Origin of the sequence: Aedoeadaptatus coli (genome assembly GCF_900343085.1) — a bacterium.
Taxonomy (GTDB): Bacteria; Bacillota; Clostridia; order Tissierellales; family Peptoniphilaceae; genus Aedoeadaptatus; species Aedoeadaptatus coli.
Window position 1 is genome coordinate 1 of record NZ_OPYI01000013.1, and the last position, 57,050, is coordinate 57,050.

The 57,050-nt window shown below is 52.3% G+C and carries 57 protein-coding genes and 1 other RNA gene; 9 read left to right on the top strand and 49 right to left on the bottom strand.

Annotated features, from left to right (window positions below; genetic code table 11):
- Positions 1-90: 90 nt before the first annotated feature.
- The 4 genes from DG046_RS07575 to ftsH all read right to left on the bottom strand — a co-directional run bounded on the left by DG046_RS07575 (position 91) and on the right by ftsH (position 6,093).
- The gene (locus DG046_RS07575; RefSeq protein WP_108831907.1) at positions 91-402 is read right to left on the bottom strand and encodes a helix-turn-helix domain-containing protein; all 312 of its coding nucleotides are present in this window, start codon (positions 400-402) and stop codon (positions 91-93) included.
- Positions 399-2,768 (bottom strand): glycogen/starch/alpha-glucan phosphorylase, encoded by a 2,370-nt coding sequence (locus DG046_RS07580; RefSeq protein WP_108831908.1) that lies wholly within the window; start codon positions 2,766-2,768, stop codon positions 399-401. Before DG046_RS07580 ends, DG046_RS07575 begins: the two co-directional genes overlap by 4 nt.
- Positions 2,768-4,126, bottom strand: a complete 1,359-nt coding sequence (locus DG046_RS07585; RefSeq protein ID WP_159082101.1) for a 4-alpha-glucanotransferase — start codon at positions 4,124-4,126, stop codon at positions 2,768-2,770. Before DG046_RS07585 ends, DG046_RS07580 begins: the two co-directional genes overlap by 1 nt.
- Before the next feature lie 74 nt (positions 4,127-4,200).
- Positions 4,201-6,093 carry an ATP-dependent zinc metalloprotease FtsH gene (ftsH, locus tag DG046_RS07590; RefSeq protein WP_417878416.1) on the bottom strand — a complete coding sequence of 631 codons (1,893 nt, stop codon included), beginning with the start codon at positions 6,091-6,093 and terminating at the stop codon, positions 4,201-4,203.
- Positions 6,094-6,349: 256 nt separating this feature from the next.
- Here ftsH and DG046_RS07595 point away from each other — a divergent pair, with 256 nt between their 5' ends.
- Positions 6,350-7,006, top strand: a complete 657-nt coding sequence (locus tag DG046_RS07595) for a GerMN domain-containing protein (protein ID WP_108831911.1) — start codon at positions 6,350-6,352, stop codon at positions 7,004-7,006.
- A 113-nt stretch (positions 7,007-7,119) separates the two neighbouring features.
- On the opposite strand, the gene DG046_RS07600 is transcribed toward DG046_RS07595, so the two are convergent.
- The 6 genes from DG046_RS07600 to dnaX form a co-directional block, all read right to left on the bottom strand.
- The gene (locus tag DG046_RS07600; RefSeq protein ID WP_108831912.1) at positions 7,120-7,590 is read right to left on the bottom strand and encodes a hypothetical protein; all 471 of its coding nucleotides are present in this window, start codon (positions 7,588-7,590) and stop codon (positions 7,120-7,122) included.
- Between the two features lie 102 nt (positions 7,591-7,692).
- A complete protein-coding gene (locus tag DG046_RS07605) occupies positions 7,693-8,769 on the bottom strand; it encodes a sensor histidine kinase (RefSeq protein WP_108831913.1) in 1,077 nt (358 codons plus the stop codon).
- The gene (locus tag DG046_RS07610) at positions 8,753-9,445 is read right to left on the bottom strand and encodes a response regulator transcription factor (RefSeq protein WP_108831914.1); all 693 of its coding nucleotides are present in this window, start codon (positions 9,443-9,445) and stop codon (positions 8,753-8,755) included. The genes DG046_RS07605 and DG046_RS07610 overlap by 17 nt, the downstream gene beginning before the upstream one ends.
- A gap of 147 nt (positions 9,446-9,592) precedes the next feature.
- Complete coding sequence (recR, locus tag DG046_RS07615; RefSeq protein ID WP_108831915.1) at positions 9,593-10,192, bottom strand: recombination mediator RecR; 600 nt, start codon at positions 10,190-10,192, stop codon at positions 9,593-9,595.
- A gap of 2 nt (positions 10,193-10,194) precedes the next feature.
- A complete protein-coding gene (locus DG046_RS07620; protein WP_108831916.1) occupies positions 10,195-10,533 on the bottom strand; it encodes a YbaB/EbfC family nucleoid-associated protein in 339 nt (112 codons plus the stop codon).
- Positions 10,534-10,542: 9 nt separating this feature from the next.
- A complete protein-coding gene (dnaX, locus tag DG046_RS07625; protein ID WP_108831917.1) occupies positions 10,543-12,153 on the bottom strand; it encodes a DNA polymerase III subunit gamma/tau in 1,611 nt (536 codons plus the stop codon).
- Positions 12,154-12,325: 172 nt separating this feature from the next.
- Between dnaX and DG046_RS07630 the strand changes: the two genes are divergently transcribed.
- The 7 genes from DG046_RS07630 (at position 12,326) to DG046_RS07660 (ending at position 18,867) form a co-directional block, all read left to right on the top strand.
- Positions 12,326-12,601 (top strand): hypothetical protein, encoded by a 276-nt coding sequence (locus DG046_RS07630; RefSeq protein ID WP_108831918.1) that lies wholly within the window; start codon positions 12,326-12,328, stop codon positions 12,599-12,601.
- A 135-nt stretch (positions 12,602-12,736) separates the two neighbouring features.
- The gene (locus tag DG046_RS07635) at positions 12,737-14,491 is read left to right on the top strand and encodes a zinc ribbon domain-containing protein (protein WP_108831919.1); all 1,755 of its coding nucleotides are present in this window, start codon (positions 12,737-12,739) and stop codon (positions 14,489-14,491) included.
- 124 nt (positions 14,492-14,615) lie between these two features.
- Positions 14,616-15,932 carry an aspartate kinase gene (locus tag DG046_RS07640; protein ID WP_234411483.1) on the top strand — a complete coding sequence of 439 codons (1,317 nt, stop codon included), beginning with the start codon at positions 14,616-14,618 and terminating at the stop codon, positions 15,930-15,932.
- Between the two features lie 161 nt (positions 15,933-16,093).
- Positions 16,094-16,390: a thiamine-binding protein gene (locus DG046_RS07645; RefSeq protein ID WP_108831921.1), complete on the top strand. Its 297-nt coding sequence runs from the start codon at positions 16,094-16,096 to the stop codon at positions 16,388-16,390.
- Positions 16,365-17,129 carry an ABC transporter permease gene (locus tag DG046_RS07650; RefSeq protein ID WP_108831922.1) on the top strand — a complete coding sequence of 255 codons (765 nt, stop codon included), beginning with the start codon at positions 16,365-16,367 and terminating at the stop codon, positions 17,127-17,129. Before DG046_RS07645 ends, DG046_RS07650 begins: the two co-directional genes overlap by 26 nt.
- A 9-nt stretch (positions 17,130-17,138) precedes the next feature.
- Positions 17,139-18,134 (top strand): ABC transporter substrate-binding protein, encoded by a 996-nt coding sequence (locus DG046_RS07655; RefSeq protein ID WP_234411484.1) that lies wholly within the window; start codon positions 17,139-17,141, stop codon positions 18,132-18,134.
- Complete coding sequence (locus tag DG046_RS07660) at positions 18,115-18,867, top strand: ABC transporter ATP-binding protein (RefSeq protein WP_108831923.1); 753 nt, start codon at positions 18,115-18,117, stop codon at positions 18,865-18,867. Before DG046_RS07655 ends, DG046_RS07660 begins: the two co-directional genes overlap by 20 nt.
- 99 nt (positions 18,868-18,966) lie before the next feature.
- Here the strand turns inward: DG046_RS07660 and DG046_RS07665 are convergent, their stop codons facing one another.
- The 38 genes from DG046_RS07665 to lepB all read right to left on the bottom strand — a co-directional run bounded on the left by DG046_RS07665 (position 18,967) and on the right by lepB (position 56,340).
- Complete coding sequence (locus DG046_RS07665) at positions 18,967-20,148, bottom strand: hypothetical protein (protein WP_108831924.1); 1,182 nt, start codon at positions 20,146-20,148, stop codon at positions 18,967-18,969.
- Positions 20,149-20,214: 66 nt separating this feature from the next.
- Positions 20,215-21,162 carry a C39 family peptidase gene (locus tag DG046_RS07670; protein ID WP_159082102.1) on the bottom strand — a complete coding sequence of 316 codons (948 nt, stop codon included), beginning with the start codon at positions 21,160-21,162 and terminating at the stop codon, positions 20,215-20,217.
- 558 nt (positions 21,163-21,720) lie between these two features.
- On the bottom strand, positions 21,721-23,301 hold the full coding sequence (locus DG046_RS07675; RefSeq protein ID WP_108831926.1) for an S-layer homology domain-containing protein: 1,581 nt from the start codon (positions 23,299-23,301) through the stop codon (positions 21,721-21,723).
- 335 nt (positions 23,302-23,636) lie between these two features.
- On the bottom strand, positions 23,637-24,974 hold the full coding sequence (locus DG046_RS07680; protein ID WP_159082103.1) for an S-layer homology domain-containing protein: 1,338 nt from the start codon (positions 24,972-24,974) through the stop codon (positions 23,637-23,639).
- 76 nt (positions 24,975-25,050) lie between these two features.
- On the bottom strand, positions 25,051-25,995 hold the full coding sequence (locus tag DG046_RS07685; RefSeq protein ID WP_108831928.1) for an S-layer homology domain-containing protein: 945 nt from the start codon (positions 25,993-25,995) through the stop codon (positions 25,051-25,053).
- Positions 25,992-27,137 (bottom strand): CapA family protein, encoded by a 1,146-nt coding sequence (locus DG046_RS07690; protein WP_159082104.1) that lies wholly within the window; start codon positions 27,135-27,137, stop codon positions 25,992-25,994. The genes DG046_RS07685 and DG046_RS07690 overlap by 4 nt, the downstream gene beginning before the upstream one ends.
- Before the next feature lie 93 nt (positions 27,138-27,230).
- Positions 27,231-27,556: RNase P RNA component class A (gene rnpB, locus DG046_RS07695), an RNA gene on the bottom strand.
- 25 nt (positions 27,557-27,581) lie between these two features.
- Positions 27,582-28,337 (bottom strand): Nif3-like dinuclear metal center hexameric protein, encoded by a 756-nt coding sequence (locus DG046_RS07700; RefSeq protein WP_108831930.1) that lies wholly within the window; start codon positions 28,335-28,337, stop codon positions 27,582-27,584.
- Positions 28,312-28,980 (bottom strand): tRNA (adenine(22)-N(1))-methyltransferase, encoded by a 669-nt coding sequence (locus DG046_RS07705; RefSeq protein WP_108831931.1) that lies wholly within the window; start codon positions 28,978-28,980, stop codon positions 28,312-28,314. The genes DG046_RS07700 and DG046_RS07705 overlap by 26 nt, the downstream gene beginning before the upstream one ends.
- A complete protein-coding gene (rpoD, locus tag DG046_RS07710; RefSeq protein WP_199909599.1) occupies positions 28,977-30,089 on the bottom strand; it encodes an RNA polymerase sigma factor RpoD in 1,113 nt (370 codons plus the stop codon). Before rpoD ends, DG046_RS07705 begins: the two co-directional genes overlap by 4 nt.
- Positions 30,086-31,858 carry a DNA primase gene (dnaG, locus tag DG046_RS07715; protein ID WP_108831932.1) on the bottom strand — a complete coding sequence of 591 codons (1,773 nt, stop codon included), beginning with the start codon at positions 31,856-31,858 and terminating at the stop codon, positions 30,086-30,088. The genes rpoD and dnaG overlap by 4 nt, the downstream gene beginning before the upstream one ends.
- 15 nt (positions 31,859-31,873) lie before the next feature.
- Positions 31,874-32,899 carry a deoxyguanosinetriphosphate triphosphohydrolase gene (locus DG046_RS07720; RefSeq protein ID WP_108831933.1) on the bottom strand — a complete coding sequence of 342 codons (1,026 nt, stop codon included), beginning with the start codon at positions 32,897-32,899 and terminating at the stop codon, positions 31,874-31,876.
- An 8-nt stretch (positions 32,900-32,907) separates the two neighbouring features.
- Positions 32,908-33,741, bottom strand: a complete 834-nt coding sequence (locus DG046_RS07725; protein WP_108831934.1) for a pyruvate, water dikinase regulatory protein — start codon at positions 33,739-33,741, stop codon at positions 32,908-32,910.
- Positions 33,731-34,354 (bottom strand): transcriptional regulator CcpN, encoded by a 624-nt coding sequence (locus DG046_RS07730; RefSeq protein WP_108831935.1) that lies wholly within the window; start codon positions 34,352-34,354, stop codon positions 33,731-33,733. The genes DG046_RS07725 and DG046_RS07730 overlap by 11 nt, the downstream gene beginning before the upstream one ends.
- Positions 34,355-34,361: 7 nt before the next feature.
- Positions 34,362-36,455, bottom strand: coding sequence for a glycine--tRNA ligase subunit beta (gene glyS, locus DG046_RS07735; protein ID WP_108831936.1), 2,094 nt, complete (start codon positions 36,453-36,455; stop codon positions 34,362-34,364).
- On the bottom strand, positions 36,448-37,335 hold the full coding sequence (glyQ, locus tag DG046_RS07740; RefSeq protein WP_108831937.1) for a glycine--tRNA ligase subunit alpha: 888 nt from the start codon (positions 37,333-37,335) through the stop codon (positions 36,448-36,450). Before glyQ ends, glyS begins: the two co-directional genes overlap by 8 nt.
- 13 nt (positions 37,336-37,348) lie before the next feature.
- The gene (gene recO / locus DG046_RS07745; RefSeq protein ID WP_108831938.1) at positions 37,349-38,059 is read right to left on the bottom strand and encodes a DNA repair protein RecO; all 711 of its coding nucleotides are present in this window, start codon (positions 38,057-38,059) and stop codon (positions 37,349-37,351) included.
- The gene (gene era / locus DG046_RS07750) at positions 38,040-38,936 is read right to left on the bottom strand and encodes a GTPase Era (RefSeq protein WP_199909600.1); all 897 of its coding nucleotides are present in this window, start codon (positions 38,934-38,936) and stop codon (positions 38,040-38,042) included. The genes recO and era overlap by 20 nt, the downstream gene beginning before the upstream one ends.
- Positions 38,929-39,345, bottom strand: a complete 417-nt coding sequence (locus tag DG046_RS07755; protein ID WP_108831940.1) for a cytidine deaminase — start codon at positions 39,343-39,345, stop codon at positions 38,929-38,931. Before DG046_RS07755 ends, era begins: the two co-directional genes overlap by 8 nt.
- Before the next feature lies 1 nt (position 39,346).
- A complete protein-coding gene (locus tag DG046_RS07760) occupies positions 39,347-40,051 on the bottom strand; it encodes a diacylglycerol kinase (RefSeq protein WP_108831941.1) in 705 nt (234 codons plus the stop codon).
- Positions 40,038-40,502: an rRNA maturation RNase YbeY gene (gene ybeY, locus DG046_RS07765; protein WP_199909601.1), complete on the bottom strand. Its 465-nt coding sequence runs from the start codon at positions 40,500-40,502 to the stop codon at positions 40,038-40,040. Before ybeY ends, DG046_RS07760 begins: the two co-directional genes overlap by 14 nt.
- On the bottom strand, positions 40,489-41,526 hold the full coding sequence (locus DG046_RS07770; protein WP_417878430.1) for a PhoH family protein: 1,038 nt from the start codon (positions 41,524-41,526) through the stop codon (positions 40,489-40,491). Before DG046_RS07770 ends, ybeY begins: the two co-directional genes overlap by 14 nt.
- Positions 41,527-41,537: 11 nt before the next feature.
- On the bottom strand, positions 41,538-42,053 hold the full coding sequence (locus tag DG046_RS07775) for a hypothetical protein (protein WP_108831942.1): 516 nt from the start codon (positions 42,051-42,053) through the stop codon (positions 41,538-41,540).
- The gene (gene floA / locus DG046_RS07780; RefSeq protein ID WP_108831943.1) at positions 42,050-43,042 is read right to left on the bottom strand and encodes a flotillin-like protein FloA; all 993 of its coding nucleotides are present in this window, start codon (positions 43,040-43,042) and stop codon (positions 42,050-42,052) included. Before floA ends, DG046_RS07775 begins: the two co-directional genes overlap by 4 nt.
- Before the next feature lie 80 nt (positions 43,043-43,122).
- Positions 43,123-43,800, bottom strand: a complete 678-nt coding sequence (locus DG046_RS07785) for an NfeD family protein (protein ID WP_108831944.1) — start codon at positions 43,798-43,800, stop codon at positions 43,123-43,125.
- A gap of 79 nt (positions 43,801-43,879) precedes the next feature.
- Positions 43,880-44,323 (bottom strand): GatB/YqeY domain-containing protein, encoded by a 444-nt coding sequence (locus DG046_RS07790; protein WP_108831945.1) that lies wholly within the window; start codon positions 44,321-44,323, stop codon positions 43,880-43,882.
- Between the two features lie 16 nt (positions 44,324-44,339).
- A complete protein-coding gene (rpsU, locus tag DG046_RS07795) occupies positions 44,340-44,519 on the bottom strand; it encodes a 30S ribosomal protein S21 (RefSeq protein ID WP_068367335.1) in 180 nt (59 codons plus the stop codon).
- A 112-nt stretch (positions 44,520-44,631) separates the two neighbouring features.
- Positions 44,632-44,970 (bottom strand): histidine triad nucleotide-binding protein, encoded by a 339-nt coding sequence (locus DG046_RS07800; protein WP_108831946.1) that lies wholly within the window; start codon positions 44,968-44,970, stop codon positions 44,632-44,634.
- Positions 44,951-46,273 carry a tRNA (N(6)-L-threonylcarbamoyladenosine(37)-C(2))-methylthiotransferase MtaB gene (mtaB, locus tag DG046_RS07805; RefSeq protein ID WP_108831947.1) on the bottom strand — a complete coding sequence of 441 codons (1,323 nt, stop codon included), beginning with the start codon at positions 46,271-46,273 and terminating at the stop codon, positions 44,951-44,953. The genes DG046_RS07800 and mtaB overlap by 20 nt, the downstream gene beginning before the upstream one ends.
- The gene (locus DG046_RS07810; RefSeq protein WP_108831948.1) at positions 46,260-46,994 is read right to left on the bottom strand and encodes an RsmE family RNA methyltransferase; all 735 of its coding nucleotides are present in this window, start codon (positions 46,992-46,994) and stop codon (positions 46,260-46,262) included. The genes mtaB and DG046_RS07810 overlap by 14 nt, the downstream gene beginning before the upstream one ends.
- Complete coding sequence (gene prmA, locus DG046_RS07815; RefSeq protein ID WP_108831949.1) at positions 46,991-47,905, bottom strand: 50S ribosomal protein L11 methyltransferase; 915 nt, start codon at positions 47,903-47,905, stop codon at positions 46,991-46,993. Before prmA ends, DG046_RS07810 begins: the two co-directional genes overlap by 4 nt.
- Complete coding sequence (dnaJ, locus tag DG046_RS07820) at positions 47,902-49,026, bottom strand: molecular chaperone DnaJ (protein WP_108831960.1); 1,125 nt, start codon at positions 49,024-49,026, stop codon at positions 47,902-47,904. Before dnaJ ends, prmA begins: the two co-directional genes overlap by 4 nt.
- A 112-nt stretch (positions 49,027-49,138) precedes the next feature.
- Positions 49,139-50,968 (bottom strand): molecular chaperone DnaK, encoded by a 1,830-nt coding sequence (gene dnaK / locus DG046_RS07825; RefSeq protein WP_108831950.1) that lies wholly within the window; start codon positions 50,966-50,968, stop codon positions 49,139-49,141.
- Between the two features lie 54 nt (positions 50,969-51,022).
- A complete protein-coding gene (gene grpE, locus DG046_RS07830) occupies positions 51,023-51,571 on the bottom strand; it encodes a nucleotide exchange factor GrpE (protein WP_159082105.1) in 549 nt (182 codons plus the stop codon).
- 3 nt (positions 51,572-51,574) lie between these two features.
- Positions 51,575-52,603, bottom strand: a complete 1,029-nt coding sequence (gene hrcA, locus DG046_RS07835) for a heat-inducible transcriptional repressor HrcA (protein ID WP_159082106.1) — start codon at positions 52,601-52,603, stop codon at positions 51,575-51,577.
- 197 nt (positions 52,604-52,800) lie between these two features.
- Positions 52,801-53,928, bottom strand: coding sequence for a radical SAM family heme chaperone HemW (gene hemW / locus DG046_RS07840; RefSeq protein ID WP_108831953.1), 1,128 nt, complete (start codon positions 53,926-53,928; stop codon positions 52,801-52,803).
- A 39-nt stretch (positions 53,929-53,967) separates the two neighbouring features.
- Entirely contained in the window at positions 53,968-55,776 is a 1,809-nt protein-coding gene (gene lepA, locus DG046_RS07845) for a translation elongation factor 4 (RefSeq protein WP_108831954.1), read from the bottom strand.
- A gap of 21 nt (positions 55,777-55,797) precedes the next feature.
- Positions 55,798-56,340, bottom strand: a complete 543-nt coding sequence (gene lepB / locus DG046_RS07850; protein ID WP_234411485.1) for a signal peptidase I — start codon at positions 56,338-56,340, stop codon at positions 55,798-55,800.
- Between the two features lie 165 nt (positions 56,341-56,505).
- On the opposite strand from lepB, the gene rpsT reads away from it, so the two are divergent.
- Positions 56,506-56,769, top strand: a complete 264-nt coding sequence (gene rpsT, locus DG046_RS07855) for a 30S ribosomal protein S20 (protein ID WP_108831955.1) — start codon at positions 56,506-56,508, stop codon at positions 56,767-56,769.
- A 30-nt stretch (positions 56,770-56,799) separates the two neighbouring features.
- On the opposite strand, the gene DG046_RS09750 is transcribed toward rpsT, so the two are convergent.
- Positions 56,800-57,050: transposase (locus tag DG046_RS09750; RefSeq protein ID WP_199909602.1), on the bottom strand; the 251-nt coding region annotated here is incomplete at its 5' end.

Here is a 57,050-nt window from a genome sequence, read left to right on the forward strand (position 1 = left end):
TTCATCATTTCCGAACAAAACTGCTTTTTGTCTGTTCAAAAGATCGGTGATAGATGGCATTTGGGAAAACAAAAAGGAGCCTAGTTTTCACTAGACTCCCCAATGGTTGACATAGAACCCTTTTTTTATGCCGTTTAGAGACTGGCGCAGGATCTTGTAATCGTCGTAGGCCGCGTCTTCTTTTTCAGGCATGGAAAATTCCTCGTCTTCGTGGAGCAAATCGTTCATGTCCACATCGAAGATGCGGGCCATTTTTTTGTAAATGAGTCGGTTTTTCGGGTAGCTGTCGCCGGATTCATAATTCTTCACCGTGCGCACACTCACGCCCAAGGCGTCGGCCAGCTCCTGCTGAATCCAGCCCTTTTCCGTGCGAAGGGTTTTTACTTTTTCCGCAAAGTTCATCGAACCACCTGCTCTTCCACGTTCCAAATCATGTTTGCGTAGGTCATGATGCTGCGGTCGGCGGTGAATTTCGAGGCGCAGGCCATGTTCCAAAAGCTCTTTTTGTACCAGCTTTTTTCGTCCCTGAAATCTTCTTCGATGCGATTTTGCGTAGCGATGTAGTCCCTCAAATCGTAGAGCAGATAGTATTCGTCGTTGGGCCCGCTCTTGTTGTCCATCAACGCATCCCTGAGGTCGAGGAATTTAAAGCTGCCCCCGTCGTCTAGAAGTCCGTCCGTTAAACTGTCCACGGCTTCTTTCGCCAAGGGATCCTCCCCGTAGCGGACGACGGGATCGTAGCCCGAGGCCTCCATTTCTTCCACGGAGCTTCCGAAGACGTAGTTGTTTTCCACGCCGGCCTCTTCGAAAATTTCGATATTGGCCCCGTCCATGGTGCCTAAGGTCACGGTACCGTTCATCATAAACTTCATATTTCCCGTGCCGCTGGCTTCTTTACCCACGGTGGAAATCTGCTCGCTGACATCGGCGGCGGAAACCAAAAGTTCCGCCCAGCTCACGTCGTAGTTTTCGATAAAGACCACTTTCAGCTGATCGCCCACGTCGGGATCGTTGTTTATGACGCGGGCCAGTTCCGTAATGTATTTAATAATGCCCTTGGCCCGGTGGTAGCCCGGTGCGGATTTTCCGCCGAAGATGCAGGTTCTCGGCGTGCGCGCCCTTGCGGGATCAGCCTTGATTTCCTTGTACAAATGGTGAATGTAAAAGCCGTACATCAGCTGGCGCTTGTATTCGTGGATCCGCTTGATCTGAATGTCGTAAATGGAATCGGGATTGATCCGTACGCCGAAGGCTTCCTCGATTCGCTCCGCGAGGCGCACTTTGTTTTGACGCTTAATGGCCTTGAAACGGTCGATGACCGCCTCGTTATCCACCAGATCTTTTAACTTCGCCAGCTCCGAAAAATCCGTCCGCCAACCCGTGCCGATCCAATCGTCGATGGCTTCGGACAAGAGGGGATTCGCCGCCATCAAAAAGCGCCGAGGCGTGACGCCGTTGGTAACGTTCATAAATTTGTCGGGGTAAAGATCGGAAAAATTCTTCAGCTCCCGCTCTTTTAGTATGCGGGTGTGGAGTTCGGCCACGCCGTTTACCTTCGAGGCCACGTGAATGCCCAAGTGGGCCATGTAAATAACGCCCTTGTCCACGATGGCCATTTTGCGCACCGCCGATTCGTCCAGGCCGCGCTCCCGCATGACGCCGGCGTAGTGATCGTTCAAGCGGTAGATCACGGCCAAAGTATCGGGACAGACATCTTCCACAATGGCCACGGGCCACTTTTCCATGGCTTCCTGTAAAATCGTGTGGTTCGTATAATTGAAGACGTGCTCCGCAATTTGAAGGGCTTCTTCGAAGGAAAAGCCCAGCTCGTTCACCAATATCCGTATGCCTTCGGGGATGGCGATGACGGGATGGGTGTCATTGAGCTGAATGGCCAGAGCATTCAGGCGGTCCGCCGGTGCCATGGACTTTAAATCCCCTTGACGCAAAAGGTCCCGAAGGGTGGCCTGTGCAAAGAAGTATTGCTGCATAAAGCGGAGCAGCTGCCCTTCCCGTCGCGCGTCGTTGGGATAGAGGACGCGGGTGATGTTTTCCGCAATGGCGCGCTCGCTCACGGCGCCCAGGTAATCGAATTTGTTGAATTTTTGGAAGTCGAAGTCGTTCATGGCCTCGGCCCGCCAGAGACGCAGGCGATTTACATTGTTCGTCTCGTAGCCCGGCACGATGTAGTCGTAGGGAATGGCTTTTAATGTAAAGTCTTTAAAGTGCACGGGCACCATTTCGTCGTCGTGGCGGCGGCCCCACATGTCCCCGTCTTTCAACCAGTCGTCCCCCACTTCCACCTGGAAGCCGTCTTCGATTTTTTGAGCGAACATGCCCTTTTCGTAGCGCAGGCCGTAGCCCCGAAGGGGCACGCCTTTCGTGGCGGCGGCGTCCATAAAGCAGGCGGCCAAACGACCGAGGCCGCCGTTTCCGAGACCCGCATCGGGCTCGAAGCGGAAGAGCTCTTCCACCTCCACGCCGTAAAGTTCCGGCACCAATTCACGCACAAGGGCCTCTTCCGCCGGCCCCAGCGCCTGAAGGTGAGTCTTTAAGCTCTTGCCGATTAAGTATTCCAGACTCATGTAGCAGGCGATTTTTCCCTTTTCGTAGGCACGATGGGTGCGAATCCGTCGGTCGTGAAAAGCGATGCGTATGCAAGTGGCCAAGGCCCGGGCCTTCGCCGCCATGCTCGCCTCGTCCACGGGTCTCGATGATTCCAAGTACATGGTGGCCATTAAATTATTGATCCAAGTCTGTCTGTCCATTACTTCGCCCTTTCTTTTAAGCAAAATTCGATTCGTCTCGCCGCGTCTTCATTCATTGCATCCGGCGGCAGCATCCACTGCCAATTGCCGCGGCAGGTGCCCGGCCGATTGATGCGCCCGGGTTTTTTCAAAAAGTCGCCGTGCTGAAAAAATACCGTCTCTTCCCGCCGACGAACGGCGTAGTTTAAAAGATTCTCTGTGCTGACTTCAGCGCCCGTCGCTACTTCCCAGAGACGCTTCGTCTTCTCGTCCATATGTTTTACATAAAGGGGCACAGGATCCGTGTCGTGATTGCCCGTGTAGTAAATTTGCGGCCGATCACTTTCGCCACTCGGCCCTTCCAAGGCCATGACCCTCATGCCCGACCAGGGAAATTTGTCCCGAAAGCGGTAAAACTCCCCGTCTAAAAAGCCCAGGTCCTCGATTAAAAACCGCTTATCCTCTTTCCAGGTCGAAAAGAGGGCCTCGCCGGGCACCGCTTCCCAGTGGCCCGCGGCGGGCTTTTCGCCGCGAGGAATGTGATAGATTTTTTCATAGCCCCTGAAGTGATCCAGCCGCAGGCGATGATAGCGATTCAATGCGTTGTCGATGCGTTTTCTGAAATAAGCGAAATTCTCCGCCGCCAAGGCCTTCCAATCGTAGACCGGCGAATTCCACAGCTGGCCTTCGTCGCTGAAGCCGTCGCCGGGCACGCCGGAAACGTACGTGGGCTCGAGCTCATCATCCAAAAGGAAATGCTCCGGATGGATCCAGCGCTCCACGCTATCGATACCCGGATAATAGGGCAGATCCCCGACGATTTCAATGCCGCAAGCCTCGGCGTAGTTCAAAATATTTTTCCACTGTTTTTCAAAGAGATAGGCCAGGGCGCAGTAGATTCGCACGCCCCTTTCGCCTTTGTTTCGATCTCGAAAGCCGGGGAAATCTTTCTTCACCTCCGCGGGCCAATCGCGAAATTGCCCGTAGCGGCTCATAGCCGAATAGAAAAGTCCGGCGGCCTCGGCTTCTTCCCCTTTTTCCTCCATGAAATCCTGAAAGCCGGGGCAGTCTTCCGTTTTTTTCAGATTCAAATTGCTGCACAGGGCGGCGAATTTTTTCACGTAGGGCACTTCTCCCGCGGAAGAAACAAATCCATCCTTTTCCAGGGCGCCCACATCAAGAAGCAAAAGATCCCCCGCCGACAGATCCGGCGATGCGTAAGGGCTCATGTAAGCATCCACGGGGTTGATGGGCAAGATCTGCCAGTAGGAAAAGCCCGCGGCACGCAAAAAATTCAAATAGGTCTCGGCCTGTAAAAAATCTCCCCGGCCGCTCGGGGAAGGCAGAGAAAAAATCGGCAAAAGCATTCCCGCATCCATAACATCCTCCAAAAAAAAGCCCTGCAAAAGCAGGGCATGCATTGTGTTTATTGTCCTAGAAAAAAGCCACGCTGTCAACGAAGATCTTCTTCCCCTTCTTCCTCTTTCGGCATTTCGGGGGCGGCTTGCGCTTCATTCTCGGCGCGATTTTTTTCTAAAATTTCCATAAATTCCGCGCCGGTAATGGTTTCTTTCTTCAAAAGGTAGTGGGCGATGGCGTGAAGGCTGTCCACATTTTCCGTAAGGATTTCGTGGCTCTTTTCCTGGGCCTTGGTAATGATGGCGCTCACGGCCATGTCGATGTCGAAGGCCCGGCGGTCGGAGACGGCCAAAGTGGTGTCGCCGCCTAAATAGCGATTGGTCAAGGTTTCCATGGCCACGAAGCCGAACTCGTCGGTCATGCCGTAGCGGGTGATCATGGAGCGGGCGATCTTCGTGGCCTGCTCGATGTCGTTGGAGGCCCCGGTGGTGCGGGTGTTGAAGATCAACTCTTCCGCCGCGCGGCCGCCGGTAAAGGTGACGATTTTATTGAAGGCTTCTTCCTTGCTGATGAGGAATTTTTCTTCCTCATCCACCTGCATGGTGTAGCCTAAAGCGCCACTGGTTCTGGGAATAATGGTAATCTTGTGCACCGGCGCCGATTCCTTTTGCATGGCGGCGACCAGGGCGTGGCCCACTTCGTGGTAGGCGATGATTTCTTTTTCCCTTTGGCTGATGACGCTGTTTTTCCGTTGATGGCCGGCGATGACCACTTCCACGCTTTCCATTAAATCTTCTTCGCTCATCAACCGGCGACCGCTGCGAACGGCGCGAAGGGCCGCTTCATTCACCATGTTGGCGAGATCCGCCCCGCTGGCACCGGCAGTGGCCTTGGCAACGGCATTGTAGTCGATGGCCTCTTCCGTCTTCACGTCCTTCGCGTGAACCTTTAAAATGGCTTCGCGACCGGCGAGATCCGGAAGCTCCACGGGAATGCGGCGGTCGAAACGGCCGGGACGCAAGAGCGCCGGGTCCAGAGATTCGGGGCGGTTCGTGGCCGCGAGAATAACCACGCCGCCGTTTCCTTCAAAGCCGTCCATTTCCGCCAAGAGTTGATTCAGCGTCTGTTCCCGCTCGTCGTTTCCCGAAAAACCGGCGCCGTCGCGCTTCTTGCCGATGGTGTCGATTTCGTCGATAAAGACGATGCAGGGCGCTTTTTCCTTGGCCTGTTCGAAGAGATCCCGCACCTTGGCAGCGCCGAGGCCCACGAACATTTCAACAAATTCCGAACCGGAGATGGAGAAAAAGGGCACACTGGCTTCTCCGGCCACGGCCTTGGCCAAGAGGGTCTTCCCGGTGCCCGGAGGCCCGACGAGAAGGGCGCCCTTGGGAAGCTTCGCGCCGATTTCCGTGTACTTGCTCGGGTTGTGGAGAAAGTCCACGATCTCCGTCAAATCGTCCTTGGCCTCGTCCTGACCTGCCACATTGGCGAAAGTAATTCCCTCCACGCTCTGATCGTAAATCTTCGCGTTGCTTTTTCCGAAGCTCATGGGGCCCACGCCCCCTTTGCCGCCCATGGATTTCGTCATGGAGCGCAGGAAAATTTGTCCCACGGCCACCATGACCACCACCATCAGGGCGAAACTCAAGAGGCTTTGCAAAATCGGATTCATTTCGCTGGGGTACTTGCGGTCGAATTCCACGCCGTTTTCGTAAAGGCGATTGACCAAGCCTTCGTCGGGGAAACGGGCCGTTTCGTAGCGCACGTCCTTTTCCCCTTTAATGGTAAAGGCGATTTGCTTGTCCGCAATATGGGCTTCCTTCACCTTCTTTTGGTCCACGTCGGCCAAAAATTCGTTGTAGCTGACGCTCTTGATCTTGACAGGATCCTTGAGCATCTTCGGCATCAGCATAAACGAGATCAAAAAGACCAGCACGATCCCGATGGCGTAATATAGAAACATCGGTTTATTTATATCTCTTTTCATCGACTCCTCCATTTCATTCTATCTTTTATGTATATCCATAAATTAATAACTTATGCAATCAGGCGATGGATAGATCTTACCACAGGGAGGAAGCCCTCAATCGGAAAGACAAAAAACTTATCCTCATCTTTGCCTTTGGCTCCAATAGTTAAGTCTCGTATAGAAATGCCGCCCCGCGGACCGGGATTTGTTTCAATTATTGCCACCTGTGGTAAAATAACAAACAACGACGACTTTTTAAGACAGAGGAGGAATTATGAAAAAAATAAAATTAACCGCCGTAACGGGAATCTGCCTGGGCCTGCTTCTCGTAGCCACGGGCTGCGCCAAAGACGCCGCACAGGCTGAAGAAGCGAATAATCAGGTGGAAGTGGTTGAAAACCAAAAGACATCGGAAGATTTAAACAGAGAAGCCGAAGAAAACGCGGCCGACGCGGCGGAAAACAACGAGGCAAAAGATGCCGACGCGAAAGATAAAAAAGACAAAAAAGACGGCGAAGAACAAAGCTACAAAGTCACCTTGACCTACCCTTCCTCCGACTACATTGTAAACGGCGACGAGGAAAATAAAAAAGTCACGGAACAAGTGACCATCGACGCATCGAAAGACGACATCGTTATGAAAGTATTGGAACAATTGGCTCAAAGCCCGAAAGCCGAAGGCGCCGAATCCGTGGGCTTGGATAAGTTCGATTTCTCCAAATCCAAATTAGACGGCACCACCGCCGTCGTGGATCTTTCCGGCGACTTGAGCGGCGGCTCTTTGGAAGAAGACGTGCTGGCACGCTCCATCGTCAACAGTTTGCTTTCCGTGGACGGCATTAAGGCCGTGGAGTTTACAGTAAACGGCGAAAAGGCCGAAAGCCTCATGGGCCATGTGGATATTTCCGAGCCCTTTACGAAAAATCTGTAATCGAAAAGAACGCTTGAGTCCGGCAAAACCGGGCTCTTTTTTTGCGGACAAACCCTCTTGTTGCGTAAAGTTTATTCAAATAAAAAAGCCAAGGGGATTTCTCCCCCGTGGCTTTAAGACGTCGGTCCGTTGAGCTCTAAATTTTCTTCCACCGCCGACGGATCGCCGGCCTTTGCCTTGTCCAGCATTTCCTTAAAATAGCTTCGTGTCGCGTCGTCACACTTGGCGGGACTCATGTAGTTCATCGTCGGTGCCTTTTCCAATTCTTCGATGGCTTTGTCGGCCCGTGCTTTGTCCGTCTTGTAATTATCCAACCATTCCTTTTCCCAAGCTTCTTCCCAATATTGGGACGCCCGCGTGTCCCCATAGCCCACTTCGTAGGAGGCTTCTTTTTCGCCGTCCAATTCCGTAGGCACGGTGTAATCGTCCGGCCAGTCCAAGGCGGCTACGGTTTCTTTAAATTCCTTATTTGCAATATCGTAGGAATGAAAGCCCTTCGGATTGCCCGAATGACAGGCACAAAGGCCAAGAGCCAGGGCAAGGGCAAAGGACACGCTCAGAATTCGCCTTAATTTTTTTCTCATATCAATCTCCTTTTCAATGTAAAAGCATCTCTACATCTCAAAGGATAGCATGGCTCCTAATACTAGTTTTTAATTTCCCCATACGATTTTCCTACTTTTTTCTTACTTTTTGAACCTTATCCGAAAACGCACCTTATCGTCTGCGCTTTCCGCCGCAATCTCCGCCCCGTGTGCGCGAAGAATTTCCCGCGAGATAGCAAGCCCCAAGCCTGAGCCGCCGGCGGAATGTCGCGACGGATCCAAGCGGTAAAAGGGTTCAAAAATATTTTCCAGAGCTTCCTCGGGGATGGTCTTACAGGCGTTGATAAAGTCCATGGTCATAATCTCCTCGTCTTGGGTCACTTCGATGACCACGGTGCTGCCCTCATCCCCATACAAATAGGCATTTTTCAAAAGATTGCCGAACACCCGAGACATTTTGTCGGCGTCACACCAAAGGGATACGTTCCCCGGCACGTGAGGCTCACAGGCCATGTGTTTTTCATCGAATAACGGTTTAAACTCAAATATAATCTGCTCCAAGAGAAGGCTTAAATTGCATTCTGCCACATGAAGCTTCATATCGGCCAAATTAAATTTCGTCATTTCGAAAAATTCATCGATTAAGTCGGAAAGGGCCTCGCTCTTTCTCAAGACCACATCAAGATATTTCTCTCGCTCCTCGCCACTTAATTTCACATCGCCGTTTAATAAATTTAAGTAGCCGACGATGGATGCCAATGGCGTCTTCAAATCGTGGGCCAAGTTCACGATTAAATCATTTTTCTGCTTTTGCCTCTGTGCCGCCAAGGTCTCGTTTCGAATCGATTCAGCCTTGAGCGCATTGATTTTTTCGGCAATGGCGGCGAGTTCCGGCGACAATTCAATGGCGCCCGCTTCTTTATCGAAAAGAAGATTCGTCGCTTCCTGCAATTCGTCCACGTAGTGAACCAATTGCTTAAACAATCGGTAGGTGGCAAGGACGATTGAAAGCACCCAAATGGCAAGAGCCGGGTAAAGCAAGTAAAGGTCCCGGTAGTACAAGTAATTGAAGGGATCATGGCCATTCAGCCATTGGCGCAAACAGATGCTGATGAATACTGTGGCGAAAAACACCGCGGCGGTAATGGCGATAACTTGAATCACGTAGCGTTTAAAAATCCCGCGGAGCAAGTAATCGTTGCTATTTTTCGATGACATAGCCTACGCCCCAAACCGTTTTGATGTACTTACTCCGGCGTCCGGAATCCTGCATCTTTTCCCGAATCCGCCCGATGTGCGCCATGACCGTGTTATTGTTATCCATGTATTTTTCTCGCCAAATCGCTTCAAAAAGCGCTTCTGAGGAGACAACTTCCCCTAAGTGCTCGCATAAATACCACATAATTTCAAATTCGATGGGCGTTAGGGAAAGGGGCTTTTCATTTAAGGTGCATTTGTGCTCCCTTTTGTTGATGATCAAGCCGCGAATGGAAATCTCTTCCTCCGGCCCGCCGATCCCTTGATTATATCGGCCGCTTCGTCGAAGTTGCGTCTTCACCCTGGCCACGACTTCCAGAGGATTAAAGGGCTTGGTCATGTAATCGTCGGCCCCGACGGTGAGGCCCAGAATTTTATCCCCGAAATCAATTTTCGACGTGAGCATAAGAATAGGAAAAAAATAGTTTTCGCGAATCTTTTGGCACAGACTGAAACCGTCCAAATCCTCCAGCATAATATCCAAAATCATGGCGTCCGGCGGATCCGCTTTTATTTTTTCAAGGGCTTCTTTGCCGTCAAATGCCGTTTCCACGGCGTAGCCGTCGTTCTGAAGATAGATCTCAAGCAGTTCGCAGATTTCTTTCTCATCATCGACGATAAGGATTTTCTCTTTCATGGTTTTTCTCCGTCATTCATTAAAAATTGCTTCCTATAATTTAATTTCACTATACCACGAATCCGCTTTTCCATCGCAACAATTTCTTTGAACCTTTTCTACACAAAAAAAACAAGCCCCCACGGGAGACTTGTTCGCAGTGCTTCTTTACTTTTCTCTGTAATCCGTGCGATGGGCGAGGGCCGTAGCCACGGTGAGCTCGTCGTAATACTCCAGATCGCCGCCGACGGGAATGCCGTGGGCGATGCGGGTAATGTGGATGTCCACATCGGCCAAGGTGCGGGTAATGTAGCGAGCGGTCATGTCGCCGTCTTTCGTGGGGTTGGTGGCGAGAATCAGTTCCTTAATCGGCTCGTGCTTCAGCCGCTCCAAAAGCTCTCTGATGCGAAGCTTTTGCGGCACGATGCCCCGCTCCGGCACGATGACGCCGTGGAGCACGTGGTACAGGCCGTTGTACTTGCCCGTGGCTTCCATGACCTGCACGTCCTGAGGCCGCTCCACCACGCAGATCACCGTGCGGTCCCTGTGCTCGCTCTTGCAAATGCTGCAGGGATCGGAATCGGTGTAGTCGTGGCAGATGCTGCACTCTCTTATCTTCTCGCGGGCTTCCTGAATGGCCTTGGCCAACTGCTCCGCCTCTTCCGGCGGGGCATCGAGCAAAAAGTAGCTGAGACGCCGCGCGGTCTTCGTGCCGATCCCCGGCAGACGACTCAGGCGATAGATCAGCTCCTCCAGGGGTTTGTCCATGATTAAAACAGACCCGGCATATTGAGGCCGCCGGTCAAGCGGGACATTTCCCCTTCCGTCTTTTCTCTTGCGTTATTCATGGCTTCGCGAATGGCGGCGAGAATTAAGTCTTCCAAGGTTTCCACGTCTTCGGGATCCACCACGTCGGGATCGATGGACAGGCGCAAGAGCTCTTGCTTGCCGTTTACCACAGCGGAAACGACGCCGCCGCCTGAAGTGGCTTCAAATTCCTGTTTATCCAGGTCCGCCTGCATTTTTTCCATGTCTTTTTGAAACTTTTGTACCTGTTTCATCATATTGTTCATATTTTTTCCGCCCATATTGGGAAATCCCTTCGCCATAGTGCCTCCTTATTCTTTTTCAATGGTTACGTCTTTAAATACGCGCTCGATGGACTGAAGGACATCGTCGTCCGCATCGCCGATGGCTTCCACCGCCACCGTCGTCTCCGGCCCGAGCGCTTCCTTCACACCTTCGGCCAGGGCCTTTACATTGGCCTCTTTTTTTAACATCTGCAAATGGAAAGAAAACTTCGGCTGAAATAATATAGTAAGCCTATTCCCTTCCATCTTCGTACTTTGTGCGTCTTTCAACAGGGCCGCGCAGGCCACGCTTTTCTCGCGAACCGCCGACTGCACCTCTTGCCACCGGTCTTCCGCAAGGGCCGTCTTGTCGCCTTCGATTATATCACGGTCTCGGGCTTCACTCAAAGTCTGCTGCCCTTCCGATGCCTCCGGAATCGTTTCGGCGTCTTTTGTTTTTTCTTCAGGTGACGATGCAACCGCTGCCGTCTCTTTTCGCGGCGCTTCGGCTTTTTTTACCGGCACTTTTTTTCGCGGGGCCGCGTCCAAGGGCACGATTTCGTCATCCGGCAGGGAACCCGCCCCTTTCAAGTGAAGGGCTTTTAATAGTAGAATTTCCACCACGGTCTTGGGATCCTTGGCGTAACGAAACTGCTCCCGCCCCTGTTGAAAGAGCTGAAGGACCTGAAAACCGTAGCCCTCGTCCAGATTTTTTGCGTGGGCTTCAAAGGCCGCTCCCTCGCTTTCGCTGAGCCCCTTGGGAACTTCCCGGGTGTAGCCGTAAAACAAAAGGTCGCGGAAGTAGTCGATGAGGGCGTCGAGGAGAAGGGAAAAATTCTTCCCGCGGTCGTGGGCCCTGTTTAATGCATCGACGATCAGGGCGCCGTCTCCCGTAAAGAGGCCGTCGACGATGCGAAAAATCCCCTCTTCTTCCGTAAGGCCCAAGGCGTCGCGCACAAGCTCCCCGTCCACGACGCCATCGTCCATGGAAAGGACCTGATCCAAAATGGAGAGGCTGTCCCGCATGCTGCCGTCGCTGTGGGCGGCGATCACCGCCAGGCCTTCGTCGGTGTAGCTTCTCTTCTCCAAATCCAAAATCCGGGCGAGCTCCCCTTGAATGGCTTCTTCCTTTAAGCGAAAGAAAGTAAAGCGTTGGGCCCGGGACAAAATCGTGGCGGGAATTTTTTCCGGCTCCGTCGTGGCCAAAATAAAGAGGGCGTGGGCCGGCGGCTCTTCCAAAATTTTCAAAAGGGCGTTAAAGGCCCCTTTGCTGAGCATGTGGACCTCGTCGATAATGTAGACTTTTTTCTTCGCCACCGCCGGCGCATAGGCCACGTGCTCGCGAATCTCCCGTATGTCGTCCACGGAATTGTTGCTGGCCGCGTCGATTTCCATGACATCGAAGAGGCTTTCTTCTAAAATCCCGCGGCAGACCTTGCATTCGTTGCAGGGATTGGCCCCCACAGGGGAAAGGCAGTTCACGGCGCGGGCGAAAATTTTCGCCGCGGACGTCTTGCCTGTGCCCCGGGTGCCGGAGAAAATATAGGCGTGGTGAACGCGGTTTTCTTTTATTTGATTTTTCAGTGCGGTAATGGTCATCTCTTGGCCGACGACGTCGTCGAATGTCTTGGGCCGATACCTTCTGTACAGTGCTTGCATAATCGCCTCCGGCTAATAGTATACATGAAAAGAGAGCTACGAGAAATCTTTTCCCTTAGTCCTTTCTTAGTTTGGATCCGAAAATTTTGACCAATCCTTCACGATTCTATCACATGGGGCGGTTATACTAAGGCTACATCAATGATATGAATCTTTTAGGAGGTATTTCGAAATGAAAAACTTAAAGAAAATCGCTAGCGCTATGGCAGTAGGTACCCTTATGTTCGGTCTCGTTGCTTGCCAACCCAAAGCTGACGAAGCTCAAAATGCTGCAAACAACGCTGCTAACGCTGCTAACAACGCTGCTGCTGAAGCTAACAACGCTCAAAACGAAGCTGCTAACAAAGCTGAAAACGCCGCTGCTGCTAACGCTGCTGCTGACAACGCTCAAGCTGCTGCTAACAACGCTGAAGCTTCCGCTGACAAGGCTGAAAACGCCGCTAAGTAATCGACGATTCGATTTTAAGAAAAGCTCCGGTTTTTCCGGAGTTTTTTTTATGACTTCATTTTTATGACTTCATTCTGTAATCAACCGAATCTATGTTATAATTTGGTAAAACAGATGAAGAAGGAGGACGATCCATTGTATTGTTTTCAATGTGGCGAAGAACTGGTCAAAGGCGCGAAGTTTTGTCACGTCTGCGGTGCCAATCAGGAAGAAGCGCGAAAACTCTTCGAGAAAAATTTTAAAGACGCCTCGCCTGCACCGAAAGCCGGTTTGGATCATCCCGCTTCCGGCGGCGACACGAAAGTCGCCTACTCCTCCGATCCGGAAGACGGCGAAGCCTTAAAAAATTACTTAAATAAAGTGGATACCCACGTGGGCATGAGTATTCAAAAACACGAAACCCTCTCCGGCGCGCGCCCGAAGCCGAAAAAAGAAAAGCCGAAGAAAAAAGCGGCAAACGCCCATGTCGAAGCTGCGCCTTCTGCCGCGGCCGATTCGAAAAAAGCCGATACGCGGCCTCAGCCCGCTCAGCCTACGGAAAAAAAGAAAAAGAAGAGCTTTTCCGCCATTTGGAACAGCTTTATCGACGAGGAAGACAATCCCTACTCCGTCTTCGGCGAAATGGCCGATCGCCTGGAGCGGAATCAAAAGATGTTGGACGATTCAGAGGCCGATCGCCTGCGCGTGTCTCAGGACATGGACGGCATGGATCAGGAAACCTTCGCCCAAACCGGCGACGTGTCCTCTTTAAACAAAAAGGTCAACGAAATTTTAGACGCACAGGAAAGAGAAAACGAGGAAAAAATGACCTCGAAAGGCGTCCTCTCTTCCTTCTTCTCGAAAAATAAAAAATCCGAAGACACCACGGCGAAAAAAGAAAGCCCCGCGTCGGCAACGGAAAAGGCGCCTGAGAAAGAAACCATCTCCCCCGCCGATGCCTTCGATGGGAAGGAGCCGAAGAAGGACGCCCTCATCGAGACGAAGGAGGTCGTCGCAGAAAAAGAAAGCGCCGATGATACCTTGATTCAAGCCGCCGATTCCTTCGCCGATACAAAATCCGTAACCACGCCCGTCGAGAAAGACGCGCCGGCAGCTTTCGAATCAGAGGCAATTTCTGAAAAAGAAGCCCGCAAGCAGGCGAAAAAAGAAGCCAAGGCGGCGGCCAAGGCTCAAAAGGCGGCAAAAAAAGCGGCGGCATCCGACGAGAAAAAAGAAAATCCCTTCACTTCCTTCTTTGCCGGTTTGAAAAAAGAAAAATCCGACGTGAAAAAGGCGGAAAAACCCGCCGAGGAAAAGCAACACCATCAAATCAGCGAGCTTTCCGACAATACCTACGTCTTAAAGGCCTACGACCGACTCTTGCGTGGGCGGGATCGCGTCATGGCAAAGGGCAAGCAAGGGGTCTACGGCCTATTAGGCATCGGCCTCGTCATCAGTACCCTACCGATTTTCTTTGCCTTCGGAAGAATCGGCATTTTAGCCGTTATTTTCGCCGTGTTAAAAGCGCTGATCGATCTGTTCCGCTTTTTCTTCGCAAACAATGTGGCCCGCACCAACAGTTGCGTGGAAGATAATTTGCGGGAACGTACCGTGGACAATCTCTTCCACTGGATCCTGTATTTGATCCCGTCGGCCATTGTGTTTTTCGTCCTGCCGGCCTCTACGGCCATGGGACGCACGGTTTTGGGTGCGGTGACGCCCCACTTCCTCTTGAGCATTCTGCTCTATGTGTGGGTCATGTTTTTGGCCTATTCTTCGGCCCATTCCATCTTGCCGAAAGAAAACAGCCGCGATTTTCTTGCCTGGTACGGCATTATCTTCGTAAGCATCGACTTGATCTCCAAACTCTTTTGGATCATCGCCATCTTTCTTACGTCCACATTCGCCTAAAACGGAACCGCTTCGGCGGTTCTTTTTTCTTTCTCCCGTCTATTACCGCTTTTTCACGGAAAAGCACTTGTTTCGATGAAGAAAAAATCTTACAATAGGATAAGATTACCTAAAGGAGGAAATTATGCCCATCGTATGTAAATTCGGCGGTTCATCCCTCGCCAATAGTGAACAGTTTAAAAAAGTTAAGGATATTATCGAAAGCGATGAAAACCGCCTCTATGTCATCCCTTCGGCGCCGGGAAAGGCCCGAAACGGCGATCAAAAGGTGACGGATCTGTTGATTCTTCTCTACAACATGGCCGTGCACAAACTTTCGCCCAACGAAGTCATGAGCATGATCGAAGCCCGCTACCGCGAAATCTTAGACGGCATCGGCATCGAATTCGATTTGAAGGCGGAGCTCGACACGATTTTGAGCACCATTACCTCCGGCAAGGTGAGTAAATCCTACGTCCTCTCCCGAGGCGAATACTTAAACGGAAAAATTTTAGCCGCCTACTTGGGCTACGATTTCGTCGACGCCGCTACGGTGATTCGCTTCGACGAAAACGGCCAATGGGACGAAGAAGCCAGCTACCGCGCTCTGGAAGAAATGAAGGAAGAACACGCCTGTGCCGTGATCCCCGGCTTCTACGGCTCCACGCCATCAGGCAAAATCATCACCTTCAGCCGCGGCGGCAGCGACCTCTCCGGCGCCATCGTGGCCCGAGGCGTCGGCGCCGATCTCTACGAAAACTGGACCGACGTCTCCGGCCTTCTCGCCGTGGATCCTTCCATCGTGCCCCATCCGCGAAAGATCAAAAAAATCACCTATGAAGAGCTTCGCGAGCTCTCTTACAGCGGCGCCAAGGTCATGCACGACGAAGCCATGTTCCCGGTCATCGAAAAAAATATTCCCGTGGTGATCCGAAACACCAATGCCAAAGACGAAGACGGCTCCTACATCGTGGCCAATGTGCCCGACGATATGGAAGGTGAAAACATTACGGGTATCGCCTGCAGAAAGGGTTTCGACGTCATCAATATCGAAAAATTCCGCATGAATCGGGATCTGGCTTTCCACAGAAAAGTGCTTTCCGTCCTGGAAGCCAACGACATTTATCTGGAACACATGCCCTCTTCCATCGACTCCATCTCCCTGGTCATCGCCAGTAAGTATCTGAAAAATAAAACCGATCAGCTCATCGCCGAGCTTCAAACCTTTACCAATGCCGATCGCATTACCGTGGACCACAACATCGCCCTGATCACCATCGTCGGTCGCAACATGAAAAACCGCGTCGGCACCAGCGCCCACATTTTCGGCGCCTTGGCCGGGGCCAATGTCAATATCCGCGTGATCATCCAAGGGGCCAGCGAAATGAACATTATCGTCGGCGTCCTGGACGAAGAGGCGGACAAATCCATCGAGGCAATTTATAACGCCACTTTCTCATAAAAACTTTTCTAATCTCTCGAAATCGGGTATACTCTATTTGTATAGGGGTGCTCACAGCTGAGAGAGAATTACTCAACCCATTGAACTTGTACAGGTAATGCTGTAAAAGGATCGAGCCGATGCACCGCGTGCATCGGCTTTTTTATTGAAAGGAGAAAGAAATGAAAGCAAGTATGGCCATTCAGGTATTGCCGACGGTAGAAGGCGGCATCAAAGAAGTTGTTCGCATCGTCGACGAGGTAATCAAAGTTATCGACGAAAGCGGTTTAAATTACGTCGTCTCTCCCTTTGAAACCACGGTTGAAGGCAATTCCATGGACGAAATCATCGACCTGCTCCGCAAATGCGAGGCCAAGGTGCTGGAAGAAGGCGCCGAATCCGTCATGTGCTATGTCAAATTAAATCACGGAAAAGAATCCATTTTATCCATCGATGAAAAAATCGACAAATATCAGTAAACTCTTCAGAGGGAGCATCCTCATCGTCGCCCTGCTCGTCCTGTGGCAGCTCTTGAGCACGTCGGGCCTTTTGCCCGCCTACCTGCTCCCCTCGCCTGTACAGGTCATCAAGGCCTTCGTGCAGGATCTCCCTCTGTTGGCGGCTCACTCGAAAGTCACCTTGGCCGAAGCGGCCCTCGGGCTCTTCTTCGGCATCGTCTCGGGCTTTCTCTGCGCCTTTTTAATGGACCGGTCGGCCTTTTTGAAGGACGCCCTCTATCCCCTCTTGGTCCTGACGCAGACGGTGCCCACCGTAGCCATCGCGCCCCTCTTGGTTCTCTGGATGGGCTACGGCATGACGCCGAAGGTGGTCCTGATCGTCATCGTCACCTTCTTTCCCATGGCCGTCAATCTCTACGAAGGCTTCGCCTCGGCAGATGTGGACGAAATGCGCCTCTTGCGCGCCATGGGCGCGGGCAAGCGGGAAATCTTTTCTTATGTGAAGCTCCCCAATGCCCTGGACGGCTTTTTCTCCGCCTTGAAAATCTCCGCCTCCTACTCCGTGGTAGGGGCGGTCATCGCCGAATGGCTCGGCGGATTCCAAGGCCTCGGTGTCTACATGACCCGGGTGAAAAACGCATACAGCTACGACCGCATGTTTGCCGTGATCTTTTTGATCTCGTTTTTAAGCTTAATCCTCATGGGCCTGGTGAATCTCTTCCAGAAAAAGGCCATGCCCTGGAAACAATTGAACCGATAGGAGTATTTTATGAAACGTTACATGAAACGCTTACTACCCGCCCTCTTGGCCGTCTTTATGCTGGCCGGCTGTTCCTCCGGCGGCAAAAATGCCGACGGAGACAAACAAAAAGTACGCCTGGTCCTGGACTGGACGCCGAACACGAACCACACGGGGATTTACGTGGCCAAGGAAAAAGGCTATTTCGATGAAGCCGGCATCGATCTCGAAATCCTGCAACCGCCGGAAGGCGGCGCGGAAGGCCTGGTGGCTAACAGCGGCGGCGAATTCGGCGTCTCCTTCCAAGACACCATCGCCGCATCCTGGGCCAAGGAAGAACCCCTTCCCGTAACCGCTGTGGCAGCCATGGTCCAACACAACACCTCCGGCCTTTTAAGTGCCAAAGATAAAGGCATCGACTCCATGGGCAAACTCACCGGCCACACCTACGCCACTTGGAACATGCCCATCGAACTTGCCATGATTAAAACCATGGTGGAAGACGACGGCGGCGATTTCTCCAAAGTCAATCTCCTTCCCTCCAATGTCACCGACATCGTGGCCGCATTAAACAGCAATGTGGACGCCGTGTGGGTCTACTACGGTTGGGACGGCATTAAAACCAAGGTCGATGGCCTGGAAACCAATTACATTCCCTTTATTGAATCCCACCCGGAATTCGACTATTACAGCCCCATTTTAATCGCCAACAACGATTTCCTGAAAAATGATCCGGACTCGGCGAAAAAAGCCCTGGCCGCCATTTCCAAAGGCTACGAATACGCCGCCGAACATCCGGAAGAAGCCGCCGAAATTCTAATGAAGGCCTCCCCGGAATTGGACAAGAAAATGGTCGACGAAAGCCAAGCTTATCTTTCCAAACAATACATCGCCGATGCGAAACAATTCGGCATCATCGACAGCAATCGCTGGAACGCCTTCTACGGCTGGCTCTGGGAAAACAAATTAATCGATCGGGAAATCCCGAAAGATTTCGGTTTCAGCAATGACTACCTCCCCCAATAAGCCCCTCTTAAAGGGCGAAGGCATTTGCCGCCGCTTCGGCGACAAAGTCGTGCTGGACGAGGTGAATCTTTCCGTGAATCGGGGAAAAGTCGTATCCCTTTTGGGCCAAAGCGGCAGCGGAAAAACCACCCTCTTTAACATTCTGGCGGGGCTGGACGTTCCCGATGCAGGCACGGTGCATCTCCTGGACGAAGACGTCACCGGCGAACCGGGCCATGTGGCCTACATGCTGCAAAAGGATCTGCTTCTTCGCCACTTAAAGATCATCGACAATGTGTCCCTTCCTCTGCGCCTGGCCGGCAAGAGCAAAGAAGAAGCCCGCGCTGCAGCCGACGGCTACTTTAAGGAGTTCGGCCTGGAAGGCACTCAATACAGCTACCCCGGCGCATTGAGCGGCGGTATGGCCCAGCGGGCGGCCTTTTTAAGGACCTTTCTCTTCTCGAAAGACCTGGTGCTCCTGGACGAGCCCTTCTCCCGCTTAGACGCCATTACAAAGGCGTCCATGCAGGATTGGTACCTGGCCATTAAGGACAAATACGCCCTTACCACCATCCTCATTACCCACGACATCGACGAAGCCCTGCGCATGAGCGACGTGATTCACGTCCTGTCCCCGAAAAAGAAATCCATCGCCTACACCTACGAGGTGCCGGAAGGGGACCGCAAGGAATTCGAACTGTCCCGGGATTATTTGGACGCAAAAAAAGCCATTCAGGAAGCCATTATGGCTTAGAAAACTTCTGAAAGCACAATCAATGCATAAAAAGGCTCTTTCCCACCGAAAGGATGAGAAAGAGCCTTTCTTATGTGTTCTGTTTTCAAAGGGCCGAAACTACTTCTCCACCCTTCCCCAATACAAATAGTTCTTGTCCCCGTCTTTTTCCACGAAAGACAAGATGCCGTCGTTACTGAAAAAGACAGAGCCCAGATTCTCTTGTCTTAGGGAAATCTTCTTTGCCCTCATCTCGGAAAGATCCACGAAGTCGAGGCTGACGTCGCCGTAAATAAAGAGGCGTCCGTCATCTAAAATTCTCGATTCGCGAAGAAAATTCGAATACGCGTAGCCCGGCAGGATATAGGGCGTATACCCGTCGCCCTCTTTTTTGTAGAGGGTGCATCGATCTTTTTCCGGATCTCCCTCGGGATTCGGCGCGTTCAAATTGACGATGAGCTCGGGATCTCCCGCCAAATACCTTGAAAGTCTCGTAATAAAGGGGATCTCGTAGAGGGTGTTTTTCTCTCTGTCCAGCAAATAGGAGCCCTTGGCTTCGGTGACATTTTCCGAATAATCGTCCAGTTCCTGAAATCCCACGGTGTTTCCCATGCCGCAGAAATTCGTAAACAGATGCCCTTCTTTCACTTTTTCGTCTTTTCCCAAAGTAAAGGCCGCATTTAAAATTTCCTCCGCCTTATCTCCGCCGTATTTCATAAAATACATGGCGTTTTCCAATTTATTTTCGCCGAGCATTTTTTCCAAGCTGACGTAAAAGCCCTCTTTTTCGGCAAAGGCGGCGATTCTGCTGAAATCCGAAAGCTTCACCTGCTTCACTTCTCCGTCGGGCCGGATCTCAACGTAATCCACGGCATCGTCCGTATTGGAGGCGATGAAATAAAACGTCCCATCCACGACTTTGGCGGCATCCATGTATTTATAGGTGCGCTCCAACTCCACATCTTTGGCCTCGCCGGTCTTTAAATCGGTGATTCTGATGTTTTTAAACGCTTCCAAAGTGGGATCGCTGATGTCTTCGTATAAAATTTCCTCTTTCGGATCGAATCCGAGAACCCAATCCTTCGATATTTCTTTTTTCGAAAAACCATCTTTGATATCGTCCACGGAAAGTGCGGTAAACTCCATCATCTCCGGTTCTTTTAGATTGTCGGAAAGCACCTTCGTCTCCCCGGCCAAATATTCCAATCCCTTTTCCGCAGCCGAATTCCCTTGAGGCACGGCCTTTTGTCTCCCGCAGGCAAGCAGGCAAAGCAATATGCACACGATAGTCAGCTTCTTCACGGCCTTCTCCTCTCTTATCGCGCAGTCCGTTCTTCCGGATAAAAAAAGGGGATTTCTCCCCTTTCTTTAATGAATGATTTGTCGGCGCTCCTGCTGTTGATTTGCCCGATACAATTCCCGAGCAGGATAGACTTTTGTACCGCTGAATTTATAATGGGGATCCGTCACCTGAACTTCGTTCGATACCGAGCCAAACCGATAACCGCTTACATTTAAAATATGGCCCGTCGTATTGTATTCGAATGCGTCGATGTCGACAGTGGAAATATCCAAGACGGCGGGTCTGTTGTTATCAATGGAGTTCACGACGATTCGATGCCAGTTTTCGAAGCTGCCGATGCTCGATAAAACATAGCCGGATTTCACATAATCCCGCAAAAATTGTTTGACGCGGGAAAAATCAGTCCCTTGGAAAGTGGTGCCTAAAAAGCCGGCGATTTGTTTTTGCGTGTACCTTTCTCCGTTAAAATAATCGTCCAATTGCTTTACCGTCGCCACGCCACCGTAATACGTGGTTTCTTGCCTTCTCACCGGCACATTTCTGACATTTTGATAGATCTTGCCGGGCTCAAAGTTTCCTCGCCCTTCGGAGAAAGGCATCGACGTCTTTTCATCCGTTGATAAAGCTTTGCCGGTCATAGTATAGTCTTCCTCCGCTTTTTCGCTCGCTTTTAAGGCTGCTTGATAACGGGGATCTTTCACTTGTTTTGCAATCTCTTTTTCTTTTCTTTCTTTTTCTAATCTTTCCCCTTCATGCATCTTCGGCCATAATACAGCTCCGTCTTTTAAGGTAAGATCGCCGGTATTTCCCTTTCGAACCTGCTGCATCAGTTCATATTCTTTTTCTTCCATCTCTTTTCTTTCCCCTTCGGAAACTTCGGGCCACAGAACGGCCCCGTTCTCGAGGGTGAGATCACCGGTGTTTCCGCCGGGTAGCGTGGAAGAATCCGCTGCATACACGAGGCTTGAACACAGGAGCACTAAAGATAGACCAATCGTCAGTATTCGTTTCATCATCCTACCTCCTTGCTTTAAATCTGATTTCAGATATCCTTATTCCTTTTATTGTATTCAATATACCATTCTATGTATCGTTACGCAATAGCGATTTTCCCGTAAATGACCTCATTCCGAAGGGATATAAAAAACCTCCCCGATTTTTCGACGGAGAGGTCGTTTTTCCAACAAACTAATTTAATTGGCTTTTTAAATTCAGCATCATTTGGGTGGCTTCTTCTCTGCTCGCCGTGCCTTTGGGATCAAAGACATGGCCGTCGCGACCGTGTAGAATCCCCCTCGTCTTAAATTTGCCACGGCAGGCCGATAGACGAGCTATTCTTCCGCTTGGATGCCATGACAAGGGCATTGTATTTGCCCATTAAAGATAAGTACGCACTTACCAGCATCCTCATTGCCCACGACATTGACGAAGCCCTGCGCATGAGCCATGTGATTTACGCCCCCGAAAAGAAATCTATCGCCTACACGCACAGGATTCCGGAAGAAGTTAAAAGAAAAGGGACGCAGCGAAAAGACTGCGCCCTTTTTCAAAAGACAAGATTCTATGGGATTTTACTTGTGCGCGGCCAATGCATCAAGCATGGCTTGATAATTGTTTGCCGCCATGAGAATTTGGACATATGCCCAGTGATTTTCACTGACGTCCTTAAAGGAATTGAAGTTCCCTCTAATCTTCATCAGATCTTGCTTGCTCATATTCCTGCCGTCGTAACGATTCAGAATCGTCACGGCTTCAGCTCTCGTAATGGCTCCGTCGGGTTTGAAGGTGCCGTCGGGGTAGCCGATAATTCGGCCGTTGCCGAAGGCTTGATTAATGGCAGCTTCAAAAGGATGACCCTTTACATCGGCGAAAGGCGCGATGCGATCCGTCTTTTTGTCGATGCCGGCCAATGCCCGGGCAAATTCGGCTCGCGTAATGGGTTCGTTGGGACGGAAGTTTCCGTTTTTATCCGCCAACATTAAATCATTTTTCACCATGGCGTTGATCACTTCGTTGTACCAACTGCTGTCCGTGTCCTTGAAACCGGGTTTGGCCTTGTTGCTCGTATCCAAACCCGCCAGTGAGGCGATCATGGACGCCGCCTCGGCGCGACTGATCTTTCCTCCCGGGCGGAAGCTGTTATCGCCGTAGCCGAAAATAAATGCCTGATGCTTTACTTTCGGTGCCTCAGGCGTACTCGGCGTTCCCGGATTTTCCGCAGCCGTCACTGCAACCATATCTCCGTTTTCAAAAAACGTTTCATTTGCAAATTTTATATAGACGATAGGTTTAATATATTTGGCATTTTCGGGTAGCTTCGTGATTTCGATTTCATAGCCGCCGGCTACTTGTTTTACCGTGTAATCATCCCGAGGCACTTCCTGCTTCTTATATTTCGGCGTCGCCGACGTGCTTGTATCCACCCTCGTCGATGGACTTCTTACTGCCTTGGGTTTCCCTTCTTCAAAATCCTTCTGTGTCACATAATTCAGCTTAAAGAAAGCTTCTTCATTCTCGCCGATCTTTCCGGCCCCTGCAAGATTCGACTGAATTTCAATCTTATTGTCCTTTAATGCCACATACTTTTTATTATTGTGGGGGTTGAGCTGATCTCGCTTCCCCAGTACCTTATAATTGACGAGAGCTTTTTTCGTATAATCCCTGAAGAGGCCGGATTTCTTTCCATTAACCTTTTTATAAGGGACACTTTCAATAAATTTCAATTCCTCTTCCGTAATTTTTTCTTTGCCTAATAAAGTCTTCGCTTTTTCAACGGCGCCCTTGACTTCATCTTTCACGCCCGGCTGAAATTCAATGGAATCGCTGTCAAGAACCTTCTCTTCCACTGTTTTCATGTACCTTTGAAGTTCGGCCTTGGCCTGTCTAACCCTTTCGGCAAATTCCACATTGGTCTTGTCCGCTTTGGAATTTTTCTCTTTCGCTTGCTCGCGTTCAAGGCGACTTATACTTTGGTTCCCGACAAGCGCCGGCTTTTGATTCGCATCCATTGCCCTATTCGTTCCGGAGCCGGAGGCGGCATAGGAGGACCCCGGTAAAAATCCTGCAATTAAGGTAAAGCCTAAAAGGCATGAGACGAAACCGACAGACAATTTTCGCATTCCGTAACGAGGTCGTTGCTCTTTTTGTTTCATATTTTCTCCTTCATTATAAATTCCATGGCCCCTTTGTCCGCATCAAATCTATGTATTTTTCCATAGCAGACCTAATCCAAAGTTGTCATGAGCAAAGTGATCTTCTAATTCGAAATTATATCACGCTGATATTAATTATCAACTGTTGTTTTTATATTTCTTCTCTTTTCCTTTATTTTTGCTTTCTGCTGCCTTTTTATTCTTATGTTCTAGCTCATTTAAATTATTTCTTCCGCGCGGCTTTTTGATGGCTCTTTCAAAGTAAAGAAAAAGCCTCTGCAGTTGTTTTCTACGCCTGCAGAGGCTTTTCTCATTTCTTTTTTCTGATTGTCCGTTTAATTTAATTGATTTTTTAAATTCAGCATCATTTGGGTGGCTTCTTCTCTGCTCGCCATGCCCTTGGGATCGAAGATATTTCCGTTCTTGCCGTGTAAAATACCCCGCGCCGTCAAGTTCGCCACGGCGGGCCGGAAGACGGGGCCGATGGCCGCCGCATCTTGAAAGGGCAGATCCTTTACATTGTCGTCGTATTTCATGGCGACGAAAAGGATTTTCGCCATTTCTTCCCGGCTGATTAAGCGTTCGGGGCGGAAGCTGCCGTCTTCGTAGCCGTCGATGAGCCCGGCACTTCTCGCCGCCGCCACGGCTTTGGCGTAGTAGGCATCGGCGGGTACGTCGGAAAAGCCTCCGCCCGCTTCCGTCATGGGCAGGCGAAGGGTGAGGCCCATCAAGAGGGTAAACTCGCCCCGATTCATGGCCTCACGCCCCTGAAAGCTCTTCAGGCCCCGGTAGGCGGCGGTGTTGATCCCCGCGTGGTTCGCCCGACTCGGCACGTCTTTCGCCCAAGGGGATGTGGCGTAGCGGCTCATCGCGTAATTTAAAAGGGCCATGGTGTCGTGGTAGCGCTGATCCTGTCCCACGGATCCCATGACCACGGAAATCAACCGGCGGCCTTTTTTCGTGTAGGTTGCCGTGAGGCATTGGCCGGAATAGGAGGCCGTCCCCGTTTTAAATCCGTTGATTCCCTTGAAGTGGCGGAATTTTCGATAGAACTGATTGGTGGAGCGGTAGATTTCGCTTTTGTACTTGGTCTGATGTTTCGAGGTGGTGTTTAATATCTCCGGATAGTCGCTGATAATGGCGCGGGTCAAAAGGGCCTGTGCCCTGGGGGTGACGCGGTTGGGCTTCAGGCCGTTGGCCTCGGTGTAGTAGGCGTCGATGCCGAGCAATCTCGCCTTTTCGTTCATGCGATCGGCGAAGCGGGCCTCGCTTCCGCCGCCGAAGTATTCCGCAATGGCGATGCCCATTTGATTGTTGCTGCGAATCAAATAGGGCTCGAACAAATCGCCGAGGCGCTCCGTGTCGGCGAAGTCCGTCTTGTCCCAGGGGGACTGATTGCGGGCGTTGTCGGAAATGGGAATCACCGCATCCCATGTGGCTTCTCCGGTGCGCAAGGCATCGAGGACGATGTAGGCCGTCATGACCTTGGTCATGGAGGCGGCGGAACGGGGCGTGTCCGCATTTTTTTCGTAGAGCACCTGCCCCGTGTCGTAGTCCATGACGATGGCCCCTTGGGCGCTGATTGTCGGCGCACTTGCGGCAAAGGCCGCAACCGGCGTAAGTAGGATGGCGACGATCAACAGAAATGCCGCCGCGCGATTGAGTCGTTTCATTGTATTCCTTTCAGTTTTATCGACCATTTATAAACGTGCCGTGAAAACGCCCCGCGCATTTTCGCAGGGCGCTTAATTACTTCATATCCGTGTCGAAAAGTGCCGTGATTTCATCGGGTTTGTAGCCTACGACGACCTGATCGCCTGCGATGATCACCGGCACAAATTTATAGCCCTTTTCCTTAAAATCGCGGTGGGCTTCCGGATCCTTCGTAATATCTTTTTCAATAAAGGAACGGTGGAGTTTGTCCCTGAACATGGCTTTCGCCATGACGCAATACTTGCAGCCCTCTTTCGTATACATAACCACGTCTTCCGCCTTTTGTGTCGGCGGCGCGTAGTCTCCGGCTTTTTTGGAAATTTTCGCCATTTCCGAGCGACGAACGGGGCGATCGCCTCGGAAGAAGCCGTCGCTGCCTTCGGCGGCCAGGATGCCTTCTTTCACTAACGCGGCCACGTAATCGGCTGCGGGAATTTGCACGTCCATGTCATTGGACACGGTGCCCATCTCATCCAGGTCCTTCATTTTAAGATTGGAGTGATCTTTCGTCGCAGAAAGATTTAAGGCTCTGGCATAATAGGCGGCCACTTCTCTTCTCGGCGGAAAGACCATGTCTTTTGCGTTCAGCTGACCGGCTGCTTTGGCCTCTTGCAATTGTTTTTGAGTCATGACGCCCCGATCCAAGGCGTAGGCGGCGCTTTCTACGGCCCATTCCGGCACGCCGTTTGCCCGCGCCATGTCGCCATAAGTGAGCATGGCCTGTTTCATGGCCGCATCCGTCGGATTTTTCATCCCTTTGATCAAAACGAAGATCTCGGGCAGGCTCACGGGGCGATCCGGCTTAAATGTGCCGTCGGGATAGCCCTTCAATACTTTTTTATCCGCCATTTCGGAAATATAGCTAAAAGCCCAGTGGTCTTCTCCTACATCCTTGAAGCGGGCGGCGTAAACGCTTGTTGCGGGAATGCATAAGCTCAGTGCGGCCAAAAATAAGGCCAATGTCGTGGTTTTCTTTTTCATTGTTCTTCCTCCTTGGAAATGGATAATACTAAATCGGGATTGATTCGCTCCTTGTGGGTCTTCACGGTCTCTTCCAGCCGCCCTCTCACTTTTTCGCGCCTCGGGCAGGGAATCTCTCCGCTCAATACCGCCTCCGCCGGCAGCACGTGGAAGTATAGCCGGTCGCCCCAATGTTTGTCCACGTAGAGGGCGTCGGGCTGAAAGGCCACGACCTTCGTTCCCGTCTCGTCTTTTCTGAGGCGCGCCCGCACCATTTGCCCCGTCTCCACACGGCTCATATTCATGTACTCGCGCCGCTGATTGGAAACGAAATTGCCCATGGAATAGGCGACGAAGGTGTGCCTGTCGCCCTTCGCAATGTTGTCGATGGCGAGGGGCACGTGGGGATGGCTTCCGAAAATAATGTCCACGCCCTTTTCCGCCAGGTAGGCCGCTTGCTTTTTCTGCGTCGCCGTGGGTTCCTTAATGTACTCCTCGCCCCAATGCATGAAGCAGACCACGGCATCGACGCCCGCCGCCTTTAATGCTGCCATATCTTCGTCCACCTTTTCTTCGGAATAAATGGCCACGGCGTGGGGCTTGTCGCTGTTTGCCATGGCCCCGTCGTTTCCGTTGAGGCCGTAGGTGTAGGAGAGAAAGCCGATCTTTATGTTGTTCACGGTTTTAATGAGGGGCTTCGCTTCCTCTTCGCCTGTCCCCACCACATCCATGCCCGTTTGGACGAGGGCGCGGTAGGTTTTCTCCACGCCGGGTCCGAAGGTGTCGTAGGCGTGATTGTTTGCCGTGGACACCACGTCGAAGCCCACGGCCTTTAAGTCCCGAGCGATTTCCATGGGCGTCGCGAACATGGGAAAGGTGGTGTAGCCCTTCGCCCCGTCGGTTAAGGTGGTTTCCAAATTGATCATGGCCACGTCGGCATCGTCGATAAAGGGCTTCACATAGCGGAAGTCCTCGGTAAAATCAAAGCCATCGCCCCGCCTCGCTGCGTTGATCTGGGGCCGGTGCATCATGTAATCGCCGAAAGCGACGAGGCTGACCTCCGTGGGCGGCACCTTTTTTTCTTTCTGCTGCGGCGCCTCGGCGGCTTCACAGCCCGTTAAAATAAGAAGCGCCACCAATAAAAAGAGTCGAATTGTTTTCATCATCATTCCTTTTCTTCCGTTCATTCATTAACGTATTTATTGTATCAGTCTTTTCATATTTTTTGCACTAAAAAAGCGGGGTCTCCCCCGCTTTCGTCGACTACGTCTATAAGCCGTGTTTTGTATCGGTTAACTATCTGTCTGGTCTTTCCGTCGCCGGAAAGCTCTAGCGACCTACCTACCGGAGACGACGAGCAGCCGCCTTTTTCCCTCTTTGGTCTTGCTCCGAATGGGGTTTACATAGCCGCACAGTCGCCTGTGCGCTGGTGAGCTCTTACCTCGCCTTTCCACCCTTACCTTTGCAGGCGGTATCTCTCTGTTGCACTAGCCTTGGGGTCGCCCCCACCGGACGTTATCCGGCATTCTCGCTCTGTGGAGCACGGACTTTCCTCGCTACGCGCAGTTAACTGACGTACTCGACGAATTATTTTACCATATTTTATCTTAGATTTCAAAAACGAAGGGCGAATTCATCACCACGTGGGCACGGGCGCCGGAAATTTCTTCCACCCACTCCGCCATGGCCATTAAGATGGCCTTTTCGCTGTGGAAGTGGCCGATGTCCAAGACCATGAGGCCGATTTCCGCGGCGTGTTGGCCGTCGTGGTGCTTCACGTCTCCTGTGATGAGCACGTCGGCGCCTTTTAGGGCCGCTTCGTCGATGTAATCGGCGCCGCTTCCGCCGACGAAGGCGATTGTGTCCGCCGCTTCTTTCTTCACGCCGTAGCCCCGCACATTGTCGATGGCTTCGGCTTCAAAGACGGCCTTGAGATCGGCGAGGCTCATGTGGTTTTCGCCGATGATTCCCAACTCGTCTTCTTCCGACAAGACGCGGACATTTTTAAGCCCGAGCTTGTCGATCCACTGATCGTTCACGCCGCCCTTGGCCTTGTCCATATTGGTATGGGCGGAGTAGACGGAAATGCCGCGGCGGATTAAATCCACCACCATGGCGCCCTTGGTCGTCTCTTCCGCCACATTGGAGAGGCCGCCGAAGAGGAAGGGATGGTGGGTCAAAATCAATTCCGCGCCGACTTCCGCGGCGAGATCCACTACCTCCGGCACCACGTCCATGGCAACCACCACATTCGTCACCTCGCGATCGGTGAGTTTGATCTGCCAACCGCTGGCGTCCCAGGGCTCCTGAAGCTCTTCCGGCGCCCATGCGCACAAATTATTGATGATTTCTACACAGTTCAATGTATGCCTCCCATCTTTCCACGTCCCTTTTCGCCTTGTCGATTAAATCCTTTTTACCGCTGGCCACCACGGCGCGGGCCACGCCTACGAGGCGTGCCTTTTCTTTTTCAGCCATGGCGAGAAAGTCGCCGCAGTGAATAAAATTTTCCCAGGAAAAGGAATCGCTTCCGCCGGCTGCGATTTTCACGAGTGGATAAAATTTCCCCCGCTCTTCCACGAGATCCGCCTCCATTAAGCGAAAGCCCGATCTGCTTAAGTAATCGAAGAGGTCTTCCGCGCCCTGCATGGGCTGGACGATGCACCAATCCAGGGAATCCGCCACGTCTTTTCCGCGAGCTAAAATGTCGGCGATTAATTGGCCGCCCATGCCCATAATGATGGCGCCTTGAATTTCTCCCGCACGAATCGGTGCGAAGCCGTCGCCCAAGCGGGTTTCGAAACGGCCGCAAAAGGCTCCTGTTAGGAGCGTAGCCGCTTTGTTTAAGCTCGGGGCGGAAATATCCGTGGCGATGACTTTCTCGGCTCTGTTTGTCTCTAAAAGGGCGTGGGAGATATAGCCGTGATCGCAGCCTATATCTCCCACACAGTGAACCGCCGGGGTCATTTGAAAGACGGCCGTCAGCCGCTTCGACGATTCAATCATTCCAAAAAGTCTTTCAGCTTCTTGCTGCGGCTCGGATGGCGCAGCTTTCTCAATGCCTTGGCTTCGATTTGACGAATTCGCTCCCGGGTCACGTCGAATTCCTTGCCCACTTCTTCCAATGTGCGGGCGCGACCGTCTTCCAAGCCGAAGCGCAGGGTGAGCACTTGCTTTTCTCTTTCCGTCAAGGTGGTGAGGACGTCGCCTAATTGTTCCTTCAGGAGAATAAAGGTGGCCGCCTCTTGGGGAGAGAGAATGTCGTCGTCGGGAATAAAGTCGCCTAAGTGGGAATCCTCTTCTTCGCCGATGGGCGTCTCCAGACTCACGGGTTCTTGGGCGATCTTTTGAATTTCACGCACCTTGTCCACGGTAATGCCCATTTCCTCGGCGATTTCTTCCGGTTGCGGATCTCGGCCTAAATCTTGCACCAATTGCCGCTGTACCCGCACCAATTTATTGATGGTTTCCACCATGTGCACGGGAATACGAATGGTCCGCGCCTGATCGGCAATGGCACGGGTAATGGCTTGGCGAATCCACCAGGTGGCGTAGGTGGAGAATTTAAAGCCCTTTTTGTAATCGAATTTGTCTACGGCTTTCATAAGGCCCAAATTGCCTTCTTGAATTAAATCCAAAAAGCTCATGCCCCGGCCCACGTAGCGCTTGGCGATACTTACCACGAGACGCAAGTTCGCTTCGGCCAGTTCCTGCTTGGCCAGCTCGTCCCCTTCTTCCATGCGCTTGGCAATGGCCACTTCTTCGTCGGGCTCCAAGAGGGGAATCTTTCCGATCTCTTTTAAATACATGCGCACGGGATCGTCCACGCTGCCGCCTTTGACTTCCGTGGGCTCTTTCTTCTTTTTCGTCGCCTTATGCTTTTTTTCCTCGTCTTCTTTTAAAATTTCCACGTCGAGATCTTCAAACTCCGCATAGATGTCGTCCATTTCATCGCTGGATAAATCCACGTCATCCAGCGCGTCGATGACTTCTTTTGCCGTTAAGCTGCCGTGCTTGACGCCTTTTTTAAATAACTTTTCAATGGCCGGATCTTTTTCCAAAATGTGTTCGTCAAATTGGTGGAGTTGATCCTTGTGATCCATACTGTTCGTCATCTATGATTCGTCCCCTTTTCTACTTCCTGTAAACGTCGGTTTATTTCGTTGAGTTCATATAATTTCTCGGGCAGACTTTGATTCTCGTCCGCCTCATGGGCCTGTTCCATATGTTCTATATCGTGTAGTAATTTCTGACTGCGAAGCCTGAGCCCTTCGGCATAAATGCGGTCGATCAACTCGCCGACGATGGCTTCACCCTGTATTAGATCCATACCCTTTGTGAGGCGATAAAAACGGTCTTTCATCTCCGGATAGGCATCGAAAAATTGCCCCTTGCGCTCCTTCTCGGGAAGGTCCTCTTTGTAAAGATCCGCCATGGTGGTAAACATGGGGCCCCAGCTTTCTCCTGCGACAAATTTCCACTGATCCTTCGCCTCGATAATGGTGAAAAAATCTTTGTCTTCCAGGCCGTACTGCAAAAGACTCAGCCACAGACTTTCCATGGGATCCGCCTGAGGCGTTGTCATCGCCTTCTTGGGCCGCTTCAAATTGCCCCGGCGAATTTCCCCTTCGAAGGACTCGGGGCGCACGCCGTAGGTCTCGGCGAATTTCTTCGCGAAGACGTCGCGCTCCACCGGGCTTTTCACCTTCGACAAAATGGCCGTCACGCCTTTTAAAAATTCCGAGAGGGAAGCGGCGTCCTCCAGGTGAAAGTTTTTTTCCAGGTTTTGCACCTGAAACTCGATGGAGGAAAGGCCGCGGTTCAGCTTGCCTTCAAATGCGATTTTGCCGTAGTCGCGAATGTACTCGTCCGGATCTTTTCCCCCTTCCAGCACGACGATGCGCGGGCGGATGTCTTCCGCCGCCAAGATATCGATGGCCCTGTTCGTGGCCTGAAGCCCGGCATTGTCGCCGTCGTAGCAGATAAAGACCTGTTTGCCGTAGCGCTTAATCACCCGGGCTTGCTCCCGGGTCAGGGAAGTGCCCAGGCTCGCCACGGCGTAGCCGATCCCCGCCGCGTGAAGGGAGATCACGTCCATATAGCCTTCCACCAAGAGAATCCTGGAGCGATCCGATACTTTCATGACGCGATTTAATCCGTAGAGCTCCCGGCTCTTTTTGTAGAGCAAGGTGTCCGAGGAGTTTAAGTATTTCGGCAAGCTGTCGTCGAGAACCCGTCCGCCGAAGCCCACGACGCGGGATTTTCTGTCGATAATGGGAAAGATCAGGCGGTTTCTGAAGCGGTCGTAGTAATGATCTTTCTCCTCATTGTAGGAGAGAAGGTTCGCGTCGAAGAGCTCTTTTTCTTCGTAGCCCCTTTTCTTCATGTGGCTCAGCAGTTGATCGCCGCCGGCGGGAGCGAAGCCCAGGCCGAAGGCCATGATCATGTCTCTGCCGATGCCGCGGTTTTTTAAATAGTTCAGGCTGTGGGGATTGCGGCTCAAAATTTCCATGTAGTAAAGGGCCGCCTCCCGGTTCATGGCCACCATGCGGGCCCGCTTTTTTTCCGCCTCCGTGTCTCTGAAGGAAGGCTTTAAGTCGATGTTAAGGTCTTCCGCCAATTTCTCCACGGCTTCGATAAAGCCCAGGCCCTCTTTCTCCATGAGAAATTTTATGACGTCGCCGCCGGCGCCGCAACCGAAACAGTGGTAGTAGCCCTTATCCGGCTGCACAGAAAAAGAAGGGGTCTTTTCCGTATGAAAAGGACAAAGACCCATGTAATTTCTTCCTTTTTTCTCAAGTTTTGTGTATCGACCGATCCACTCGACAATATCGCTCTCTTCTTTTACCCGCTGAATAATTTCATCGTCGATGATCGAAGCCATATTGCCACCTGCTTTCTACAAACTGTGCCAATCCTTGGGCACGTAAAGTTCCTTCCACACATTGATGGCGAAACGGTCGGTCATGCCGGCGATGTAGTCGGTGACCATATCCGCTCGGCTCATGCCGTGGACCTCGGAAAAAGCCACGTGAGCATCGGGAATCGCCTCTGCGTGTTCCGTAAAATAGGCGTAGAGATCCCGAATAAGCCGCTCCACCTTTCCGTCTTCGCTCTTCACCGTGGGATTGAAATACACCCGCTGAAACATAAAGTTGCGCAGATCCGACATGGCCGCGTAAATGGCGGGATCCATGGTGATTTCATCCAGCGCTTCGCTTGCCTCGATGACGCTTTTTACCATGCAGGTAATGCGCTCGGAATGGCTCGCCCCCAAAGTGTCCACGATGTCTTTCGGGATGGCATCCATGGAGAGAACGCCGGCGCGAATGGAGTCGTCGATGTCGTGATTTAAATAGGCGATGCGATCGGCAAATTTAATGATCTGCCCTTCCAAGGTGTGGGCCGGATTCACGGCCTGCTCTTTGGAGTGGTGCAAAATTCCGTCCCGCACTTCCCAGGTGAGATTCAGCCCCGGCCGATCCCCTTTCGATTCCAAGAGATCCACCACCCGCAAACTGTGGGCGGCGTGATCGAAGCCGCCCGGGTGCAATTGCTTCAACACCGCTTCGCCGGAATGGCCGAAGGGGGTGTGGCCCAAGTCGTGGCCCAAGGCGATGGCCTCCACCAAATCTTCGTTTAGGCGAAGGCCCCGCGCCATGGTGCGGGCGATCTGCGCCACTTCCAAGGTGTGGGTGAGGCGAGTACGGTAGTGGTCTCCCTCCGGCGCGATAAAGACGTGGGTCTTGTGCTTCAGGCGGCGAAAGGCCTTGGAGTGAATGATCCTGTCTCTGTCTCGTTGAAAACAGGTGCGCATATCGCACTCGGGCTCCGGCATTCTGCGGCCCTCGGAGCGGGCGGCGTGTGCGGCCCGTTCGTCTAAAATCGCCTCTTCAACTTTCTCCCATCGCTCTCGCTGAAGCATAGGCCCTCCTAAAATCGGGAAATCATGTAGTCGTTTATGATTTCCGCCGTCTCTTCAATGGCTTTGTTGGACACGTCGATAATGGTGCAGCCGATGTCTTTCATGATCTGCACGGAGTAATCCACTTCTTCCTTGATGCGGTCCACATTGGCGTACTTCGCCGAGGAATTTAAACCCAAGGCCCGGAGCCGCTCTTCCCGAATGGTATAGAGTTTTTCCGAATTGGCGATGAGGCCGAAGAGCCTGCGCTTGTCTTTTTCGTAAACTTCTTTGGGCACGGGCACTTCCGGCACCAAGGGCACATTGGCCACTTTGTAAAGCTTGTTGGCCAAGTACATGGACAGGGGCGTCTTGGAGGTGCGGCTCACGCCGACGAGGACGATGTCCGCCTTCACCACGCCGCGGGGATCCTTGCCGTCGTCGTATTGCACGGCAAATTCGATGGACTCCACTTTTTTAAAGTAGTTTTCGTCCAGGCGGCGGATCAGGCCCGGCTGACGCATGGGCTCGTAGCCCAAAAGAGTTTCCAGCTTGTCCATGGGCGGGCCCATCACGTCCACCATGGCCAGGTTCAATTCTTTTTCTTTTCTCTTGATGTAGGCGCGGGTTTCCGTGTCCACATTCGTGTAGACCACCAGAGCCCGCTTTTGTGCCGCGGCTTCTTCGAGCAGGGGCTTTACCTGTTCCACGCTGTTGGTATAGGGGTAGCGCTTAATGGCGAAATCCTTCGTGTCGAATTGTTTTACCGAGGCCTTGGCGATTAATTCGCCGGTTTCACCGATGCTGTCACTAATGACGTAGACCATCAGTTTCGAGTCGTCGCGTACGGAATCAAGATTCATCGTCTCCCCCTAATTCTACAACTAAGCGGTTAATATTCGTCTTCGTCAAGCGGCCCACAACTTTCAGCTGCTCCTCCCCTACCACCACGGGCAGGGCGTCGATCTCCCCTTGATCGATGGCTTGGGCGGCTGTGTAAACGGAATCCTTCGGCCCGATGGAAATAATGTTGGGCATGCGGGTCATGATCATGGAAAGGGGCGTCTTTTCGAGATCCACTTGGCCGATGGCCGAGCGGAGCAGGTCTTTTCGGGACACGCATCCCACGAGAAAACCCTCGCGGGTAATGAAGATGGTGCCGATGTTTTCGAGAAAAACGGCGCAGATGCCGTCGTAGACGCTGGCCTTTTCGTCGAGAACCGCGGGCACGCTCATAATCTCTTCCACGTGAATGGAGTCTAAAATTTTTCGGATTTCGAGATGCGTGGGATCGCCCTTGTAGTAGTAGCCCACCTTGGGCCTGGCGTCCAGATAGCCGAGCATGGTGAGCACGCTTAAATCGTTGCGTATGGTGCCTCTGGCCAGGTCCAAAATGCCCGCGATATCGTCGCCGGTAATGGGCCCTTCTTCTCGAACGATTTGAATGATTTGCTCTTGCCGTTTACTCAGTTTCACCGGGCACCTACCCTTCGACGATTTGGTTTCCGTTAAACTCCCGTTGTACCAAGGCGTCGATTCGTTGAATCAAAGCCAGGCGATTGTTTCTGAGGCCTTCGTCTTCCGCCATGATCATGACGCGGTCGAAGTACAAGTGAATGGCGTCGGTTAAGGAATCCAACAGCGCCAAATACCTTGCGTCGTCGCGTTTTCTGTATGCTTCGTCGAGTTCCGCTTCCACTGCCAGGACCTTGTCGTAAAGGGCCCGTTCTTCTTCCGTTAAAATGGCTTCGTCGATCGTTTTGTCCTTCAGTTCGTTTTTCGAGGCGATGTTTTCTACCCGGGTTACGGCTTCCAGGAAGGATTTCCGATCCCCGTCGACGAAGAAGTTTTGCATGGCCTGTGCCTTTTCAAAGACGCGCAGGCTGTCTTCACCGTCGATGTCGTTTAATGCCTGAATAATGTCGTAGCGAATGCCGTCGGCATCCAACATGGTGTCGATGCGGCCGCGGAAGAATTTCAAGATTTGCTTGCGCACTTCTTCTTTATCGAAGACCAGGCCCATGGAATCCACGAAGGAGAACAGGGAGGCGTCGATGCAGTCGCTCAGGCTTAATTCCCAGTGTTTTTCGTTGATCATGCGCAAGATACCGATGGCCTTTCTGCGAAGGGCAAAGGGGTCTTGGCTGCCGGTGGGCACTTCGCCGATGGCAAAGAGGCCGCAGATCGTGTCGAATTTATCCGCCAGAGACACGATGGTGCCGGTGGTGGATTCCGGAAGATCCGCCCCGCTTGCGACGGGCATGTATTGTTCGCGAATGGCGTCGGATACGACGGATTCTTCGCCGTCGAGCTTGGCGTAAATGCTGCCGATAATGCCTTCAAGTTCCGTAAATTCCTGAACCATATTGGTCATAAGATCGGCCTTGGAAAGGTAGCAGGCGCGCTTGGCCGATTCCACGGTTTTGTCGCCTACGGCTAAAATTTCGCCGATGCGTCCCACGAGATCGGAAATGCGCTGCGTCTTGTCCGCCATGGTTCCCAATTTTTCCTGGAAGACGATGCCGCCCAATTGGCTCACGTAATCTTCCAAAGGTTTTTCTCTGTCGTTATCGAAGAAGAAGCGGGCATCTTCCAAGCGGGCTTCCAATACTTTTTCGTTGCCTTCGGCTACAACATCGGCATAGTCTTCGTTGCCGTTACGAATGGTGATGAAGTAGGGAAGCAAATCCCCTTCCGGGCTGTAAACCGGCGTGTAGCGCAGGTGTTCGCGCATGGGTGTCGTAATGACCACGTCGGGAAGGGAAAGGAATTTTTCCTGAACATTGCCCAAGACCGCCGTGGGGTATTCCACGATAAAGGTGAGCTCTTCCAAAAGATCGTCGTCTCTACGAATTTCGCCGCCGTTGGATTTGGCCATGTGGTTGATTTGATAGAGGATGGATTCTTTTCGCTTGTCCTGATCCAGGATGACGAAATTTTTCTCCAGGGCTTCTTCGTACTCGCGCACGTCCTTGATTTCGATGTGGCTGCTGCCCAGGAAACGGTGGCCGCGGGTCACATTGGACAGAGTGATGCCTTCCAAATCGAAGGGCACGACGCGGTCGTTCATCATGGAGAGAATCCAGCGAATGGGCCGTGCGAAGCGCAGGTTTTTTCCGCCCCAGCGCATGTTTTTAGGGAAGGGAATGTGGTGAATGGCATTGGGAATAATTTCCGCCAAAATCACTTCCGCCGGCTCGCCGGCTTTATGAATGTGGGCGTAGATGTATTCGTTGCCTTTGAGTTCGCGGACTTCCAAGTCCGCTTCCGTGACGTTTTGGCTGCGCATAAAGCCTTCCAGGGGCTTGTTCACGGAGCCGTCTTCTTTGTAGGCGATTTTCTTTGCCGGGCCCTTGACCCAATCTTCGATGTCGCCTTGGGTGTCGTCGATGCCGTGAATCATGAGGCTCAAGCGGCGGGGCGTGGCGTAGGCGTCGATGTGATCGAAACCTAAATTTGCTTCATTCAGCGCCGTTTCCACTAAATCCTTAAAGGCGTTTAAGGCATTTCGAATGTAGGAAGAAGGCAACTCCTCCACGCCTACTTCGATTAAATAGATATTGTCTTGATTACTCATGATCGTCCTCCCCGTTCTTAATAAGTGGGTAGCCCATGGCTTCTCTTTGTTGGATGTATTTTTGCGCCGTCAGGCGAGCCAAGTTCCGAACCCTGGAAATATACGACGCCCGTTGGGAAACGGAAATGGCGCCCCTGGCATCCAGCAGGTTAAAGGTATGTGAACACTTCAATACGTAGTCGTAGCCCGGCAGGACCAGATCCATCTCCAAGACGCGGCTCGCTTCTTTTTCGTACATATCGAATAATTGCTTGAGCAGGTCGATGTCGGCGATTTCGAAGCTGTATTTGGAGTGTTCGTACTCGGCTTTTTTAAAGATGTCGCCGTATTTAATGTGGCCGTTCCAGTCGATGTCGTAGACCGTGTCCACATCTTGCAGATACATGGCGATCCGTTCCAAACCGTAGGTGAGCTCGGCACTTTCCAAATCGCAGTTAATGCCGCCCACTTGTTGGAAGTAGGTAAATTGCGTGATTTCCATGCCGTCGAGCCAGACTTCCCAGCCCAGGCCCCAGGCGCCCAGTGTGGGAGATTCCCAGTTGTCTTCGACAAAGCGAATGTCGTGTTTTAAGGGATCGATGCCCAAAACTTCCAGGCTCTTTAAGTAAAGCTCCTGCACATCTTCCGGCGAGGGTTTTAAAATAACTTGCAGTTGATGATGTTGGTAGAGGCGGTTCGGATTGTCGCCGTAGCGGCCGTCGGCCGGCCGTCTGGAGGGCTCTACATACACGGTACGCCAGGGTTCGGGACCCAAGGTGCGCGTAAAGGTATGGGGGCTCATGGTTCCGGCGCCTTTTTCCGTATCGTAGGGTTCCAAAACCACACAGCCTTGCTCGTTCCAGTATTCTTGTAGTTTCTGTATCATTCCTTGAAAATGCATTTCTTCCTCCCCTCTACATCCTCAACTGTAGAGATTGTATGTTGTCCAGTTGTAAATTGACCACGGTGTAGACTTTCAGCAAGCGATAAATTTTTTCCAAGGTGGCTTTATCCACGTCTTCCAAATTTATCTTATCTAAAGAAGTATATAGCAAATGACGCAAAGTGTAAATATCCCGCCCGTCCAGAGGCTCTCCCCCGGCGACTCCCTCGGCCTCGACGGCGCCGCTGTCGGAAAGAAAAACGTAGCTCCCTTCGTCGGACTCGGGCAGCATGGGCCGGTAGCCCATAAAGCTTAAATACTTGATCAAGAAGCCGAGAAACACCGCAAGCGGAGCCTCCGTCAACGAAAGTTCGTGAAGGGCTTTTCGTATTAGGGAAAAGATTCGCGCCGTCCCCTCATCTTCCATGCTGCTCTTGTCCACGATCTCCACCAGGGCGGAGGCGTAGATCATGTTGTCGTAATTGTTTCTCAGGCCCATATTGGCCTGAAGGATTTTTCCGCTGTTTAAGTAGTAAAAGCTCTTGCCCGCACTCAGGCGATAGAGGCCGAAGGTAAAGGGCTCGCTTAATGCCACAGTGGCGGAGCGGCGGGATTTGGCCCCCTTCACCAAGACGGAAAGCTTCCCCGCCCGCTCCGTGTAGAGGCGAATGATCTTGTCGCTTTCGCCGTAGGGCATGGCGGCGAGGACCACGCCTTGACACTCAATCCGCTTTGTAGCCAAAGGCCTTGACCTTCTCGTCTTTTTCCCGCCAGTTTTTGCTCACCTTTACCCAGAGGCGCAGGTTCACGTGCTCGCCTAAGAAGGCTTCGATTTCTTTTCGCGCCTCCGTGCCGATGCGCTTCAGCATCTGGCCGTTTTTGCCGATAATAATGCCCTTGTGGGAATCCCGCTCCACGTAAATGGTGGCCTGAATGTCCATGTGGTCCTTCCCTTCGACTTCTTTCATGGAATCCACGGACACGGCCAGGCCGTGGGGCACTTCGTCCCTTAAATAGAAGAGGCCTTTTTCACGAATCAATTCGGCGACGATAAATTTCTCCGGCTGATCGGTGATCATTTCTTCGGGGAAGTATTGGGGGCCTTCCGGCAAATGGTCGAAGATGACATCCACCAAATGATCCACGTTTTCGTCGTTTAAGGCGGAGACGGGGACGATGTCTTCGAAGCGGTTCATGGCGGCAAATTTTGCGATAATGGGAAGTACTTCGTCTCTCGGCGCCACATCCACCTTGTTAATGACTAATATCGCCGGAATGTCCCGCCCTTCTTTTTCCATGGCGTCGAGAATCATTTGATCCTTCGGGCCCAGGTAGTCGCTCATGTCCACCACCATGAGGATCACGTCCACCCCTTCCATAGAGGAAACGCTGGTCTTTAACATGTAGTCGCCCAATTTGTTTTTCGGCGACTGAATTCCCGGCGTGTCGAGAAAAATAATTTGGCCCCGATCGTCGGTGTGGATCATGGTGATTTTATTTCTCGTGGTTTGGGCCTTGTTTGAAGTTATGGACAGTTTTTCCTTAAGTATTCTGTTTAACAGCGTGCTTTTCCCCACATTGGGACGTCCCACGACGCTGACAAATCCTGATTTATGCATCGACATCTCCTTTTACATTTTCCGGCCCGAAGCTGTGGGGCAAGAGCTCGTCCAGGGTGTGGACGTGGTAATTTTCTTCATCTTTCGCCACGACGACGGTGGCTTCTTTTCCGAATTCGCGGAGCACCTGGCGGCACACGCCGCAGGGATAGCCCATGTCCTCTCCCGCCACCACGGCGATGATTTCCACCGCCTTCGCTCCTTCGCTGATGGCTTTAAAGACGGCCACCCGCTCGGCGCAGACCGTGGGGGTAAAGGAGGCGTTTTCGATATTGCAGCCGGTGTAGATCTTGCCGTCGTCGGCGAGAAGGGCGGCGCCCACGGCGTAGTTCGAGTAGGGCACGTAGGCGGATTTTTGCGCCGCTTTCGCCGCGGCGATTAGTTTTTGAATTATTTCTTTTCGGTTCATCTTATCCCATCCAAACAAAAATAATAACGGCGACGGCGATGCCTAAGACGGCCCCCGCCACGGTTTCCATGGGCTTATGTATTTCCCCTTCGATGCGGCTTTCCGCCACGAGAAAGGCCAGGCCGAAGGCGAGAGCCGCGATAAATCCGTTCATGGAAATAAAGGTAATGGAAGCCGCCATGCAAAAGGCCAGGGCGGAGTGGCCGCTGACGGCACCGCCTTGAAAGTAGCTTCCCCCGTGTTCCCGCTTGTAGAGCTTCGCGCCCACGGTCAAGATCAATACGATAATAATGGCCACGAAGGTCAGGTGGGGCCCGGAGTTTTTAATCCGCACCAGGACCACGTCCGTAAAGGAAATGATCCGGTCGAAAAAGAGCAGATACCCCGTCACCGCCGCGTTGATCCCTGCAAGCAAGACGGCGCCGGCGCTGATGTCTTTAACGAGCTTCGCCATGGGGTGGTATTCCTGAGTCACCATGTCCACGGTGCGTTCGATGGCCGTGTTGAAAAGCTCCGAGACGATGACGAAGGTGACGGCAAAGAGCAGGGCGATAAATTCGATGCGGGACAGATTAAACAAAAGGCTGAAGGCGATAACCCCCAGCGCCGCCGCGTAATGAAATTTCATGTTTCGCTCCGAATGAATGGAGCTGATAATGCCCTGTACGGCAAAGTTAAATGAGTTGATAAAATTACCGCGTTTCATTTTCTTCCCCTTCGAATGCCGCGAGGAGCGCCTCTTCCCTGGCCCGCATGGCCGCCTTTTCCTCGGCCTCCTCGTGATCGTAGCCTACCAAGTGGAGCAAGCTGTGTACCGTAAGGTAGGTGAGCTCCCGGCGGTAGCCGTGGCCGAATTCCTCGGCCTGCTCCTTCACTTTCGCCGTGTTGATGATGACATCGCCGAGGTTTCTGTAGTCGCCGTAGGCCTCGTCCATGGGAAAACTCAACACATCCGTCACCTTGTCCACGCCGCGAAAATCCCGATTCAGGGCGCGGATCTCCTCGTCTTCCACGAAGCTTACGGAGACTTCCACCTGTGCCTCTTCGGCGATTTTCGGAACCACGAAAGAGATCAGGGATTGAATTAAATCCCTGTCTTCTTCCGACAAGGCGATGGTCTCCTGCCGGTCGTCCATATAGAGGCTAAGTTCGGTCATGGCCCTTCCCCTTTTGGTCCTTGTTGTCCTTACCGTCTTTGCTTTCCGATTCCTCGGCCTGTTTTTCCTTTTCCCGATCGAAGCGATCGTAGGCGTCGATGATTCGTTGCACCAAGGGATGGCGTACGATGTCGTTTCGGCCCAGGCGAATGATCTCGATGCCCTTGACGCCGTCCAAGATTTTAAGCACGGTCTTCAGGCCCGATTGCTTGCCCCGAGGCAAGTCGATTTGGGTCACGTCCCCGGTAATAATGGCCTTGGAACCGTAGCCCAGGCGGGTCAGGAACATTTTCATCTGCTCGTTGGTGGAGTTTTGTGCCTCGTCTAAAATGACATAGGCATTGTCCAGTGTGCGCCCGCGCATGTAGGCCAGGGGCGCCACTTCGATAAGGCCTTTTTCCAAATACTTTTGAAAGGCGTCTTGCCCCAGAATTTCAAAAAGGGCGTCGTAGAGTGGGCGCAGGTAGGGATCCACTTTCATCTGCAAATCCCCGGGCAAAAAGCCCAGGCTTTCGCCTGCCTCCACGGCGGGGCGGGTGAGGATAATGCGGTTTACTTCTTTTTCCTTAAAGGCCTTCACCGCGTTGGCCATGGCGATGTAGGTCTTTCCCGTGCCGGCAGGGCCGATGCCGAAGACCACGTCGTGGCTTCGGATGGCATCTAAGTAGCGCTTCTGCCCCAAGGTTTTCGGGCGAATGGGCCGGCCCATTTCCGTGTAGACGATGACGTCGTCCAGGAGGGAGGTGAAGCTGTCTTCGATGCCCGCCTGAACCAAGTCGATGCTGTACGCCACGTCTTTTTTGTCCACGCGCTTTTGCTTGTGAATGGCTTCGATTAAATTTTCAAGGACGATGCCCGCCTGTTTCACCTGGCCCTCTTCCCCTTTTACCGTGAGGCCGTCGTCTTCCTGGCGAATGGTCACGGAAAAAGCCTCCTCGATCATTTTCGTGTGTTCGTCTAAATGGCCGAATAATTCCTTTAACACCTTGGGTTCACTGATGCCGATAGCTAATTGATCTTGCAAAAACGTCTCCTTTACTTACGTTTACACTTGGGTTTGTCAAATACTTCGCTGTAAATAAACGGCCGGTAGGCCTCGTCGAACCGTTCGATGGCGGCAAAGGGCGAGGGCTTCGCGGCCTCCGGATCCACAGTTGCGGGCGCGACGGGAGCCTCTTCTTCGGCACGATGGGCGGCGAGGGCCGCTTCCGTGGCCTCTTTCAATGCCGCGTCATCCATTAGCCGCTTCTTTTTCAGCCGTTCTTTTTCCCGAGCGCGGGTTTCTTTTTTCGCCGGCTTTGCCTCGGGTTGTTGAAAACTTTTTATGGCCCGCTGCACCTCGATGGGCAGATCCTTATAATCCGCCTCCCGGTCGTGGCCTCTTCCCGTCTTTTCCTTTGTTCCCTGAAACTCTTTTATGGCCTGCTGCATCTCATCGGGCAGCCCCACGCCACGGGATTTCTTCTTCGCCTCCGTGCCGCGGCTTTCTTCCATGCGGCTTTTAATCAGACCGAAGAGCGCGATGAGGATGATGGGAAGGAGGCTGTTCATTCACGAGCCTCGTCGATTTTCTTTTTGTCTCCGCCGGCGATGGCTTCCCGCATGGCCGTGTCGCTCTTTAGGTTTTCAAGCTCGTAGTAACCGCCCACGGAGAGATTTCCGGATTTCAATGCTTCCGCTAAAGCCCTGGGCACTTCCGATTGGGCTTCCACGACGCGGGCGCGCATGGCTTCCACTTCCGCGCGCATTTCCTGTTCCCTGGCGATGGCCATGGAGCGGCGTTCCGATGCCTTCGCTTCGGCAATGCGCTTGTCCGCTTCCGCTTGGTCCGTTTGCAGGCGGGCGCCGATGTTTCGCGCCACGTCCACGTCGGCGATGTCGATGGATAAAATTTCGTAAGCCGTGCCCGAGTCCAATCCCTTTTCGAGGACCACGCGGGAAATATTATCCGGGTTTTCCAACACTTCCTTGTAGGTTCTCGACGAGCCTACGGTGGTGACGATGCCTTCGCCGACACGGGCGATAATGGTTTCTTCCCCGGCCCCGCCGACGAGGCGGTCGATATTGGCCCGTACCGTAACTTTGGCGATGACCAAGACCTCGATGCCGTCTTGGGCCACGGCGGAAATTTTCGGCGTCTCGATCACTTTCGGATTAACGCTCACTTGCACCGCTTCCAAGACATCTCTGCCCGCCAAGTCGATGGCGGCGGCCTCTTCAAAATTCAATTCTATGTCGGCCCGTTGGGCGGCGATGAGCGCATCAACAACGGCATCCACATTGCCCCCGGCCAGGTAGTGGCCTTCGACAGAGCCGATGTTTAAGCCCATGCCGGCTTTCGTGGCCTTGATCATGGGGTTGACGATTCGACGGGGTTTTACGCGGCGCAGGCGCATGCCGATGAGGTCGCTCATCCGCACTTTTACGCCGGAGAAAAAGGCCGTCACCCACAGGCCGATGGGCACCATGGTGAGTACGACGAGTAAAAAGACGACGATGACAAAGGCGATGATTGCGCCGAAAATAGTACCGAGTCCCATTGGAATTCCTCCTCTGATAAATCAATTATTTCTGCTGCGTTTTTCTTATAAGTACATTCATCGAAAGAGGCGGAGCGAAATCAGTCCACCTCTCTCACGAAAATGGTGCGCCCGCGAACGGACACAATCTCGATTTTTCGGTGGCCTTCGATTAAGGGGCCGGTGGAGCGCACGGTGACTTCCTCGCCGTTAAATTCCCCGATCCCTTCCGGGCGCAACTGCGTTCTTGAAAGGCCCACGTCCCCCACTTTCCACGGCATGAGCTTTTCCCTTTTAGGCGTATCTTGCCCCATGAGGCGCTTCACCATGGGCAGGCTCTCGCCTTTTTCCCACAGCCCTCGGGCCATTAAGAGCACGACGACGGCGGAAAGGAAAAAAGTGAACAAGGCCTGCACGCCGTTGTCCATGGCCAGAGCGAGGGAGATAAAAAACAAAACGATGCCGCTGATGCCGGCGATGCCGAATCCCGGCACGATGGCCTCCACAAGGACGAGGACGCCGCTCGCCAAAAACAAAAGCAGGGTGATAACCGACGCCGCGCCGCCGAAGATTCCCGTGATGAAGTAGATCAGCATGGCGGCCACGCCGAAGATCCAGCTTTTTGAAAATTCTTTGGAAAATAGGGCGTAGGTAAAACTCGCCAGACCCACGATGACCATGGCCGACCTAAGCCAGGGCAGAAGATCGGCGCCGGGGCCCGCCGCGTAAACCGGCGTCGCCGCGAAAAGAGAAACAAGCGACGTTAAAAAAATTTTCATGCCCACACCTCCCCATTTATTTATACCCGAGGAAATTATGCGTAATCGAAAGTAACCCGGAGAGGCTCTCCGGGTTACTTTAATTTAAAATGCGATTGACGATTGCGTTAACCGCCTTTCCGTCGGCGCGACCTTGCACTTTCGGCATAATGTTTTTCATGAGAAGACCCATTTGTTTTTTCTCCGTGATGTTGTTTTCTTCCATCACTTGGCGAATCAACTTTTCAAGCTCTTCTTCCGATAATTGTTCGGGCATGTATTTCATGAGAACGTCGATTTCCGCCTTCGTGCTTTCAACCAAATCGTCGCGGCCGGCTTTTTCGAATTCTTCGATGCTTCCCCAGCGTTCCTTGATTTCCTTGGACAGCACTTTGAGTACGCCTTCGTCGTCCAGTTCGACGCGTTCGTCCACTTCTTTTTGTTTAATCGCGGCGCGCACCATGGTGATCGTATCTTTCGCTCTCTTATCCTTCGTCTTCATTGCAGTTTTTAAATCCTGCATTAAGGTTTCTTTTAAAGACAAAATAACACCTTCTCAATTAGTATTTACGTTTTTTTCTGCGTGCTTCCTCAGATTTTTTCTTACGCTTTACACTGGGTTTTTCGTAGTGTTCGCGCTTGCGAACTTCTTTCAAAACACCACTGGAAGCACATTGTCTTTTAAATCTTTTTAAGGCAGATTCTAAAGACTCGTTTTCTCCAACGCGGATTTCCGACATGATTTCCCCTCCCCTCTTTTTGAAAAGAGTGAATAGCCTTTTCGGCTAAATTCTTAACTATTATACACGTTTCGAAAGGGGAATTCAACAAATCCTAAGGTTTTTCAATGATTTAACCCGGTGGCCATTGCAGGCTTCTTCCGCCTAAAACGTGGAAGTGCATGTGTTTTACCGACTGGCCGCCGTCTTCGCCGATATTGTGTACGACGCGGTAGCCGTTTTCGAGGCCTTCTTCCCTTGCCAAGTCGCGAATCTTTTTAAACACGTAGCCGATGAGTTCGCTGTCTTCGTCTTCCATGGCATCGAGGGAGTCGATGTGTTTTTTCGGAATCACCAAGAAGTGTACCGGCGCCTGAGGTTCAATGTCTTTAAAGACGTAGACCTTGTCGTCTTCGTACAAGCATTGGGAAGGAATTTCGCCTTCGATGATCTTACAAAATAGACAATCCATTGGCATGCTCCTTTCTGATTCGGCCGGTGATTTCACCGCCTCTTTCTCCCTCAATTGTAACATATTCAAGGGTGTTTCTCAGATCTTCTTTTCCCTCTACGGACAGGTAAATGTAGTTGGGGGTGTAGCCGTAATTTTTGTCGTCTTTTTTCTCTTCAAAGAGCACGGGATAGGTCTTGCCGATTCTGTCTTTTACGAAATCCGCGGCGAGTTTGTCTCCGAGAGCGATCATGCGGGCGGCCCGCTCTTTTTTCACCGGGCCGGGGATTTGATCCTTTCTGTTGGCGGCCGGTGTGTTTTTCCGCATGCTGTAAGGAAAGACGTGGAGACGGGAAAAGCCCATTTCCTCGACGAAATCCAAGCTCTCCTCGAAATCTTCTTCACTTTCGCCGGGAAAGCCCACGATCACATCGGTGGTGAGCCCGGCATCGGGAAAGACGCGCCGGATGCGCCGCACCGTGTCCCGATATTCTTCGGGGGTGTAGTTGCGATTCATCTCCCGCAGGGTTTTTTCTGCGCCGCTTTGCAGAGACAGGTGGAAATGGGGCATAAAACGCTTCAGCTTGGCCACGCGGTTCAAAAAGTCGTCGGTCATGGTCATGGGCTCGATGGAGGAGAGGCGAATGCGCTCGATCCCTTCCACTTCATCCATGGCCTCGATGAGATCCACAAGGGCCACGTCTTCGGAAAGATCTTTTCCGTAGCTGCCCACGTGGATCCCCGTCAGGACGATTTCTTTAAAGCCGCTTGCAGCCAGGCGCTTCGCTTCTATCAATGCGTCGTCCATGTCCCGAGAGCGGATAAAGCCCCGGGCGTAGGGAATAATGCAGTAGGCGCAGTATTGATTGCAGCCGTCCTGCACCTTCATGTAGGCGCGGGTATGGTCTTCGATTTCTTTTATCTCTAAATGCTCGAAACCATCCCCTTGCTCGTGGGCCTCGACGTGAACGATTTGATCCGCGCCCTGAAAGAGCGCCTCCACATAGCCGGGCAGGGCGGCGCGATCTTTCGTGCCCAGCACCAAATCCACGCCGTCGATCTTCGCCACTTCCTCGGCGGAAACCTGGGCGTAGCAGCCGATGACCACCACTTTGCATTGGGGATTTTCCCGCTTGTGTCGGCGAATGATCTGGCGGCTCTTTCGGTCGCTTTCGTTGGTCACCGTGCAGGTGTTGATGATCGCCAGATCCACGTCCATGGAACCGTCGTGGGCATAGCCTTCTCTTTCGAGCATTTCTTCCACGGCTTCCGTTTCGTATTGATTGACTTTACAGCCCAGTGTATAGGTTTTAAATCGCCGCATGAACGCCCCTTTCTATTTTTCGCTTGATGACATAGGATGCCACGATTCCCGCCGTTTCCGTGCGCAGGATTCGCTCGCCCATGGTAATAAACTGCGCCTTCGCATCATGCAAGAGGGCCACTTCCCTTTCGGAAAAGCCCCCTTCCGGCCCGATGATCACATAGACTTTCTCCGCTGAGTCGAGATCCGCATCTTCGATTTCTACCGCCGCCTCCCCTTCGTAGCAGACGAGGAGCAAATCGTCGGGACCGGCCGCGGCGATAAGCCCGTCCACGGTGAGCAAATCGCCGACAACGGGCACCTTTCGCCGATTGGATTGCTTCGCCGCCTCTTCGGCAATTTTTTCGAAGCGGGCCTTCTTCCCATCATACTTCTTTGTGAGATTGGAAACGGATCGATCCATTTGCAGGGGAATAAAGCCGTCGATGCCGCATTCCGTGGCGTGTTTCAACACGGTCTCCGTCTTTTGATTTTTTCCCACGCCCTGAGCCAGGAAAAGCCGCGTAGACACATCTTTTTCTTCTACGGCTTCTTCTACGCGCACGAAGGCCTCGCCGCCGATGATCTCGAGGGTTCCCCGAAAGAGGCTTTCGTTCCATGCAATTTGAAGAACGTCCCCTTCCTTGGCCCGCAGGACCCGAAGCAGGTGATCCCTGTCTTCATCCCGCAAAATCGCACGCTCGCCCACGACGGGCTTCTCGTCTACAAAGAAATGCCTCATTTGATTCGCCTCGCCGCGACAGCCGACCAATCGCCCTTCGTTTCGCTCTCGAGAATCGCAAAGCCTTCTTTCACCAAGGCCGCCTTTACGTCCTCGAGTTTTTCTTTTAATATTCCCGAGGCGATGTAAATGCCCTCGGGCTTCACGTGGCGGTACACGTCCTTTGCCATGCCGATGATCACTTCGGCGAAAATATTGCTCACCACCACATCGGCCTCTTCGTTCACCACCTGAAAGAGGTCGCCGAGGCGCACGTCGATTTTATCTTCCAGTTGATTCTTCGCCGCGTTTTCCTTTGTGGCTTCGATGCACTGGGGATCCAAATCCCCGGCGATGACCTTCTCTGCGCCGGAGATGGCGGCGACGAGAGACAAGATGCCGCTTCCGCAGCCGATGTCGATGACGGAATCCCCCGGCTTCACGTAGCGCCTCAGGTAGCGGGCGCAGAGAAAGCTCGTGGCGTGATTGCCGCTTCCGAAAGCCATGCCAGGATCCAGCCACAGGATTTTTTCGCCGTCACGGGCGTCGTAATCTTCCCAGGTCGGCACGATGGAGAGGCCCTCGTCGACGGCGATGGGATGGAAGTAGCGCTTCCAGTCGTTGGCCCAGTCCTGATCCGCCACGGCTTCCGTGTCCACGGAAAAGCCCTTCGCCTTTGCTTCCGCCGCGATTTTTTCCATGGCGTCCGATTCTTCGGAATCGAAATAGGCCTTCAGTTCAAAGCTGTCCGCCGGAGCCTGAACAAGGTCCTCGTCGATGCAGTCCCAAATAAAGGCACCGTCCTTTAAATTGTCGATGGCGTCGGCGGAAATCACTTCGTAGCTGTCCACGCCCATGGACTGAAGGAGGATCTCTCCTTCTTCTTGCCGCGACCGTTCGCCGCTGAGTTTCAGCATGTGGTACATTGTCATTCAAAAAAGTCCTTTAGTTTTTGTAAAAATCCCTTTTCCTGCTCGGTCTTCTTGTTGCCCACCTCGCTGCGCAGCTGTTCTAAAAGCTCCCGCTCTTCGGCGGACACTTTCGTGGGAACGAGGATTTTCACCGTAAAGATCAAATCCCCGGCACCTTTTCTGCGCAGGAAGGGCACGCCTTCCCCTTGGATGCGGAAGTCTTTGCCGCTTTGGGTGCCGGCTGGAATGTCGTAGTCGATGATTTCTTTTAAGGTAGGCACTTTGATGGTGCCGCCTAAGACGGCGTCTTCGTAGCGAATGGGAATGTCTACGTATAAATTATTGCCTCTTCGCGTAAAGATGTCGTCTTCTTCCACGTGAAGGTACACGTACACCGTGCCGGCCTGGCCGCCGTTGTCGCCGGCGTGGCCTTCACCGGCCATGGTCATAATGCTTTGATCGTCGACGCCTGCGGGAATGCGCAAGTGAAGTTTTTTGTTTACCGTCTCTTTGCCGCTGCCCTTGCAGTGCTTGCAGGGCTCTTCAATGACAGTCCCCGTGCCGCCGCAGGTATCACAGGGCACCACGCGCATAAAGCGGCCGAAGGCCGAGGCGGTGGATTGGCGCACTTGGCCGCTGCCGCCGCAGGTTTCGCAGGTGTGGATCTTCGTCTCGTCTTCGGCGCCGGTGCCGTGGCAGTGGGAACAATTTTCCGTGCGGCGGATCTGAATGTCTTTTTCCGTGCCGAATACCGCTTCTTTAAAGGTCAGATTAATATCGTAGCGGATGTGGGCGCCGTCTCTGGGCGCCTTGGCTTGATTGCCGCCGGAAAAATTCGCGCCGAAGCCGCCGCCGAACATGTCGAAGAGGTCGCCGAAAATATCGCCGAAGCCGCCGGAGAATCCGCCGGAGGCGTAGTCGTTTTTAATGCCCTCTTCGCCGTAGACGTCGTAGGTGCTGCGCTTGGTTTCGTCGCTTAACACTTCGTAGGCGAGATTGACTTCTTTAAACTTGTGCTCCGCCTCTTCGTCTCCCGGGTGCAAATCCGGGTGGTATTGCTTCGCTTTTTTTCTGTATGCTTTTTTAATTTCCGCCGCCGTGGCGGTGCGCTCGATCTCTAAAATCTTGTAAAAATCTCTCATAGACACCATCTCTTTCTCTTCGCTCAAATAGTATTATCATATCCTATCTCCCGCGACTTTAAAAGATTCTAAACAAAAAAAGAGCACCGAAGTGCCCTTTTTACCCAAGTCATTACTTATCGTCTTCGTCGTCGACTACTTCATAATCGGCATCGACTACATCGTCGTCAGCTTTCGCTTCTTCACCTTGTTCGTTTGCTTGCGCTTGGGCTTGTTTATAAAGTTCTTCCGATACCGATTGGAAAGCCGTTTGAAGGGCTTCGGTCTTGGCCTTGATGGCGTCGATATCGTCCGTATCTTTGACGCTCTTCAAGTCTTCGATGGCGTCTTCAACTTTCTTCTTGTCTTCATCGGAAATCTTGCCGTCCACATCCTTGAGCGCGTTTTCGGACGCATAGATGACGGAGTCGGCGTTGTTTTTGATTTCGATGGCTTCTTTCTTCTTCTTGTCTTCTTCGGCGTGAACTTCGGCTTCGCGAACTTTTTCCTTGATTTCATCTTCCGTCAGATTGGAGGAAGAGGTAATGGTAATGTGTTGTTCCTTGCCCGTGCCTAAGTCCTTGGCGCTGACGTTGACGATGCCGTTGGCGTCGATGTCGAAGGTGACTTCGATTTGCGGTACGCCTCGACGCGCCGGTGCGATGCCGTCTAATTGGAAGCGGCCCAAGGTCACATTGTCTTGTGCCATTTGACGTTCCCCTTGAAGCACGTGAATGTCGACGCTGGTTTGATTGTCGGCAGCCGTGGTGAAGGTTTGGCTCTTCTTCGTGGGGATGGTGGTGTTGCGTTCGATTAAGCGGGTGGTGACATTGCCCATGGTTTCGATCCCTAAGGAAAGGGGCGTTACGTCTAAGAGGAGCAAGTCTTTTACATCGCCGCTCAATACGCCGGCTTGAATGGCTGCGCCTAAGGCGACACATTCGTCCGGGTTGATGTCTTTTTGGGGATCCTTGCCGATCAAGGTCTTCACCAAGTTTTGTACGGCGGGGATACGGGTGGAGCCGCCGACCAAGAGGACTTTGTCGATGTCCGATGCGGAAAGGTTGGCGTCTTTTAAGGCTTCCTTTACCGGGCCTTCGGTTTTCTTGACGAGGTCTCCTGTCAATTCGTCGAATTTCGCGCGGGAAAGGTCCATGTTCAAGTGCAAGGGACCTTCGGCCGTGGCGGTAATGAAGGGCAGGTTAATGTTGGTGCTCATGGTGGAAGAAAGTTCTTTCTTTGCCTTTTCTGCCGCTTCTTTCAAACGTTGCAAGCTCATGCGGTCGGCCTTTAAGTCGACGCCGTTTTCCTTCTTGAAGCTGTCGGCGATCCAGTCGATGATCTTTTCGTCGAAGTCGTCGCCGCCTAATTTGTTGTTGCCGCGCGTAGATTGTACTTCGAAGACGCCGTCGGAAAGTTCCAAGATGGACACGTCGAAGGTGCCGCCGCCTAAGTCGTAAATCATAACCATGCTGGAGTCCGTGTCCTTATCTTCGCCGTAGGCGAGGGCGGCTGCCGTCGGTTCGTTTACGATACGCTTGACGTCGAGACCGGCGATGCGTCCGGCGTCTTTCGTCGCTTGACGTTGAGCGTCGGTAAAGTAGGCGGGCACGGTGATGACCGCTTCGGTAATGGTTTCGCCTAAATAGCTTTCGGCGTCGGATTTTAATTTTTGTAAAATCATGGCCGAGATTTCTTGCGGCGAGTAATCCTTGCCGTCGATGGTGACCTTGTGGTCGCTGCCCATATGGCGCTTAATGGATGCCACGGTTCTGTCCGGGTTCGTGATGGCTTGGCGCTTCGCCGTTTCGCCGACGAGGCGTTCGCCGTCTTTGGTGAAAGCCACGATGGACGGGGTGGTCCGGTTGCCTTCGATGTTGGGGATAATCGTCGATTGGCCGCCTTCCATAACTGCGACGGCGGAGTTCGTTGTACCTAAGTCAATACCAATAATTTTTGCCATATTCATTTCCTCCTGAATGTACGTGTTTTCTGAGTGTACCTTTGTTAATCTATATTATTTTGAGACCTTCACCATGGCCGGTCGAATGACGCGGTCTTTCAGCTTGTAGCCCTTTTGCAAAACGTCGATGACCACATCGGCTTCGACGCCTTCTTTTTCTTCGATCATGACGGCGTGATGCAGATTCGGGTCAAAGGGCGCGTTCAGCGCGTCGATTTCCACGATGTCGTTTTTCGCCAGTTCGCCTCGGAACTGATCGGCGATCATCCGCATACCTTCGTAAAACTTTTCGTCTTTCACATCGTCTGTGGCCAGGGCCCGTTCGAAATTGTCCAGAATGGGCAGAATGTCCAGGGCCAATTTTTCCATGCCCAAGAGATGCATTTGCTGCTTTTCTTCGCCGCTGCGCCGGCGGAAATTGCTGTAATCCGCCTGCAGACGCAGGTAGCGTTCTTCCAGCTCCGCGATGCGCTCGTCTTTTTCCGACGCATCTTCCGCCACTTCATTTTCAGTTGCTTCGGTCGCTTCGGTCTCTTCGGTTTGTTTCATTTCTTCTTCCGTCGGATCCATGTCCTTCGGCATATCGTTATTATTTACTACCACTTCTCACCTCAACGTTCTTTTCCCAAGTCGCCTCGACAGTGCGTCGGTAAATGCCATCAGGGAATTTGCCGACTTTCTATAGTTCATCCGCACGGGACCGATTAAGGCGATTGCGCCCCAATCTGTGCCGTTCATCGGATAGATACGACTAATTAAACTGTTGTTCTGCATGCTTTTTTCCGTGTTTTCCGAGCCGATGCGAAAGCGAATGGCTTCGTCGCTCGGCAGGGGATTAAAAAGCCGTAATAGATTCGCCTTGTCCCGGACGTAATCCATCATGGATTTCATGCGCCCCGGATCTTGAAATTCTTCGTAGCGAAACAAATGGCCCACGCCGCTTATGACCACATCCACCTCTTCCACCGCGTGAATGACGCGGGAAAGGATTTCGGTGATTTGAAGGACGAAGGATTCGTAGCGCACGAGTTCTCCGGAGAGAACGAATTTCACGCCGTCGATGGCATCGAAGGGGGTGCCCACGAAGGCATCGGATAGGACGCCTGCAACGTAGCGCAGCTCTTCTTCGTCGACGCCGAAACCTAAGTCGATCATGCGCTTGACGACGACACCGCGGTCGCCGACGATGAGAAGCATGACCATGTGATCGTTCACGGGAATCAAGTCCAAATACTTCAGCCTGCGATCGCTTTTTCTCGGCACCATCATGAGCGCCAAGTTTTCCGTGTGATCGGCCAGGGCTTCCACGGCGGTGGAATAAAAAACCTCGGAGCCGTAGAGCTCCATGGGCATGGCCTCCTCGAAATGGGTTACGAGGGATTTCGGAGAATCGATCTCGGGAATCAATTCGTCTACATAAAATCGATAAGCGCCTTCGGACGGAATGCGCCCGGCGGAAGTGTGGGGCTTTTCTAAAAGGCCCAAGGCTTCCAAATCGCTCATTTCGTTCCGTATGGTCGCCGAGGATACGGCGAGGGTCGGGGATTTCGAAATGGTGCGACTGCCTACGGGCACCGGGGAGGCGATGTAGGACTCGATAATTAGGTTTAAAATATCTGTCTTTCTCTTGTCCAACATAACCTCCTTTCCATATTAGCACTTGAATCAATTGAGTGCCAATCGCTTATGGTCTTAGTATACCACGGTTTTAGCACTTGTCAAGGGCGATTGCTAAAAATAAAAAAGATTCCCCTTTCGAAGAATCTTTTTCGCGCATTTTCCGGTGATTTATTTCCGGGTCTTTTTAATTTTCATCTTTTAATAGACAGTCTTTACAGGCGAAAGAAATCCACTTCCACCCGATTAGCGAGATCCCTTCCCCTGTCCGTGAGGACCAGGCGATCGTCTTTCACAACGATCAGGCCGCCCTTGATGTTTTTTTCCATGGCCTCTTTGTGCACGTCTTTAAACCGCTCCCCGGAGGGCAGAGGCGCATCCAAGGGAATGCCCTCGTTGAGCCGTAGGCCCAGCATGGTGTACTCGTTGTCCCGATCCACGGGCGAGAGCACTTCTTCCTCTTCAATGGGCACACGATTTTCGCGCAGAGCCTCCTTGTAAGCGGAAAGATTTTGCACGTTTCTGTACCGCCGAGCGTTTAAGTGGCCGCTCGCACCGGGGCCTAAGCCGATGTATTCGCCTAAGTGCCAGTAATTTAAATTGTGGGCGCACCTATGACCGCCTTTTTCGAAATTGGAAATCTCGTACTGTTTATAGCCCAGAGCGGCGAGGCCTTTTTCGTAGGCGTGGACGTGGATGCGATCCGCCTCGTCTCTTTCCTCCATCGACTTTGCGTAGCGGCGGTAAAAGGCCGTGTCCGGCTCCACGATCAGGCTGTAAAGGCTCACGTGTTCCGGATCCAGGACCTCGATCATGGCGAGGCTCGCCGCCACGTCCTCCATGGTCTCCGAAGGGACGGAGGAGATGAAGTCCAGATTGATGTTTCTCGCCCCGCCCTCTCGTAAATGATGAAAGGCGTCCTCGGCAGTCGTTTTATCGTGAATGCGGCCCATGATGTTGAGCAGCCTGTCCGACGCGCTCTGAACCCCCATGCTGAAGCGATTGAAGCCCGCGTCGATGAGGGCGGCCACGTCGAGGCGAAGGACGCTTTCGGGATTTCCCTCCATGGTGATCTCTGCCCCTTCATTTAGAAAGGGGTGCAGCTTTTCCACGATCCCAACAAGGCGATCCGTGCCGATAAGGGAGGGGGTGCCGCCACCGAAAAACACCGTGCTTACGCCGATGCTCATGGCCTCTTCATAGAGCGCGATTTCTTTCATAAGATTTTCCGCGTAGTCGTCGAAATCCGCCTCGCCCTTTTTCGCCAGGGAGTAGAAATCGCAATAGTCGCACTTTTTTTCGCAAAAGGGCACGTGAATGTAGATGCCCGGGGACTTTTTCATAAAACCTCCAAAAAACGGACCCTTTCAGGTCCGCCTTTCTTATTTGTCTTCGTCGTATTTGAGGACGGCGAGGAAGGCTTCTTGAGGCACTTCCACATTGCCGATGGAGCGCATGCGCTTCTTCCCTTCCTTTTGCTTTTCCAAGAGTTTTCGCTTCCGAGAAATGTCGCCGCCGTAGCACTTGGCCAGTACGTCTTTTCTGACGGCGCGAATAGTTTCTCTGGCGATGATTTTGGAGCCGATGGCCGCCTGAATGGGCACGGCAAATTGATGGCGGGGAATGACGCCGGTGAGGCGCTCGCAAATTTTTCTGCCCCGCTCGTAGGCCTTATCCTTGTGAACGATCAGGGAGAAGGCATCCACCAATTCCCCGTTGATGAGAATATCCATTTTCACCAAATCGCCCTGTTCGTAGCCGATGAGCTCGTAGTCGTAGGAGGCGTAGCCCCTGGTCTTGCTCTTTAAGGCGTCGAAGAAATCGTAAATGACCTCGTTTAAGGGCAACTCGTAGGTGATTACCACGCGAGTCTCTTCCAAATAGTCCATGCTGATGTAGCGGCCGCGGCGCTCTTGGCAGAGCTCCATAATGGTGCCGACGTAGTCCGTGGGCGACATGATTTCAGCCCGCACAAAGGGCTCTTCCATGTATTCGATGGCCGTGGGATCGGGAAGGTTCGACGGGTTTTGAATCTCTTCCATTTCCCCGTCCACGGTGTGCACACGGTAGATAACCGAAGGCGCCGTGGTAATAATGTCCAAATCGAATTCCCGCTCCAGCCGCTCTTGAATGATTTCCATGTGAAGAAGTCCCAGGAAGCCGCAGCGGAAGCCGAAGCCCAGAGCCACGGAGGTTTCCGCATCGAATACCAGGGCCGCGTCGTTGACCTGGAGCTTTTCCAAGGCGTCACGCACGTCGGTATAGGATTCCCCTTCCGCGGGATAGATGCCGGAGTAGACCATGGGCACGACTTTTTTGTAGCCGGGCAGGGCTTCCTTCGGCGGATTGGCCGGATCGTAGATCGTGTCGCCGACCCGAGCTTCTTTTACGTTTTTAATGCTCGCCGTAATGTAGCCGACATCGCCTGCGGAAAGTTCCTTGAGAGGAATGCTTCCGTTGGCATTGACGCCCACTTCCACCACTTCGAATTCTTTTTCCGTAGCCCACATTTTAATGCGGTCCCCGGCCTTTACTTTGCCGTCGAAAATCCGCACGTAGCAAACCACGCCTCGGTAGCTGTCGTAAATGGAATCGAAGATCAACGCCTTTAGTGGCGCACTCGCATCCCCGGTCGGCGCGGGAATCTCGTCGATAATGGCGTCCAGCACATCGTCGATGCCCACGCCGTTTTTCGCGCTGATTAAAGGCGCATGCTCCGTGTCCAGAGCGACGATGTCTTCGATTTCTTTTTTCACTTCGTCCACGCGGGCCGAGGGCAAGTCGATCTTGTTGATGACCGGCACCATTTCCAAATCCTGATCCATGGCTAAGTACACATTGGCCAAGGTCTGTGCCTCCACCCCTTGGGTAGAGTCCACGACCAACAGCGCCCCTTCACAGGCCGCAAGGGAGCGGGACACCTCGTAGTTAAAGTCCACGTGGCCCGGGGTATCGATGAGATTTAAAATATACTCTTCGCCGTCTCGTTCGTGGACGAGGCGCACGGCCTTGAGCTTAATGGTAATGCCCCGCTCTTTTTCAAGCGCCATGGAGTCCAGCACTTGGGCGTCCATTTCCCGCTCCGTAAGCATGCCGGTCTTTTCGATGAGTCGGTCGGCCAAGGTGCTCTTTCCGTGATCGATATGGGCGATAATGGAGAAATTACGAATGTTTTTTTGACGATCGGTCATAGTACCTCCTTTATGCGTCCGTTAATGGCTAAATACAGTAAATTTCGAAAAGGGATAGTAGCGCAGCGCCGCCCGGGACCTTACGTGCTTCTTTTCCACCGGGCCGAAGTAGCGGCTGTCGATGGACATGCCCTGTTGGCGATTGTCCCCCATGACGAAAAATTCGCCTTCTTTTATATCCCAGGCCTTGTCCTGATAAATCCCCGTGGATACGCCGGGATGGGTGTAGTTTTCCTTTAAAGGCACGCCGTTGACGAAGACCTTGCCCTCTTCGATTTGAATGTGATCCCCGGGCAGGCCGATGACGCGCTTCACGTATTCTTTCCCCGACTCGTCCGGCGCGTCGATAATCACGATGTCGCCTCGCTTCGGATCGGAGAAGTAATTGGGAAAGACCAAACAGATCATGCGTTCCCTTTCGTGCAGTGTCGGTTCCATGCTTTGGCCGATGACCATGGTTGTGTTAAAGATGAAGTGGCGGATGACTACGGCCAATACCACCGCCATAATTACTATTTTTATCATTTCTACCGCCGTGGAAGACGATTTTCCTTTTCGCTTCAAAATGTTCCCCTTTCTTGAATCTGACTATTCATTTTACCACAAACCCGAGTTTTCTACATCTTTTGTAAACTTCCCCGAAGCCTTTCTTGCAAAAGGCCGGACCATGTGGTAAAATTCTACAAGTTAAGGTATCCAAAGGGATAAAATCACAGTCGGAGGTGAATCATGGCAAATATTAAATCCGCAATTAAGCGTATCGACAGAACGAAGAAAGAAACCTTGCGCAATAAATCCGTTAAAACCGGCATTAAGACGTCCATTCGCAAGTTCGAAGAAGCGCTTGACAAAGGTGATATCGACGAAGCGAGAGATCTCCTCCGCGCTGTCGACAAAAAACTCAAGAGAGCGGCATCCAAGAATGTTATTCATAAAAACGCGGCCGATCGTCGCATGAGCCGTTTGACCAAAAAGTTAAATCGCGCCAACTAAGAGAAAAGCTGAAAACAGCTGTTTTCAGTTTCAGACTGCAGACAAACTCCGAACAAAACTCGGGGTTTGTCTCTTTTTTGTGTATTTTTTCCATAAATCAGCAAAAGAAGGGCCGTCGCCTCCTCCGTCCCGCTCTTTTCGATCCATCATTAGTGCCAGTTTTTTCATGTTCATGCATGCAAAGGTCAGCACCGCTTTCAGGTCCATTTTCTTTCGTCCACGCTGGTTGGTGTAGCGAAGGCCATGGTATTCTTTGGCGCTGCCGAATTGCCGTTCGATGG

Bases quoted from the DNA above. Each gene is read 5' to 3' on its own strand.
- DG046_RS07575 (WP_108831907.1), bottom strand. From the start codon at position 402: ATGAACTTTGCGGAAAAAGTAAAAACCCTTCGCACGGAAAAGGGCTGG.
- DG046_RS07580 (WP_108831908.1), bottom strand. From the start codon at position 2,768: ATGGACAGACAGACTTGGATCAATAATTTAATGGCCACCATGTACTTG.
- DG046_RS07585 (WP_159082101.1), bottom strand. From the start codon at position 4,126: ATGGATGCGGGAATGCTTTTGCCGATTTTTTCTCTGCCTTCCCCGAGC.
- ftsH (WP_417878416.1), bottom strand. From the start codon at position 6,093: ATGAAAAGAGATATAAATAAACCGATGTTTCTATATTACGCCATCGGG.
- DG046_RS07595 (WP_108831911.1), top strand. From the start codon at position 6,350: ATGAAAAAAATAAAATTAACCGCCGTAACGGGAATCTGCCTGGGCCTG.
- DG046_RS07600 (WP_108831912.1), bottom strand. From the start codon at position 7,590: ATGAGAAAAAAATTAAGGCGAATTCTGAGCGTGTCCTTTGCCCTTGCC.
- DG046_RS07605 (WP_108831913.1), bottom strand. From the start codon at position 8,769: ATGTCATCGAAAAATAGCAACGATTACTTGCTCCGCGGGATTTTTAAA.
- DG046_RS07610 (WP_108831914.1), bottom strand. From the start codon at position 9,445: ATGAAAGAGAAAATCCTTATCGTCGATGATGAGAAAGAAATCTGCGAA.
- recR (WP_108831915.1), bottom strand. From the start codon at position 10,192: ATGGACAAACCCCTGGAGGAGCTGATCTATCGCCTGAGTCGTCTGCCG.
- DG046_RS07620 (WP_108831916.1), bottom strand. From the start codon at position 10,533: ATGGCGAAGGGATTTCCCAATATGGGCGGAAAAAATATGAACAATATG.
- dnaX (WP_108831917.1), bottom strand. From the start codon at position 12,153: ATGCAAGCACTGTACAGAAGGTATCGGCCCAAGACATTCGACGACGTC.
- DG046_RS07630 (WP_108831918.1), top strand. From the start codon at position 12,326: ATGAAAAACTTAAAGAAAATCGCTAGCGCTATGGCAGTAGGTACCCTT.
- DG046_RS07640 (WP_234411483.1), top strand. From the start codon at position 14,616: ATGCCCATCGTATGTAAATTCGGCGGTTCATCCCTCGCCAATAGTGAA.
- DG046_RS07645 (WP_108831921.1), top strand. From the start codon at position 16,094: ATGAAAGCAAGTATGGCCATTCAGGTATTGCCGACGGTAGAAGGCGGC.
- DG046_RS07650 (WP_108831922.1), top strand. From the start codon at position 16,365: ATGAAAAAATCGACAAATATCAGTAAACTCTTCAGAGGGAGCATCCTC.
- DG046_RS07655 (WP_234411484.1), top strand. From the start codon at position 17,139: ATGAAACGTTACATGAAACGCTTACTACCCGCCCTCTTGGCCGTCTTT.
- DG046_RS07660 (WP_108831923.1), top strand. From the start codon at position 18,115: ATGACTACCTCCCCCAATAAGCCCCTCTTAAAGGGCGAAGGCATTTGC.
- DG046_RS07670 (WP_159082102.1), bottom strand. From the start codon at position 21,162: ATGAAACGAATACTGACGATTGGTCTATCTTTAGTGCTCCTGTGTTCA.
- DG046_RS07675 (WP_108831926.1), bottom strand. From the start codon at position 23,301: ATGAAACAAAAAGAGCAACGACCTCGTTACGGAATGCGAAAATTGTCT.
- DG046_RS07680 (WP_159082103.1), bottom strand. From the start codon at position 24,974: ATGAAACGACTCAATCGCGCGGCGGCATTTCTGTTGATCGTCGCCATC.
- DG046_RS07685 (WP_108831928.1), bottom strand. From the start codon at position 25,995: ATGAAAAAGAAAACCACGACATTGGCCTTATTTTTGGCCGCACTGAGC.
- DG046_RS07690 (WP_159082104.1), bottom strand. From the start codon at position 27,137: ATGAAAACAATTCGACTCTTTTTATTGGTGGCGCTTCTTATTTTAACG.
- DG046_RS07705 (WP_108831931.1), bottom strand. From the start codon at position 28,980: ATGATTGAATCGTCGAAGCGGCTGACGGCCGTCTTTCAAATGACCCCG.
- rpoD (WP_199909599.1), bottom strand. From the start codon at position 30,089: ATGACGAACAGTATGGATCACAAGGATCAACTCCACCAATTTGACGAA.
- dnaG (WP_108831932.1), bottom strand. From the start codon at position 31,858: ATGGCTTCGATCATCGACGATGAAATTATTCAGCGGGTAAAAGAAGAG.
- DG046_RS07720 (WP_108831933.1), bottom strand. From the start codon at position 32,899: ATGCTTCAGCGAGAGCGATGGGAGAAAGTTGAAGAGGCGATTTTAGAC.
- DG046_RS07725 (WP_108831934.1), bottom strand. From the start codon at position 33,741: ATGAATCTTGATTCCGTACGCGACGACTCGAAACTGATGGTCTACGTC.
- glyS (WP_108831936.1), bottom strand. From the start codon at position 36,455: ATGAGTAATCAAGACAATATCTATTTAATCGAAGTAGGCGTGGAGGAG.
- glyQ (WP_108831937.1), bottom strand. From the start codon at position 37,335: ATGCATTTTCAAGGAATGATACAGAAACTACAAGAATACTGGAACGAG.
- era (WP_199909600.1), bottom strand. From the start codon at position 38,936: ATGCATAAATCAGGATTTGTCAGCGTCGTGGGACGTCCCAATGTGGGG.
- DG046_RS07755 (WP_108831940.1), bottom strand. From the start codon at position 39,345: ATGAACCGAAAAGAAATAATTCAAAAACTAATCGCCGCGGCGAAAGCG.
- DG046_RS07760 (WP_108831941.1), bottom strand. From the start codon at position 40,051: ATGAAACGCGGTAATTTTATCAACTCATTTAACTTTGCCGTACAGGGC.
- ybeY (WP_199909601.1), bottom strand. From the start codon at position 40,502: ATGACCGAACTTAGCCTCTATATGGACGACCGGCAGGAGACCATCGCC.
- DG046_RS07775 (WP_108831942.1), bottom strand. From the start codon at position 42,053: ATGAACAGCCTCCTTCCCATCATCCTCATCGCGCTCTTCGGTCTGATT.
- floA (WP_108831943.1), bottom strand. From the start codon at position 43,042: ATGGGACTCGGTACTATTTTCGGCGCAATCATCGCCTTTGTCATCGTC.
- DG046_RS07785 (WP_108831944.1), bottom strand. From the start codon at position 43,800: ATGAAAATTTTTTTAACGTCGCTTGTTTCTCTTTTCGCGGCGACGCCG.
- rpsU (WP_068367335.1), bottom strand. From the start codon at position 44,519: ATGTCGGAAATCCGCGTTGGAGAAAACGAGTCTTTAGAATCTGCCTTA.
- DG046_RS07800 (WP_108831946.1), bottom strand. From the start codon at position 44,970: ATGGATTGTCTATTTTGTAAGATCATCGAAGGCGAAATTCCTTCCCAA.
- mtaB (WP_108831947.1), bottom strand. From the start codon at position 46,273: ATGCGGCGATTTAAAACCTATACACTGGGCTGTAAAGTCAATCAATAC.
- DG046_RS07810 (WP_108831948.1), bottom strand. From the start codon at position 46,994: ATGAGGCATTTCTTTGTAGACGAGAAGCCCGTCGTGGGCGAGCGTGCG.
- prmA (WP_108831949.1), bottom strand. From the start codon at position 47,905: ATGACAATGTACCACATGCTGAAACTCAGCGGCGAACGGTCGCGGCAA.
- dnaJ (WP_108831960.1), bottom strand. From the start codon at position 49,026: ATGAGAGATTTTTACAAGATTTTAGAGATCGAGCGCACCGCCACGGCG.
- dnaK (WP_108831950.1), bottom strand. From the start codon at position 50,968: ATGGCAAAAATTATTGGTATTGACTTAGGTACAACGAACTCCGCCGTC.
- hemW (WP_108831953.1), bottom strand. From the start codon at position 53,928: ATGAAAAAGTCCCCGGGCATCTACATTCACGTGCCCTTTTGCGAAAAA.
- lepA (WP_108831954.1), bottom strand. From the start codon at position 55,776: ATGACCGATCGTCAAAAAAACATTCGTAATTTCTCCATTATCGCCCAT.
- rpsT (WP_108831955.1), top strand. From the start codon at position 56,506: ATGGCAAATATTAAATCCGCAATTAAGCGTATCGACAGAACGAAGAAA.